The organism is Clostridium massiliamazoniense, assembly GCF_001403635.1.
GTDB classification, from domain to species: Bacteria; Bacillota; Clostridia; order Clostridiales; family Clostridiaceae; genus Sarcina; species Sarcina massiliamazoniense.
The window spans coordinates 1-57,671 of record NZ_LN879464.1; the positions used below are offsets into that span (position 1 = coordinate 1).

A 57,671-nucleotide genomic window follows, 5' to 3' on the forward strand; every position below is an offset into this window, starting at 1 on the left:
TAATGGATTCCAAGCAATAATAACACCAGAGCAATTAATCAATGAAACAGGAACAAATAAATTATATGTAAGGGTTATTTTAGATGGAAAGGTATATGAAGCACCTGTTAGTGGAAATGTTAATGTAGCTATAGGTGATTTAAATTATGGATTTAAAACAATAAATAATCAAGTATATATGACAATATAGTTTGAGAGTATGCAAAATTTTGTGTTTCAACCTAGATTAGATATTTCTAATAACACAAAAAGTTATCACATTCATAGTATGTCAACACCAGCCTTTAAAGTTATTTATTGTAGTGAATATGATATTATAATTTTACTTTACATAGTTAATCTTAAAATTAATTTATACAAAATAAAGTACTGTCTCTTCTTATTTTTTTCTGTTTAATAGGATTTTTACCTTTTTTTAATTATATTGATTTAATTATTATTGCCATAGGTTTATTTATGTTTTATATACTTGTTGTAGTAGTAAAAATTTAGATGGATATATTGAGAATTATAAGAAAAAAGATTAAATAATAATAGGTTGTTGAATAACTATTTTTACCAAGTTATTCAAATTAAATTTTATCTAAAAAGATACCAATTTTCATAAAAAAGCTATATTTTTTAATATTAAAACTAGCTATAAATTAGAATAAATATTTGAAAATCTATTAAATATCCGATTTTAAGCTTGCAAATTTTGTTTATTCAACAACCTAAATAAAATATTAAATTATTTAAGAATAGTTAAATTTTATTTTAAAGATTGGTGTTAGTATAAAATAATAAACATATTTAGTCGAACTAAGTAAAAGTATATTTAGTTAGAGATGATATATTTTTACTATAAGTACAAGTGAAAATTATACAGGTGAATATAAAGAAATGATTTCTGATTTATGCAATTCTGGAATAAGTGTAACAGAAATAAGTAGTGAATATGGCATAGCAAAATCAACTATAAATGGTTGGATAAAGAATAATAAAAAATTAAAGTTAGTGATGAAGAATTTATGACAATGAAAGAAGTTGCTAAATTTAAAGAGGAAAATGAAATATTAAAAAAAGCTATGGTCATAATTTCTAGAAAAATAATAAATAGTGTGAATATTAATAATCATATTTATGGTATTAAAAAGCTATGTAAAATATTAGACTCTCTACGTAGTACTTATTATGCTAAGTTAAATCACACTGCATCAAATAGAGAAATTAAAAATAAGAAAATTAAGGCTGAAATAATTAAATAAAGTAGACCCTATGTCAAGGACACAGTAAAAAGAGTTTAAAATTGATTTTATCTTTCATATGACCGAAAAAAGATTCTTGTGGAGTATTATCACAACAATTTCCTCGACGCGACATAGATTGTCCTAATTTATTTTCCTTTAGTAATTTTTAAAATATAGTACTTGTGTAATGTACTCCTTGATCAAAGTGTATAAATACCTCCTCATGTAATGTTTCTTTATGATTTTTTACTAAGTCTTTAATTGTATCTATAGCAATATCTAATATTATTCTACCTGAAATTTTATGGGCAAGAATCATATTAGAACTTACATCTTTTACGGTCAACAAATAAGCTGTTTGACCGGCTCCATATTTTATATATGTAATAACAGAACAAACTTACACAATACCATCTCAAAGTATAGTTGTTCCTCCTCATTCAGTAATGGAAGTTGGTATAGTATTTGGAAATGCTAGAAAAAAAGGAGTAGTAGATTTATTCTTAGAATTTGATGGCACTGATATATTTGAAGGATTTGTATGTTGTAACAATAATAATATTCAAACACTTAGTGATGCCACTATGCCTTTATACTTGGCCGGATAATTTAGCACAAATCCACATTTTTGCAATTCAGAAGGACTTACTGCTGCTTATTATCCAGGGGGACAAGGATTTTTTGCTTCAAAGCCTTCTTATGCTCTATATAAAGTTCAAGGAATATACTACGAACTATTCTACCTATATGGATGTAATAGTTAAATCAGTTGCTTTACCTTCAAATACATTACTAGAACTATTTTTAGAGAAAAAAAGAGCTGAAGGAATTAATATCCAAATTATTGATAAAAATAATAATAACCTTACAACTGGCTTAGAGAAGAAAAATGGTGCTGAAAAAAAGTCTTCAAATAATAGATGATAAAATACAATATTCAAATACAAATACAGAAAATGGAATTTAATAAGTTTATAACTATGAATAGAAATACTTATTATTTAAAACCTATTAATAGGCAAAGTGTAATAGGATGGAAAACAATGAATGGACATAAATATTACTTCAATTCAAACGGAATAATGTAAACTGGCGTTCAAACAATAAATAGATTACAATATTACTTTAGTCCAACAACAGGAAGACAAGAAGTGGGAGTATACCCTACATCAGTTGAGTTAGAATATTTCACTAATAATCCAACCGGAAATGAACATTGGGGACAAGCTGTTTATTATGTAGGTTGGCTGACATTAGGAAATAATAAATATTATTTTGGTGAAAATAGTAAAGCTATGACAGGATAGCAAACAATAGATGGTCATAAATATTATTTCAATACAACACTGGTGTATTAGAAAATAATTAATTTATTAAGAAGGTATTAATGTGTATTTAAATACAGGTTTAGATGTGTCTTCTAATGGAATAAAATAACTTGAGTTAATGAATAATGAAGGTACTATAGCATCTTATTTTGAATTATCTACAGGAATAAGTGGATGTACAGTATTAGATAATAGCGAAAATCCTATTTATAATGATAGATAGAATATAATGAATTTTATTATAAGTAATGATAATCCAAACTTAAGAATAGGATTTTATCATTTCTTTTATGCTAGTGACACAAATCCAACATATCCACCTTATGAGTAAGGAGTTATATTTGCACAATCATTAATTAATGAAAATATTCCAAATACTAACTATTTATTTGTTTTAGATATTGAAGAAGCTTCTTTTGGCAATGTTGCTTCAATATCACTAGAGAGCATAGAATCTAATGTAAAAGAGTTTTTGAATGGGTTAAATTCAACTATAACGGGTAACATTAATATAATGATATATTCAAATTCAAATTTAAATTTTATAAATAACATATCAAATCCACCTATATATGAAAGTAAATTTTTAACAGGATTTAAATTATGGTTTGTGGCTGCACTAGAAAGAATACCAAATGTTTCTTATCAACCAACTAATGAAGAAATTGAGTGGGCTATATCTCAAATGAATTTTATTAACTGGGGTAAAGTTCAAGGTTGGTCGGAGTGGCAATATGCTATTTTAGGAATAACTAATCCTAATTTAGTTATAGGTTTAGATATATTCAATATGGATAAAATATATATAGAAGACATGTATTATGTGAAAAGAAATAACTTATAAGAATATTGAGATTGATGTAATAAAAGGAGTTATTAAAGTAAAAGCTTTAATAATTATAGGTTATTGAATAACTATTTTTTATAATTTTAATATTTGAAAGTATCGAGTATGTCAATAGAATTATGTAAAGTTTAAATAATTTATTGAATATAATGAATTTTTATTTTGAAAATAGGGACATTTTTAAGTGTTCCTATTTTCTTTTTATATTTTGGATATGCTTCTTGAAAAAAAGTTGATATCCACCTAAGATAGCTTTTTTTCAGTTTGAAAAACTATCTAAAATTCTGAGGAGTAAATAATAGCTTGGTAATATAGGGAATTACAATAGTATATTGAGTTAAAAAAACTTAAATATAAGATAAATAGAAACCAAATAGTTAAATATATAATAGAGAGTGATAAAATACCTGACTCGTTAAGACTTAATAAAATAGAAAAGTTTGTATACTATGGAAGTTATGCAATATTAATTGAATCTATAAATCCTAATACTAAAAATTATACTATGGATAAAATAGTATTAAGAAGCTCAAAATTTGATAGAGATGCTAGAAAAGGTAAAACTATTAGACTTTGTTTTATACTAGATATAAATTACATTTTATTGCTTCGGTAACCGATATAATAATTCTATTAGTTTTATTATAAAGATATCTAACATATATGATAATCAATTGTTTACTTTGATGTATAAGTAAAATATATAATCCTTTTGTAATTTTAGCTGATACTGTTGATGAAACTTAATTTATATGATTAGGAGTTAAAAATTTAGATTTAAATTTACTTAATGATGCAGATATGTGATTTAGTCAAAGTAGATACAATAATACATTATTTAGAGAATCTCTTATTAGATCAAAAATAGGATTAAAATAAAATGATTATTTTTGGTATTAAAGGGTTTGTATAAGTTAGAAGATCCAAGATTATATGGTTAAAATTATTAAAAAAGATATTCAAGTGGGTTTTAATTTTATATTTAATAGATGAGCTTAGTGAGAAAAAATCTAATATAAAAATAACAAAATATCCTTGGAATTTATAGATTTCAAGGATATTTTCAAATATTAAAATTGTAAAAAAATAGTTATTTAACAATCTAGTAAAATATAAAATTATAATTGTAAGTAGAGTTATTTATTATATTTTATAATTAAGTTTAAAACAACAATTAAAGGGATAAATATATACATTATAAAAGTAGGAATTAATAGCGTATAGTGTTTAAGATGGTCTATTCTTAAAACAAAACCCATTGATATAATTATTATTACAATAAGAGTAAAAAGAATTTTAATTAATTTTATCATCGTTCTCTCCTCCATATATAACATGTTTTTCACTAAGATTATGTGTTGTTTTATCCCATGAAACTTGAGGTAAGAACCATGTAAATAATCTCTGAATTTGAGCTACTACATAAATTATTGCAGAATAGAAAAAGGCTATATATATTTTTAAGAATCTAAAAAAATTAAAAATAATACTATTTTTTTTTGCTAAATACCATTTTTCCTTCTGTTAATATACATATAATTGGGAAAAGAATATAGTTTATTATTTCTAGTACTAGCCATAAAGGTGAAAATAACTAAATTTGAGGTACATCATTAATAAAAGATGGAATACATATACTTAATAATATTATTAAAATAGTTATAGGTGATCTTACCATAGCAAATGAATATATTAATGTTTCTAATCTATTTAATAAATCTTTAGTACCTTTAATTTTAAAAAAACTTATCAATTGTTTTGGAAGTGTTGTAAAAGCAACTCTCCAGTGTCCTTGAGACCATCTTAATCTCTGTTTATGGTTAGCAAGTATACTATTAGGTTTCTCATCATAAACTATAGCTTTATGGTTCCATAAAGTTCTTTTATTTGCCAAAGCTAATTCTAATTGTAATTAAAAATCTTCTGTATATGTTTTAGGATTCCATCCGATTTTTTTATATAATCTGTATTTAAAGAAAAGCCTGTACCACCTATAGTTGAATTTAATCCTAATCTGTATTTAGCATATTGTATAGTTCTATTAGTAACAAAGTATGATGCAGAATATCCTGCTGACATAAAGGATGTTAATATATTTTTTATTCCTAAACAGCCTTGTACTACTGTAATATTATCTTTTCCATAAGTAAGTATTTGAGAATTCATTTCTTTTAAGAAATTTTGATTAATAATATTATTAGCATCTAATATTATTATGTAGTCATAATTTTCCCATTCATTCTCAGTATTAAAGTATTTTTGAAGAACATAAGGTTTACCTTTTGCTTCATTGGGACTAAATTTTATATCTAAAGTTCTATTGTATTTACTTGAAATATTAAATATATTGTCTGATGAATTATTTACTAAACATGTTACTGAATAAAGTTCTTTATTATAATTAAAATTTTTAATTTTTTTAAGTTATTAGCGATTACATTTTCTTCATTACAAGCTGGAATTAAAAATAAAAATTTTAATTCGTTTTCTAAAATATCATAATCTCTAGTAGGTTTTAATAACCCCAAAAAGCCTATTACAGAATAAAATAATAATTGAATAAATATTATTAATATTAGTGTTAATATTAGTGTTAATATTATATAGAAAATAATTTTGTCCATAGTTATTCCTTTGAAACAATTAATATTTTAAATATTGTAATATAATAAAGCTTAAATGAATCAATATAATGTGTTAAATGCATGTTTATCGATTTAAAAAAAATTTGATTATAATAAATATACATTTTAGTACTTTTATAGTGAAAAAAATAGGTTTAAGATATATTATTTTATAGGTAAGTGTTTTATGGAGGTGATAAAATGTCTAAGAGTAATATAAAAAAAATAAATTTTAAGAATAGATTATATAGATATGTATGTTTAGTAGTTTTAGCAAGTGCATATGTTGTATCTATGTGGTATATTTTTAAATAAAGATTTTATAAAATAGAAAGAATATTTTAATTGAGATAGTACTTTAATTTTTGCATAAATTAATTTTAAGATTAACGTATAACATCATGTTTATATTCTACAAACACTACAATAAACAGCTTTAAATTTTGTGAAATGATTACTCTTATGTGATTATTTCACAAAATAAAGTAATTATATGTATTAAGTAACTTCTATCATAGAAATCACATATGAAAAATTTTTTTTATATTCAGATAATAAAAACTCATTAATGAATTTTTAATTCACCGATACATACTGCTTATAAGAATAATAAATAAACGTAAAGATACAAAAGTTAAATATTTGATGTACTTTCTTAATAGAGCATCATAATTTAAAAGAAATTTCAAAAATTGATATTTTTATCGGTTTATTTTGGATACCATAAAATATTTTGAATATAGAATTTAGATACTTATAAATAATCATAATAGAGATACTCTTTGTAGAAGAAATACTACATGTATAAATTCAAATATTGAAGAAGAAGTTATAGATTTTTTTATTATAAATAATATTTTTTAGATAACAACTTTTAAAAGTATGTAAAAAGATTATACTTAACAGAGTAAGTACATGAACTATAAGAAGCGAATTGAGAAATATGATAGTGAATATGAGACTTATCTTAATCAAGGATTAGTAAGAAATTGCATAGATTGATTATTTGGAATTAAGTTAACTAGACCTTTTTTGATAAAATAAAGATTTTGATTCTAGTAGGTAGAGTACTAACATCTATAGTTAAAATTATTTATAATAAGGGTAAAGAAATAGAAAATTTTATATTAGAAGATTATTTTCAGTTAGAAAGTACTGATGAAAAATTTAAAAATAAAAATGACTTTAAAGATATTCTTATAACTTATGGTTTAAATATAAACAAAAAAGGTATAATAAAGCAACTACTAAAATTATTTTTATGAAAATTACAAGTTTTTTAAGTTTTATGTATTTAAAACGTGAGGATATGCTATTACTCTAAAACAATGGTTAAAAGCTTTTTATTAGGGAAAAAAGTTTCAATAACAGGATTTAAGAAAAAGATGGTTCAGGAACTTATGATTATAAAGTTTTTATTTAATATATTAGAAAAAATGAAAATTTTAAATTAATTTTTAAGGACATAGTAAGGGATAAATAAAAAGAATTCCAATGATAAATATTTTGAAAACACAAGTGATAAGTTTTTTGAATACTCAAAATAAAGGAGAGTATCTTTTCATCCTTTTTATTCCCTTATTTATACTTATTAGCATTTTACTATTTTCTACAATAATTTTAAATATTTAATGTTTTTTATATCATCAAAATTTAATGAATATAGAATAGTATTTATATAAACTTTGTTTATGTAGGAATTTTATTAGGTTTTGTATATAACAAAAATAAAAATTTTAACGAAAGTTATTGTTACCATATGCTCTTTAATACAATAACTTTAATAATTATTCCAATACTTTATAAATTATAGACTTATTAACTTCCTGGAGGTGATTTGTATTCTGGCTAAAACTCAAAAAATGAATTAAAGTATTTTTGCAATCACTTATATGATGAAAGTACAGATTGATATTTACAACTTATAAAATTTGAAAATAATAATTTAAGAAAAGTTGTATTTCAATATATAAATGAAATCGATACTTATATTTCTATTAATACGATATATATTCCTCAAAGAGCAACGGAAAACGTAAGACAGTTTAGAGCATTATATATAGATATTGAGCTGAAAAATTCTACTGTATATGATGTATTTTGGTTAGCAGAAGAAGGGAAAATACCTAAACCTACAATGGTAGTTAATAGTGGTAACGCATTACATATTTATTGGAAAATAAAAAAGGTACAATTAGAAATATACTAAAAAAATAAAGTGCGTAAAAAACGTTTCCTTTATAAATATGTGGGAAGCTGTGGCTTCCTTATTAAGAAGCTATCTACAGTTAGATAGTTATTAAAAAGGGACTGTCTCAAAGTGGAGTTAGATTCCATCTTTGAAGATAATCCTTTTTTTGCGTTTAAACGACTTTTTATAGATTTTGTTTAAAATATAATTATGCAAAAAACAAACAAAACCTACGATATAAATTTAACCATAAATATAGAAAACATTCTAGAAAAAAATTATATGGTGAGAATGCTAAATTACTTTATTGATAATTTAAAAATAAGAAAGGATTTAAGTAATATCTACAAAAAAGGTAGAAATCTAGAGGTAGAACCACTTATTATGCTAAAATAATAGTTTATGCTTACATGAAAGGGATATATTCTAGTGGGAAAATAGAAGATGCGTGTAAACGAAATTTAGATTTTATTTGGTTATTAAAAAATTTAAAACCGCCTATATGAAATATAATATGCAGATTTATAAAAAAGATTTCTCTACTTATAAAGAAAATACTTCGTAAGTTTGTTGATTTTCTTTCATTTATTGGTGAAATCAACTTTGAAAATATCTTCATTGATGGCACTAAAATAGAAGCATATACTAACAAATATTCCTTTGCGTGGAGAAAGGCGATAGAGAAATCTAAGGAAAAATTACAAGAAAAGATAAGTAATGAAGCTATAAAATTTGTTTATGGCAAGGGAAAAAATCACTAGTTCAACGAGAATATGAAATAATAACTAAATATATAGAAAAACTTGAAAGATATTATACTTATGAAAAATATTAGGAAAAAGAAATAATTTTTCTAAAACAGATACTGAAGCTACATTTATGAGAATGAAAGAAAATCACATGTTAAATGGGAAATTAAAACCGGCTTACAATATACAGATAGTAGTTGCTTCTGGATATATAGTAAATTTTATAGATTCTCAAGAAAAAACAGATGTTAATACGTTAATTCCATTTTTAGAAGATATATCTAAATATCATAAATATAAAAATATAGTTGCAGATGCAGGTTATGAGAGTTTGGAAAATTATAGATATACAAATGAAAATGGCTATAAATCATATATTAAACCTAATAATTATTGAATAAGGAAAAAATTATAAAACTAAAGTAGGCAATAGTGATAATATGACCTATAATCCTAAGATAATAAATACATATATGTTAATAATGTAACTTTAAATTACATATATATGGGGAACCGCAAGACTAAAAGTGGTTTCGAATATACTGTGGATATTTATGAAGCAGAAGATTGTAGCAACTGTGAATTTAAATCATTATGTAAAAAAAATAATAGAAATAAAATGATTCAAGTGAATAAAGAATTTCAATTAATGAGAAAAATATCAAATGAAAATATAAAATCTGAATATGGTATCAAACTTAGGACAAACAGGTCAATCCAAGTTGAAAGTGTATTTGCATTAATAAAGGAAAGTAGAAAGTTTAGAAGATTTTCATATAGAGGATTAAAAAACGTTGAAACGCAATTTTTATTAATTTCATTAGCACATAATATGATTAATTATATTAGCAAGAGAGATACAAGTAGATTAAAAAAGCACTTATTTTATTTATCCAAAAGGTATTTCTGATACCTTTATTTGTCATGTATAAAAATAGACTAAAGTAAAAGGAACCGCTCATAGACACCAAATAATGGTATTGTGAGACAGCCCCATTAATAAAATTATATTTTCTAATTATTAATTATTAGATTTATTTGATTATCTACAGTTTTAAATCCATAATTTAGAGATTCAGTTCCGTATATATTTAAGTTACCTTCTACTGGTGCTTCATAAGTTTTTCCATTTATATTAACTCTGATATATAATTTATTACTTGTAGATGCCATAACTAACTGTTTTGGTGTTATTATTGCTTGGAATCCATTATAATTATTCTTATTGTTTGAGTACCAATTTACATCAACACCAGTTGTTACTGAAACTACTTGTCCATCTAAGTTTTTACTTATTAATTGCATTTTAGTTCCCTTAGGTATTTCTTTTCCTATATCTACTTTAATATTCATTATATAACCATAAAGCATCCAATATCCACTTTGATATAGTCCAGTTCCTGAATTTACTACTGGATAAGTTTGAGCTTTAGTTATTATAATATTATTTTTTGAATTTGTTGATATATTATATTGAATTGAATCATTTAATATAAATTTTTCAGTATTATTTATAGGAGTTTCATATATCTTACCATTTACAATTGTTTCTAAAAATAGAGTATAGTTTTCTCTAACTCCTAATTTATCTAATACTGAATATGGTATTATTCCTTGGAATCCTGAATAATTATTTTTATTTATAGAATACCAATTCATAGAAGCGCAATTTATAGTATCTATAATGTTTCCTTGAGTATCTTTAACTAATAATAATTTTGTAGCAGCTTTACTAAATATATTATTATTTAAAGATAGATTTCCATTTATTACATAACCATTATTTGTAAAATATCCTACTTCATAACTAGCATTTCCTGCATTTATAGGCTTTACAGTATTATCTATTTTATTTATAGTTAGTTGATTATTTGAATTTATACTTAACACATAATTTTTATTATATGGACTCTTTATATTATTAGTTAAAGGGATATAATTTCCATTAACTTCTATATAAAATTTATATGTTTCATCTGATTTCAAAGTTGATAAAATACTTGGTGTAACTATTCCTTGGAATCCTGAATAATTATTTTTATTATTTGAATACCAATTAACAGCAGTTGTATTTATTGAATCAATCATTTTATTATTTGAATTCATAATAACTAACTTTTTATTAAGTGATTTAGGTATATCAACACCATCGATATTTCCATTTATAACTAAATTTTGTTGACTCCAATATGTATCTTCTGTATTTGAGTTTATACTATTTGTTACAGTTATTTCTCTAGTTACTCTAGCAGTTTGTCCATAAGAATCTGTTACTGTATAAATTAATGTATAAACTCCTGGAATTTTAGTGTTAACTGTTCCACTTACTTCTATCTTTGCAGTTGGATCAGCTTTATCATTTAAAGTTATACCTTTTAATGGATCAAATTGTGAACCAGCACTAATAGTTTTATTAGTAGCACCTTCTATAGCTATAGTAACTTTATCAATTAGCTTGCCATTATTATTAAACTCATAAACAGACCCATCTATTTTTTTGAATCCTGTTTGCATTACTCCATTATTATCAAAATAATATTTACTTCTATCTATTGTTTGCCAACCTGTTTGCATTACTCCATTATTATCAAAATAATATTTACTTCCATCTATTGTTTGCCAACCTGTTTGTATTACTCCATTATTATCAAAATAATATATCTTTCCGTCAATTGTTTGTAATCCTGCTTTTGTTACTTTATGTCCATTTTGGAAGTAATATTTATTTCCATCAGGTGCAGTATATAATCCATTCATTAAGATTAATCCTTGAGGTGTTATTTTCATATAAGTTGACACACCCTTACTAAAAATTGAAGTTAAAGGTATATAAGGATTATCTTTTGATATCAGTTTCTTATTATTTAACACTCCAGAGTTTATTAGATGATTAGTATCTTGAAGATTTACTGATATTATATCACCATAATTAAAAGGTTTATTATTTAATTCATTTATTACTGTACAAACTTGCTCTTTATAAGTTTGTAAACTATATTTAGATTGAAGATTACCATTAAATAAAGTAAATTTAGCAAATGGACCAACTCCTGAAGTATCTAACAAGTAATTAGTTCCCCAATTTGTAACCTTAATTTTCATGTCAGACTTATTAAAAGATATTTCTCCAGCAATAAGTAAACCGTTTATACCATTAAAACGCCCTTGAGAAAGTGCATCAACATTATTAGTATATACTATACTATTAGGTAATAAATTTGATTGTGTAGTACCTGCATCTACTAAAAGTTTTATATTCTGTACATTAGTATTACTCTGAATTGAAGTTTTACTTTGTATTGTATGTGCTGCTATTGTTGTTCCAATAGTTAACACAGTAGTTACTACTAATATTTTTGTTCTTTTTGACACATTAATCTTTCCTTTCATACTAATTTTTACTTGTTAGAACCATTATAATAAAATTATTAATTCAAAGTCTATTACTTTTAAGTTATATGTGTATTTATATGTTTTAAATGTTTTACAAAGCAAAATATAAATAAAAAAATAAATATATTATAGGAGTATAGGCTGTTGAATAAATAAAATTTATAAATTTAAAATCAAATAATATAATATGATTTAATTTAGCATAATAAGTACTATGTGGAACGCCTAATACTTTACATAACTTTTTAACATCATAAATATGCTTATTAACATTCACACTATTTATTATTTTGTCTAGAAATTATGTACATAGCTCTTTTAAGATTTCATTTGCCTCTTTAATTTTTTTATTATTCTTTATCCGTCCATTGCTATGCCATATTCACTACTTATTTCTGTTACACTCATTCCGGAATTGTATAAATCAGAAATCATTTCTTTATACTCATCTGTATAATTTTTACTTCCATTCATAGTAGAAACATATCTCTAACTAATATAATTTTACTTAGTTAGATTAAATATATCCACTATTTTATACTAACACCAAATATCAAATTCTCACTTTCTTTTATATCCTTTAACTTTTTTAAAATAAAAGTTATAAATGATACAGAAATCTCTTTATAAGGAATTATAAATTTAAAATTGTAGGTATTTGTAATTTCAAGTAATAATCCTTTAATTTTCTCTTGTAGCTTTATTTCTAATTTATCTGTAACCTTTTACCATAGTTGATTAAATAAATTTTCGATACATTCGGTTAATCGTTGACTTCTAAATCTAACAATAGTATTATGTTTTGAAGGGATATTGCCACTGCAAGAGCTATTTAAAATTTATATCTCTTCGATAAGCTTTTTCTAAGTCTCTACTTGAATAAGTTCTTTCCATATTTCCATAAATTATTATTCTGAATAATGTTTCAAGTACAATCGTTGGATTTCTGCCTAGAGTAGAGTAAGTTTCATATAATTTTGAATAATTTAATCCCTCCGTGACTTTAAATAGTAATCTTACAGAATAATCTTCAGGCATAATAAAATCTATTACAATTGGTAATCCTATTTGGTAAATTGTAATTATATTCTAATTTAAAATTTTTGCTTTTTTTCGACAAGTATCAAAATTTATTTTGATGCAGCCCCTTTTTTTAATTTTAAAATTAAATATTACTTTAATTAAATAGAAAACTCTTTTATATGTCCATTTAAAATAACTTTAACATATAATTTATTCTTTCCTAAAATATTCTTTACTTGATCAGGTGCTATTATTACTTGGAATCCATTATAATTTTCTTCATTATTTGAATACCAATTTACATCTATACCATTTACTGCTAAGACTACTTTTCCACTTGGTTCTTTACTTACTAATTGCATCTTAGTTCCCTTAGGTATTTCTTTTGGAATATTTTTAGATATTTCTTTATTATTTAAAACAATATCTCCATTTATAACTAGACTATTATTTTCCCAATATATATCTTCAGTTTTAGAACCTTTAATTACTATATCTCTTGTTACTGAAGCTGTTTGTCCATAACTATCTTTAACTGTATAAGTTAATTTATATATACCTGGTATATTTGTATCTACAGTTCCACTTACCAAAATTTTAGCTTGAGGATCTTCTCTATCATTTAAAGTCACACCAGCCATTGGATTAAACTTTGTTCCTAAATTAATATTTGTATTATTCGCACCATTTATACTAATTGAAACAACTCCTTCTAAACTTCCTATATTAGGGTTGCTATTTTTAAACTCATAGACCTTTCCATCTATTTTTTTGAAACCAATACACATAATACCGGTGTTTAAATTAAAATAATACTTTTTCTCATCTATTATTTGCATTTGCCCGTTGTTATTAAAATAATATTTACTTCCATTTGGAGCAATATTTAGTGTTTAATTTCATTGTATTTTTATTAAAAGATATTTCTCCTTGAAGTAAAGTTCCTTCTAATCCATTGTCATTACCCGCTTGAACATTATTGGTAAATACTATACTATTAGTTAATAACTTTGATTGTGTTGAATCTTTTTCTTGAGTATAATTTCGAAGTTTATTATTTTGCACATAAACAACTTTATTTGTTTTATAAGCAATTTATTCTATTTGAGAAACTAAGCTTCCTAATACTATTGTAGCAGTTGTTACTATAAGTATTTTTATTTTTTTGACATTTATATTTCTCCTTTGTTTATGCACTATTAAATTTATAAATACCAAAATAAAAATAACATATTCAATTTAAAATTACTTATTAAATATAATAAAATGTTTTTTTAAACGAATAAATTGTATGTGTTATTTATGATTTATGTAAATATCTTGGACATAAAAAATCGAATTTTACTAAGCTACATTTTTAGACAGTTTTTCAAACTCATTCGGAGTTTTGTAATCTATAGAAGAATGAAGCCTTTTATTGTTATACCAACTTTCAATATATTTAAAAATAGCTATTTTAGCTTCTTCAAAGGTCTTATAAATATTTTTATAAATCTATTTCTTTTTATTATTGCATGGAACAATTCTATACATGAATTATCATAAATTAACCCTTTTTTGCTAAATAATTGAATAATATCAAAATTATAATATAAAAACTATTTCATAATAGAACTATTTCCAAAATAGAGCGTTTTATATTATGCTGTTTAAATCTCTAAGTAAGAATTTTATTCTACTTTGAGATATTCCCTATAAAAAATTAGATTTATACCTTTATCTGGAGTTTGAGTATAATAAGCATTTTTTTAAACGGTAAGAACTAAATTACTATCCATCTTTTTATCAAAAGAGTAACCAATTATTTTTTAAATGTAAATCTAATACAGAAGCTAAATAACACCAATCATTTTGTTGAGTCTTTATATAAGTAATATCCCCTACATATTTTTGATTAAAGTTATTGAAAAATTTCATTTTAAAACGTTTTCTAATCCTTCTTTAATTTTTTATTTGATGTTGCTTTAAATTTTTAATTACTATAAATTTAATACCTAACTGGACTATAAATTTTTGAGTCCTTTTTAAAGACATTTTAAATCCATTTCTAATTAAAATAACATGAATTTTAGGAGTTCCATATCTTCCTTTACTTTCTTATATATTTTAATTGTTTCAGCCTTAATTTTCTTATTTTCAATTCCTCTATTTGATGCAGTATGATTTAACTTAACATAATAAATGTTACGTGGAACGTCTAATACTTTACATAGCTTTTTAACACTTTAAATATGCTTATTAATATCCACAATATTTATTATTTTTTCTAGTTTTCCTTTGCAAATATGATCATAGATTTTTTTATATTTCATTTTCTTTTTTTAATTTAGCAACTTCTTTCATTGTCATAAATTCTTCATCACTGACGTTTAATTTTTTTATTATTCTTTATCCATCCATTTATAGTTGATTTTACTATACCTATTCACTGCTTATTTCTGCTACACTCATTTCGGAATTGTATAAATCAGAAATCATTTCTTTATATTCATCTGTATAACTTTTACTTCTACCCATAGTAGAAACACATCCTCTCTAACTAAATATAATTTTACTTATTTCGATTAAATGTGTCCACTATTCTATACTAACACCAATGATTAAGTTATTGAAGTTCCATTTAACCTTGAGGGAACTAAAAAAATTTGAAATTAGAAATAAAAATGAAGACTTAATCTACACAGGAAATGTTGCTACATTCGCAAATAAATATTACCCACAATATAAACCTAATTCAGTAATACAGGTGATTATACTTAAAAATATAATAATTTCAATTATACTTTATATATTTTAATTAAAGATTTAAAAAATAATAAATTTAGTAAATTTAACATTCCTATAAAAGAAAATATTAAATGACTATTGATAATGTGGATAAGAATAATTTAATCAAATACATCTAGATATAGAGACTATGAACTCAAACTTAAAATAGAAAAAATATGAAACCGTATGTAATTAATTATGATTAAGGAATAAATAGTAGTGAATATTCGAGACTTTATATAAATTCATATAAAAACAATTCTATATAGAATCTTGCTTTCTAATACTCATGAATTTTGAAAAAAATAAATTTTAAAATTAATATGTATTTAGAAAAGATAGTTTTTTTAATTTTAAAATCTAAAATTTTATATAAATCGATTTAGTGATTTTTCATTTATTTTTTAGCTAAAATATGGGAGTTCGTAATCTGTAAATGATTGCGAACTCCTTTCTTTATAAGCGTTGAAATTACTTGCTTTAGAGTATATAGATACTTTAAAGTGTTTTTGGAAGGAATTTTTCAAAGTTTATGATATAATAAAAATACGAACTCAATTTTACTAAAATGCGAACTCAAAAAGTTTTAAAAATTTTATTTTTTTTGGTGATTTTAGAGTTATTTTTTTATTTTACAAAATAATGAAATTTATATATTCAATTAAATTATTTAAATACTATTTTTAATTTATATAGTGGGAGGAATATTATGGGAAGATATAAAACTAATGCTTTAAATACAGAGCAGTTTGAAAAAATAATACAATGTTTAGTAGATGGAATTCATACAGATAAAGTAATCTTAAAACCAAATAAAGAAACAGCATTTGCATTAACATTGCAAGGAAATTTAGGTTTAAGAATAGGAGATATAGTAAACTTAAAATTAAATGATTTTGTTTTTGATGGATGGAGATATACTTTAGATATTATAGAAGAAAAAACACATAAATCAAGAAAACAATTTACTGTAAATAAATTTGTCTATGAATATGCACTAAACTATTGCCTGGACAATGGTATTAGAAGAAATAATAAAATGATAACAATTGGAGTTAGAGCCATTCAGAAAAATCTTAAAAAAGTAGCAGAGCATCTAGGATATAAGAATATTTCTACTCATAGTTTTAGAAAATATTTTGCTACATCTATATATATGGAAAATAACTATAATATTATATTAGTTCAAAAATTGTTGCAGCATACTAAAGCTGATACAACACAAGCATATATAGGAATATCAGAAAAACAAGTAGAGGATGCACTTGATAAACATGTTATATTACCTAGCTTGGAGAAGAGTAATTAAACAAATTCAACATATAATTTAATTTGTTTACAGGAACCTTATTTATAGTAATCATTATTTTCACAGTGAGAAATAGATAAGTAAATAATTTGGAGGGAAAAATATGAAAAATGATAAGTCACTAGAAATTATTTTTAAAGATGGAGAGTCAATGATAAAGCCAAAAGGGAGTATTACAGATGTTGATTTAGTTAAAAGTATAGCTATGTTATATAATACTTTGCTGTATAATACAGAAACAAAAGATAGAGTATTCAAGCACACTGAAGCTATTAAGGATATAATAGAGAAAATACTAACAGCTAAATTAGAAGAGATAGATAAAGAAACTAAAGAGAATAATAAAGCACATTTAACTGTTGTGAAGTGATTCAGAAAGAGGGTGGTTATATCGAAATTATTGATAATACTGAAAAATCAGAAGAACAAGAATTAGTCGAGGATTTGATTCAAGTAGTTACAGTATTTAGTTGCAGACTTCAAGGAAAAAGAGCAAATACAACTAAGAAGATGATTAAGGAGTTGTTAGAAGATGATACTTGCGAAAAAAGTTAGATTATATCCAACAGAAGTTCAAGAGCAAAAGCTATGGTAATCCGTTGGAACTGCAAGATTTATCTATAACTGGATAATTTCAAGATAAGAAGAAAATTATAAAAATGGTGGAAAGTTTACTCCAGATAATGATTTAAGAAAAGAAATAACTCAAATAAAGAAAACTGAACTTACTTGGCTTAAAGAAGTTTCTAATAATGTAGCAAAACAGGCAGTTAAAGATGCCTGTGAAAGTCATAAAAGGTTTTTCAAAGGGTTATCTGACAAGCCAAAATTCAAAAGTAGAAGAAAATCTAAGCCATCATTTTATAATGATAATTATAAGTTGAAAGTTAAAGATAATGCAGTAAATATTGAAAAAGTAGGTTGGGTAAATATCAAACCTTATTCTATCCCTTTGAATACTAAATATAGTAATCCACGTATCAGTTTTGACGGGAAGTATTGGTATATATCAGTATGACTTTTAAAAACATCAATAAAACTAAAGAAGTCAAAAGGCTTAAAAAAGTCTTAAAGAGAAAACAAAGAAAAGTTAGTCGAAAATATGAAATGAATAAAATTGAAAGTGAGATGAAAAACCGTTGTCAATTTAAAAAGACTAACAATATTATGAAACCTAAAAAGCAGATTAGATTACTTCATAGAAAATTAGCTAATATAAGAAGTAATCATATTCACCAAGCAACGAATAAGATAGTGAAAACCAAGCCATCTAGAGTTGTTATGGAAACACTTAATATAAAGGGGATGATGAAAAATCGTCATTTATCAAAAGCTATTGCAGAGCAATGTTTATATGATTTTAAAGTTAAAATAAAATATAAATGTGAATTTTATGGAATAGAATTTGTAGAAACTGATAAGTGGTTTCCTTCGTCAAAAACTTGTAGTAAGTGTGGAACTGTCAAGAAAGATTTAAAACTTAAAGATAGAGTTTATCAATGTTCTTGTGGACTAAAGATAGACAGAGACTTTAATGCTTCAATTAATCTTTCCAAATATAAATTAGCATAATATCAACTAAAAGATAATGCTAATATGTACCATTCGTTATATGGGAATTTAAGCCCTCGGACTGTCACATCAAATGAAAGTAGTATGTGATTTATCACTACAAAATCAGACAGGTTGAACAGGGAATCAAACAAGATTTATAGATATTTATAGATTTTTGGCAACGGCCTTGTTATAATAACTCTTGCTCGTATTTATCTAAATAACTACCTAAGTCTAAATCATAAATATTTATTAACTTTTCCAGCATTAAAATTTCTTCTTTATATACATTAAAGCAATAATAATTTTTATCTCTTAACTCAATTACCTCTTCTTTATAGTGTTATAAAAATTATTTAAAGGAGACTATTTATTGTGAAAGTAAGCGAAGTATTGAGTGTAGAAAATCTTAATAAAGAATTCATCTGTGAAAGCAATGGATGTAGAGTAAAAAAACGTATGAAGACAACTATATTTCTTGGGTAATAGTGTTGGAAAAAGTGAAGAGAATTGGGAACCTTCATATTTATCGCATGTATGGATTGATTCAGATTATGAAAGAATTAAAAAAGATGAAGATAACAAAAGTAATTAAATATAATCCAGAAGTTATTATCGCTTTTAATATATTGCTTTTAGTATTAATACTTATGATATTTTTTGTATAAAAGCTCATAAAATAATAAATAAATATTGATATATGTTAAAATAAAAGTAGAGATTTAGTAAAAGATAAATAGATAGGAGTGTGATCTTAATGCCACTACTAGATGATAGAGAATTTGAGAAACAATCAAATTTTGAAACTTACAAAAGATTAGAAAGAGAGAGAGAAGAAAAAGTAGAGTTTGGTAATGGACATATATTAATGTCTTCATCAACTTCTATTATTCACAATTTACTTATAAAAAGAATTTCAAGGAATTTAGATAAATATTTAAATCCTAAAGGATGTGATTCATTTACTGAATCTATAGAGATTATATTAGATAGAGATGAAAAAATCTATAGATTTAAACCAGATATTTTTGTGTTTTGCAAGGACCAATTAAATATGGTTGGTCAATCTATCAAAGGAACTCCACCTTTAATATTTGAAGTAGTATCAAAGTCTAATGATACTGTCTATAAAAGAAAGTATTATGCTGATTGCGGAGTTTTAGAATATTGTTTAGTATATCAAGACGGTTCTATAGAACAGCTAAGATTAGAAGATGGAATGTATAGAGTTATAAATATATTAAAAAAAGATGATATCTATAATTCTATTGCTTTTCCAGGTGTTAATTTTAAATTAAAAGATATATTTTCAGAGTTAGAGATATATAGATAAAGAAAAAAATAAATAGAAGTTAAATAAGTGAGGTAACTTCCGTTGAGATTACTTCACTTATTTTTTTGTTCATAAAATATTTACATAATTGAAGTTCAAAAAATTAATATAAATTAGCATATTTAAGGTATAAAGGAAAATTTATTTTATTCAATTATATTGAAGTATTAAAAAAACAAATTTTAATTAGCATTGGCTAATGGAAGAAAGAAATTAAATGGCTTTATAAGCTTATAGGAGGAATTTATTATGTTATCTGAAAAAATTATTAGTGCTAGAATCTACAGATATTCTGCAAAGGAAGTTAAAAACATGTTTATTACTAGAGAAGAGGTTGAGAAAGAAATGAATCAATGCTCTGTTTGTGGCTATGTGTATTATAAGGAAGATGGTTATAGCAATTTACTTATAAATGAGTATCAGCATGATACTATATGTAAAAATTGCGTTGAACTTTTAAATTCTAATATAGATATAGAGAAAATCCCTTATTCTGATGAATATTTCAAAATAATATTATAGGAAGGAAGATTTTTATGTATAGTAATATAGCTTATAGTAATGAAAATAATCATTGTTATTATGCCTTAATACCTAATTGTGTTCCAAAAGGGGAAACTCTATGTGATTACTGGAAGGAAAGACTACTTTTCTTATATAGTCTCTTCTTAGAAAATAAAGAGAATTCACCAGAAGGAGCAATGAGGGCAACAGTAGACAGTGTAATAAAGTATGTTGAAAATAATATAAGTTATTGTAATGTGAATTTTAAAATGATAAAAATTAGTTATTCTACGAAGTTAGATTCAAAATGGCTATATTGGAGAGAAATTGATAGTATTTCTGTTTCGGTAGCTAGCTAAAGATTTAAAGAAATAAATAGTATATAATAGAAGAAAGGAATATAGTTTCAACTGTGAAGAAGAGATTATATTAGTGGGAAATTAATATGAGTACAATATCAAAAATCGTTTTAACTCAGAAAGTAAAAAAAGAAATAGATGAATTATTATTAAATGAACTCTTAAAAATGGTTCTTGTAAAGAGAATAGAATTTGAATTAAGCAATCAAAAATTTGATTACTTACAAATCCTTAATTTTTGTAAAGATGAAGAAACAGGCTTAAAGTGTGTAATTCACAGACAAGAAAACCATCCAGAGGAAAATTTAAATGGATTTAAAGAAAAAGTTATATTAGATATTGCTGATAATCTAATAGGAAAGACCATTTATTTCACATTTGCTGAAGATGAATATAGAAAAGAGTGTAATTGCACGATTCTATTTAGTGATGAATGGTAATAATATAAGCCCATTTTGGGCTTTTTTCGTATCAAGTATATAAATTAGAGAGAAGAGGAGCGGAGTGGAAATTATGTTATCAATGAATTTAAATAAAAGTAATAAATTAATATCTATAATAAAAAAAATATTTAGATTAGGTAGAAATAAAAAAGAGAACTCTAAAGAGACTGCTTTAGATGAAGAAATAATTAAAAATAATGCTTTATTTATAAAGAATTACTTAAATAACTTAGAGATTAATCCTAATTATAACTTTGAATTCACAGAGGGTTATAAAGTTAGTAGAAATGAAAATTATCATTATTTTACACTCGAAGAGAAAAAGGTATATATGGATCAGTTATTTAATGCTAAATATATTGAGAAATTACAAGCATTATCACATAGATTAAATTTGGCTAGAACTCATATAGAGGATATAAGAAATAAAAATAATAATAAAATTCCATTTGAAAAAAGCTATACATTAAGTAAATTAATAAAGAGTCTATCATCATTTGAGAATTTAACTAATTCAAGGATTAAATACATGAAAGATTCAGCTTTAAGTTCTACTTTAGGGTTAGATGGAGAAAGGATTGTAAATAACAAGCTAGATATACATTCAAATTTGATTAATCTTAAAAATATTAGATTGCAAGATGATTTAGGGAGAAGTTGCCAATGCGATAATATTGTTATATCAAAAAGAGGGAAGAATATAGAGGTTGTTTCAAATCCTGTTGAACAAAACAATATGCACATAGCTATCTTAAATAGGATACTTAACAATACTCTAAATAAGGATGTGTCAGCTCATGGTGTAGTTGTAATAGCAAATGACACAGTAAATATAATAAATGAAAGTAAAGATATAATAGTGAGACCATCAAGTATTTATAACATATTAGATAATGAATTTGAAAATGCTATGCTTTCAGAAGCAGATATTCAGTATATTAGTTCATTTATAAATTCTTCTCAGTTAGAGGAAAAGAAATACCCTGTATTTTCTATTGAAAAAGAATTTGATGAAACTAATATTGAAAAGATTGATTTTTTAATATCTAAATGTTATTCATCTGTGAAGGTATTAATCCAGCAAAATTAAAAATGCTGGATTTTTTTTATTTGCTTTTTTTTATCTTTTAAGTAACATTTTTAGTTTTAAGCAAGATTATTCCAAATATGGTATTATATATTTGTCGGGAGGGAAACAACGAAGTTAAAGATTGAAATAAATATTTAAAGACGTTGAAAGATATGAAATCCGATACAATTTAAAAAAAACTTTAAAAGAATAAAAAAAATAATTAAAAATCAACAAAAACTTTATAATTTTTGTTAAAATAATTTAGATACATACTTTTTAGTATTAAAATGACGAAAAATAGGGAGGAAAAAACAAATGAAAAGAAGTAAAATATTATCACTAATATTAGGAGTTGGAATGATAGGAGCAGTAAGCGTAGGTCTTGCACCAACAGCTAAAACACAAGGACAAACTACAGGAACTCAAAATGTGAGAGTATTAACTAATAGAACAACAAATAAAGGATTTGCATGTGTAGTAAATGGAAATGGAAGTTTAGTATTAACTAATGCTAATGGAGAAACAACAGGATATGTTTCAGTTGGACAAATGCTATCAATAAAAGGACAAGCAAATGGAAAAACTCTTGTTACAGTAGAGGAAACTGGAGCAACTGGTTATATAGCAAATTCAAATATGAAAATGATTAATAGTGGAGTAAATAGCCAACTAGTACAAATGAATAGAAGAGGACATATAATAAATGTTTCATCAGATGTTCATTTAAGAGCTAATGCAACAATGGATTCATCAATATTAGCAAACTTAACAAATGGTGCTAACATAACAATTACAGGACAACAAGGAGAATGGTATAGAGTAAATGTAAATGGAGTTAGAGGATATATATTCGGAGAATATGTTGGACAAGGAGCAACACAAACTGGTGGAGTTGTTAATATAGTAGGAAACGTAAATCCAACAACTATAAAAAATAATAACAACAATACTGTGAATACTGTAAGCCCAACAACTGGAACTGTAGGAACAACTGGAACTGTAGGAACAACTGGAGCAACACCAACATCATCATCAAAAGTAGCTCAACCAAGTGGATCTATAAATGGAACTACAAAAAATACTATATCAAACAATGAACAACATGAAAATACTCCTGTTAAAGTAGTAAATCATATTGGTTCAACAACATCAAACAATACTCCTGTTAAGGTAGTAAGCCATACTGGTTCAACAACATCAAATAAAGAACAACACAAAGCGGCTCCTGCTAAACAAACTACAAATAATCAAATCACAGTAGGAAGTCAAGAATTTTACAATATAATAAATTCAGAAATGATACAATTAACAAATAATTATAGAACTTCACATGGATTAAATGCTGTACAAGGAAACTCTGTATTAGCAAGTATGGCTAATTGGAAAGCTAACAACTGTGCTAAATACAACTATTTCTCAGATTATACTCCAAATGGACAAACAGTATATCAACAACCTCAATTTAAGAATGTTAAATACTCAACATTTGCTGAAAACTTAGCTGAAATTAACATAGGTCAATCATCAGGAACAATAAGTTATTCAGATACTAAAGATATAGCTGAAATGTGTTTCGGATACTTAACTGGTTCACCTTCTCACTTAGCTAACATAATGGATTCACAAGCTACTGAAATAGGTATAGGTGTAGCAGTATCAAGCAATGGAAATGTTATAGTTTCACAAGACTTTGGTGCAAATGTAACTCAATAATAAATAGCAAATAAAAAGGACTATCTCAAAGTGGATTTAAATTCTATCTTTGAGTATAGTCTTTTTTCATTCAAATATTTATATAATTTCTCTTTTAATTTTATCATATTAAGAAAAATTAGAACTTTTTTATATATTTAAAATTTTAAGATACTATTATTTTGTTAATTTATGCTGTAAAATAATTATGGTGAAAATCCAAATAAAATACTAGATATGGAGACGATAAAAATGAACAAAGGAAAAATTTTAGGGTTATTATTAAGCACTTCTATGATAGGAGGGGCTGGATATATAGCTTTAAATTATCAATCACCTAAAGTGGAAAATAATGTTTTATTAGTTAATAAAACTAATAATTCAAATGCGTTAACAGCTAAACAAGCTCAAAGCTTAAAAACAAAACAATAGAAGTGGGAGGGATGAAATTCTCTGGAATTCAAGCTGTGAAAATTGCTCCTGATATGCCAGGCAATGAGTTTGCAGTTGCACCTAATTTTAATCCAAATGGATTTGCATCTACGATCAATGAAAAGCTATATAATTATGAAGCTAATTTAAATAATGATGCTGCTGCTATGAAAGAAGCTACTGCATTACATGGTGGTAATCCTGTAGATACGTGTGTCTACTTCCAATCATCTGCATTAAGAGCCATTGGAGAGAAAGTTCCTTATTATATAGGTTATACTACTAAATTAGAAAACTGGCTATCTAATAATGGGTGGGAAAAGCACACAGATTTTCAATACTTACAAAAAGGGGATATATGTTTTGCTGGAACATATCATACTTTTTTATTTATGGGATGGAAAGATGAAAGTAAAGGAATTGCCTATGTAATGGGTGATGAAAGCTTTACCGAACCATATTATAGAGATAGAAATTTAAGTGGTCAAAGTCCAGCAATCTATGGAAATGATTCATACTATGAAACTACTTGCTATTGGACTTATGGACAAGGTTATACAGGACCAATAGAAGGAAAAAATCCAGTACATGAAGGTGGGTATGATGCTATAGGCTTAGCTACAATAAATACAATGGATGCTAAAATGATGTCAGCACCTAATAGCAATAGTACACAATTACAAGTGATTCCTGATAATACAACAGTTCCAGTAATGGCTCAAAATAATTCTTGGTTTGAGGTTTATTATAATGGTAAAACAGGTTGGATAAATAGTGCAGATACTAATGGTTTAGCTGAAAGTTTAGGTGGAAGTTCAAGTAATGTTCCTAATACTTCAAGTTCAAATAATACTTCAAATTCAAATCCAAATTTACCTTCAGTAAAAATTACATCTCCTATTGGATTATGGGAAGGAACTGAACCTAATTTAAATGGGGAAAAAATAGTTGCGATACCTTATAATACATCAGTACCAGTTTTAGGATATGAGAATGGATGGTATAAAGTAAATTATAATGGAATTATTGGATGGGTTGATGGGATTTATACAAGTGGTCAAGGAAAGCCTGTTGGAAAAGATTTAAGTGAAAAGAAATCACAAGATAAGATTGATAATAGTAATCATGGAAATAGTAGTATGACTAATCCTGATACGACAGCTAGTCCAACAACTTCAAATAATAGTGGCAATTCTCAACATCAATCAAAACGAATTACTACTAAAAATAATAAAATTATAGGTACTAGTAATACTAGTGGAGATACTAAAAATAGTATCAACAGTAATACTAAAAAACGTCATACTACTACACCCACAAAAAGTACTACTTCACAAAAAAATAAGCCTTCTGTGAAAAATTCAACATCCACTATTAATAGTACAGGAAAACCATCAATAAGTAAAGCGGATAAAAGTGGTCAATTAGGAAAGATAAGGGTTGAGTCAATTTTAGGTGTTGATTTAGATAATTCAATCAACTCTTCTGAGATAACAAATATTCCTAACAACACTATATTAAATGTTGTAGCTCAAAAAGACGGATGGTTCAAAGTTAGATATAATGGGGAGTTAGGCTGGGTTGATGGACAATTTACAAGTCAGCTAAATGATATAAATAAAGTTTTCACAGGTGTTAATATTGTAGGTCTTACATTAACTAATAAAGAAATTTATTCCAATTCAAATGCTTCATCTTCAATAATTGGAGTGATTCCAAACTCAACTGTTCTTAATTTAATTGGAGAACAAGGAGATTGGTACAAGGTAAATTATGGTGGAAAGACTGGATGGATTAATAACTCAAATTTAAATGTAATATAATTATTTAAAGTACATATTTTTATAATATGTACTTTTTTGATACGAAAATTAGTATCTAATTAAATACTAAAAAAAGTTAAGAAGTTGTTGATTATGTTATACTATTTATAGTATAGTATTAATCAAAGAAAATTTACTAAGGAAGGTGTAAGATGAAATCAGATAAGGTAATCTTAAATGCTCTTATGGAGTTGAATGGAAAAATAGATAACATTACAACTTGTTTAAATATTTCTAATGAAAAAACTGGACATAAAATTTTATTTGCACTGATAGAAAACGAAAATATTCTAACAGGCGAAGAAAAAGCTAGACAGTTTCCTCTTTACGCTAATATCAATGAATATTGGAAAGTCTTTTCGAAAAATCAAAAGAATAGCAATATAGATTTAATATCTTTAGCATTATACGAGTTTATAAAAAAATACGCTCCAGAAACATTTAAAGAAGTTGATCTTGGAGTTAATTAATATAAAGTATATTTAATACTACATAAAAGTTGGATTTTAAAGTTACTCTTGATAATAATTTTAAAATCCAGCTTATTTTTTTATCTTAAAATCAAAATAATTAAATAATAAAAAATTAAACAAGTTAAATAAATAAAAAATTTAAGTTTATTATTAATTAAATTTTATTAAAATATAAAATCAAAAAAAAATAAAAAATTAAAAAAATATTTTATGTAGAAATATAAAATTAAAACTAATTTAAAATTCAAAAAAATATATAAATCGAAGTTATTGGATTGCTATATTGAAGAATGGCTAAATAAGTACATTTCAAGAGATTTTTAAATAAAAATTATAATTGAATTATAAATTAAATTTAAAAAATAAATCAGTAAATTTCATTTTATGAATTGAATAAAAATACAAAATAAGAATATAGAGGGAATTTTATGGATTGACTAATTGCCAAAAATTATATATATTCAACTTACTAAATATTTTTTTAGCACTAATTTCTTTGAAAGGAGGTAAAATAATTCGCTGTTATACGAATTGTTTGAAAAAATGAATAGAAAACTTGAAAAGCAAAAACTCTCTGATGCAGAAATAATAAACACAATACTAAAAGAATTATCCATAACGCAAAAAGAATTAGGAGATGCGATTGGCTTGTCATCTAGTGCGATTACAGCAATAAAGAAAGGCTCTAACTCTCTAAATTCTAGAAATAAAAAACTATTATCCTCAGAATTTAATATATCCCTTGAGTGGTTTGAAACTGGTTCGGGAAATATGTTTTCGGATAACGCTGATTTTAATTACATTAAAAAGATTATAGATATAATCTCCCAAAAAGACAAAAAGTCATCTTTATTGAAAAAATTAGTAGATATAGATGAAAATGAAATAGATGATATTGCCATTATTTCAAAGAAAAATTTAATTTGCCATTAAATTTTTAAAATAAACGGTTAAAATTATTAATTTTTTTAAAACAATATATCAAAAACTTATTAATTCATATTTATTTTTAAGGAGTATTGTTAAGAGGAAATTTATGTTTTATAATGAATAACTGTAATAGAAAAAATTGAGTCTTTTAATTTTTTTTGTTAACAAAACGACTTTTTGCCATTTAATTTATTAATTTATTAAATTAATTTTATGAATTTTTTAAATAAATGGATAAAAAATTAATACAGAACTTAGGAGGAAAAGAACATGATAAACCATAATAGGGTGACAACTAATACAAATAATAATGTCGTTGTTACAAAATTACAAAATCAACAATCAAGAGAAATGCAAGAACCAAATTTCGGAATAATAGAAGGGAATCTAATAAACTTTGATGGTATAAAGACAAGCCAACATATGCAATTTGTACACACATTCCCTTATTTACAAAGTAATATGTATAAAGCAACAAATGGAGCAATAGCTTACTGCCTTGATGCTGGATTATACGGCGCATCTGGTACAGATAATGCTTATAATAATACAAATGGACAATTAAGTGCATCTACTTTATATATGTTAGCTAATGGATATAATGGATCACAAGAATCTTTAAATAGATTTACTAAATGGGAAGGTTGGGGATTCACTCCAAAAGAAGCATTTGAAGCTACTCAATTAGCTATTTGGGCTAGTGATAATGCAAAACCAGATTGTAGAACAAATCTAAATGATTTATATTACACAGATACACAAGGAAAAGCAGTAATACAAGCAGCTAAAGAGTTATACAATGAAGCTCAAAATGCTAGTACAAACTTAACTATAAATGGAAACTTACATTTTGCACAAGTAAATGGAAGTGAAGAAACTTACGGACCATTTACAGTAAGTGCTGGATTACCTTTATCATCATACACAGTATCAGTTAGTGGAAATCCTACAGCAGAAGTTGTAAATGCTAATGGACAAGCAATAACTGGACCGATAAGTGCAGGTACTCCATTCTACATTAAAGTAAGCAATCAGAATGTAGCAAAAACAACTATATCAGTTACTGCAACAACAGCTATTAAAAACGGTGTAATTCAATCTAACGGACAAAATTACTACCAAAATTATGCTAATGAAACATCTGCTAATGTAACTCTTTCAAATAGCCTTAACTTTGAGCCAAAGGTTGCTCCTATAAAGAACACACCAAAACCAGCTCCAAAGCCAGCTCCAAAGAAGGTTACACCAGCACCAGCACCAAAGGTGACTAATAGTAATGTAAATAAACCAAGCAATAAAAATGAACAACATCAAAGCCAAACACAAACTATAAATAATAAGCCTTCTGTGAAGAATTCTAATACAGCTAGTCCTAAAAATACAAATAAGGAAAATCAACAACAATCTAGTAAGGTGAATAATCATCCAACAATTAATAATCACCCTACTAATAAGGAAGAGCAACAACAAACAAGCAAAGTGAATAATCACCCAGTGATTAACAATCACCCTACTGTTACAAATAAGGATGAACAACATCAATCAAGTAGTATAAACAATCATCCAATTATAAACAATAAACCTACTAATAAACAAAGTATTGACAATCATCCAACCAATACTAACAAAAATGATATAACAGTTAGCCCTAACCAAAGTAATAAGAATACTTTCAGTCCTGTTATTAAAATAAATATCTATAACGATAACAACAATAGTAATGCTAACACTAATGCAAATGCTAATGGAAATGGTTCAAAAGCAACAGGAAATAGTAATGCTAACAGTAATACAAATGCTAATGGAAATGGAACAAGTGTAAAAGCTGATTCTATAACTGCTGGTGGAAATGCTAATAGCAATGCTAATGCAAATGCTAACAGTAATTCTAACAGCAACACAGTTAAGGTAAGCAAAGGAGTAATTTCAACATCAACATCAACAAGTGAATCTCCAGCTTCAGCTTCAGCCAGTGCTAGTGTTTCAACTCCAGGTAGTTCACCAGTATCAGTTTCAGCTAGTTCACCAGTTGCAACTTCAGCAGGTACTACAGCTAGTGCTTCAGCTACAACTCCAGCTGCAACTCCAGCAGATGCAAGTTCTACTGTTGTAAGTGGAAGCCAAACAACTGGTTTACCATTCACAGGATTAACTACTTCTCAAGTAAGTAGTCATGCTAATTCTGATTTAGCTTATGGCGGATTATTTGCTATACTTGCAGTAATCGCAAGCATATTTGGAATAAAGAAATTTAAATAATAAGAATTAATTTCTTAAAATTTAAATTTAACAAATCAATTAGGTAGGGCTTAGGTTCTGCCTAATGATTTACATAATTTATAGGATTTATGTGATTTATGAGAGATAGAAAGGTACGTATGATGAAAGATTCAAGAAATAAAATAATAAAAATCATATTATGTGTTTTCGTAGCAGTAAGTATTTTAATCGCAGGTTATTTCTTTTATCAATATTCCTTAACTCAGAAAAGGAATTCAGAATTAACAAGTAAGAGAAGTAACAAATATATAACTAATCAAAGTATAAAAAATCAAGATGATCCAAGTGTAATAACAAAAATTTCTCACGATATAACAGGTAAATTAGATAAGTTACAATGGAATACTGGGAATATTGGTGTATGGCATCTAAATAAAACAATGCCTACATATGAAACTATAAAGGCTGAATATGACAATGCTCATAAGATAAATAAAGATGTAATTGGATGGATATGGATTGAAGGAACAAACATTAATTATCCTGTCGAACACAATCCTAATTCAGACACTTATTACCTACACCACAATTGGAGAAATCAAAAATGGTGGAATGGAGCTATTTTCTTAGATAAATCTATTCCAAGCCTAAATGAACATACTTTACTTATACATGGCCATGACATGTTAAATAGTTTAATGTTTGCCGAGTTAATGAACTTTAGAAATAAAGAATTTTTCAATCAACATAATAAAATCGTACTTTTTGATGGGGAAAATAACCAAGAAGAAGTATTTAATCCAATCGGATGTTTCTATGCTGAACCAAGTCAAAAATTTGAATTCAACATACCACAAGACCAACAAGAGAAATATTATAAGTACATGGAAAGCAAAAGTATTTATCCTGTTGAGCCTGTAACAAGTAACAAATTCTTATTCTTAAATTCATGTTTATCAAATGGAACACATGAGCATCTGATAGTAATGTCACAAGAAATTAAACATATCTCTTAGTTTAAGGTTTATCATTGTTTTTTTATATATAAATACCACATTTAAAGGATGGTTTAAAGGTTTAATTAATCTTTAAACTGTCTTTTTTATTTATGCTCTTTTTCTTTGTTCATAAAATATTTACATAATTTAAGTTCAAAAAATCATTATAAATCAACATATTTAAGGTATATAGGAATTTTTATTTAAATCACTTCTTTTGGTGATGATTTTAAACAAATAAATTTAAATTAGCTTTGCTAATGACGGAAATAAATAAATGGTCAAATAGGACTGATAGGAAGAAAAGGAGGAAGTGGATATTATTCTCTTTTGGAAGCGAATACCATTTACGAGAATAGTATTTACGAGTATATTATGGAGAATACAAAAACTAGAATTAACAGTTTAAAGAAAGAGGAAAATCAAAAAGATAAAAAATTAAGAAAGGTTTCAAAACCAGAGTTATACAAAATTAATTTAGATAATGATGTTGCAAAATCTTATACAACTTTACTTAATAAGTTTTCTCAATATTATAAATTTAAAATAGAGGAATATTTATTAAATAATAATAAAGATTTAGGCTATATGACAGAATCTCAGCTTGATGAAATGATAAAGGAGTTAATAGAAGTCCCTTGTGATTTTGATATAATTCCATTACATGATAGTGAAGCAGAGAGATTATGTGCTGAACTAGTAAGCACTAGAGATAAAAAAATTAAAAGTGATGATGTAAAATTATTAAATTTAACTATCACAGGAACTTATGGTAGCTGTGAAGAGATTTTTATACCTGTAGGAGATTTTGTTGTTCCTAAAAAAACTCGTAAAAGTAAATATTACTTTAGAATGGGGAATGGGAAGAAATATAAAATTTTATCTTTAGAGGATGTCTTAGCATTTTGCTATTTGATTTATGAATCAAAAAAAGTATTAGAAGAAAGCTTGTTTGATAGAGAAGAGGCAGAATGTATTTTTGTTTATGCTGAAAATTATAATAAGGAAAGCTTAGATATATTAGATGATTTCGGTCATAGAAAATATGAGTTTGCATTTCCTTATAATTGGGTTCATGTTTGTCATTTAATTGTTGAAGCTTTTTCTATCTTAAAAGAAAGAGATTTCAGTGATATGCTAGATGAAAAATATAATAAAGGATTAAGAAGTGATTATGCTAAATCATTTCAACAAAAGAAAAGTGTTACTGAAAAAGTATCAAAGGTTATGAAAGAAAGCTCTTTAAATAATTATTTTGAATGTTTAGAGTTGGACCAAGATACCGATTTAATAAAATTCAAACAAATCGAAAGAGAGTTTGAGATTTTAAAAGATAACATAGACTTTAATAAGATATTTAAATTCAAGAAACCTAATTTAAGATTTAGAAAATTAGGTCAACATAAAGCTGCTGGATTATATTATCCTCATGTTAATTGTATTTGTATTGATATTAAGTCACCAAAATCCTTTATACATGAATTGGCTCACTGCTTAGACTATACAATAGATGATAAGATAAATAAATTATCAGCTTCTTTAGATTTTATGAGAATTATTAATACTTATAGACGTATATTTGTTAAAGAAATAAATAGAAATAAAGATACTCCCCTTGGAGCTTATTTAAATAATAAAAAATCTTATTATTTCAATCAAACTGAGATTTTTGCAAGGTCTTTTGAAATCTATTTATCTAAAGTAAAAAAATTAGAAAGTAGCTTTTTAAGATCGGATTTTCAATTATTATCAGGATATGTTTATTCTGATGAATATTTAAATGAAGTTAAGAATTATTTTGATGCTTTACTTAAAAAAGTGGATATAAAGATTAAAGAGGATGTATCTACATTAGTAGCTAAAGATGATGTTTTAGAACTTCAAAAAAATCAAACAGAGGTTGAAAATAAAGAAGATAAGCCAGAGGTTAAAGGTAAAGAAATTGAAAAGAAAGAAAATGAGGAAAATTCTAATAACTTTAGTAAACCTATAGTTGAAAATATTAAACCTATAGTTGAAAATGTTAAATCTAATGCTGGAATAAAAAAAGAAAACAAAGAAAATATTAATGAAAGTGGAGAAAATAAACTTGAGCTTTATGTTCTTAATAATAAAAAGAATGTAAATCAATTGACTTTTTTCAACTTTAACTAATCTTAATAGCACCTTTATATAGGTGCTATTTTTTTATTCACAAATTATTTACAATTTCGAGGTTCAAAAATTCATCATAAATTAGCATATTTAAGGTATATAGGAATTTTTATTTTATTCAATATTTATTGAAGTCTTAAATAAATAAATTTTAATTAGCAATTTAGCTAATGAAGGAAATAAATAAATAGCCAAAAGGCTCACAGGAGGTTTTTATGAATTACTTAATAGTCACTAATTCTTCTTTTTATGTTCAAAGAGACGTAAGTAAATTAAAGGAAGAGATATCATTACCAGAATTTAATTTTATTGATATTAGTGAGAAATTAGATGTGGATTTTATTGTAGATAAGCTAATGATATTACCTATGTTTCCAGATAACTTTAAGTTAACAGTAATTAATATAGCTTTATATTCAAAAAAAGAATTAGAAACTATATTAACTGCTCTTGAAGAAAATTCTGAATTCAACATTATGATAGGTGTTTATTATTTAAAAGATAAACTTGATAAGCTAGACAACGGATTATCAACTTTATTTAAAAAGTTTAACTTCAATATAAAAAAATTAAACTCTATTGATTCTTCAGTAATAAAAAAAATGTTAAATGACAATAATCTTCAACTTAATGTTGAATTATTTGAAAAGCATAATAATATGGATTCAGTAGTAAATGACATAGCTAAAATTTCTTGTTTGGATAATTCTTATCTGAATGAGAATGAGGTAAAAAAATATCTTTCAGATTCTTTAGATTCTAATATTTTTGAACTTATAGACTGTGTTTTAAATAAGGAAATAGAAGATTCTATTAATAAACTACGCATATTATTAGCTAAAGAAAATCAGTTCGTGATTAATTTGCTAATGCTGAAACACTTTAATTTATTAAGATTAGTAAAAAAAGGTGGAACTAATGAAGAGGTTGCTAAAATTGAAGGTTTTAGTGGTGGAAAAGGTAAATCTATAAATCCTTATAGATTTAATCTTTTAAAGAAATCCAATCCTAAAATCAATTTAGATTTTGCAATACAAGAACTTTTAAATAATGATATGAAAAAGTCATTTGATTTAGAGTTATCTTTATTAAAAATATTCAGTAATTAAAAACAAAAGAAATAAATAAATAAATAAAATTGCCATATAAGGCTAGGAGGAAATAAAATGTTATACGAAAAATATAGACCAACAAAATTCGAGGATGTTATTGGACAAGGAGCTAATGCAGAAATATTAAGATACCAAGTTCAAACTGGTAAAATCGCTCATACTTATTTAATGTGTGGGAATCGTGGTTCAGGGAAAACAACAACAGCAAGAATTCTTGCTAAAGCCATTAACTGTGAAAATCCAGTTAACGGAGAACCATGTAATGCTTGTGATAGTTGTAAGAGTATAGACAATGGAACATCTACTGATGTAATTGAAATTGATGCAGCATCTAATAATGGTGTAGATCAAATCAGAGAAATTAAAAATAGTATGAATTATAAGCCTGTAGGTGCTAAATACAAAGTATATATACTAGATGAAGCACATATGCTTTCAAAATCTGCTTTTAATGCTTTATTAAAGACATTAGAAGAACCACCAGCTTATGGTGTATTTATACTTTGCACAACAGAAGAAACAGCTTTACCAATAACTGTTTTATCTCGCTGTCAAAGATATAATTATAAGCATATAAGTCAAGAAGATATAGCTAAGAGATTAAAATACATTGCTGATTCAGAAGGTTATGCTCCTGAAAATCAAGACAAGATTTTAACTTTATTAGCTAAAATGTCTGATGGTGCTGTAAGAGACGGTATAAGTTTATTAGAACAAGTTATAAATGGGAATTTAACTGATTATGATGAAATAGTTAAACTTCTAGGAATAATTTCTAATGAGAATATATTTAAACTTTTAGGTTTAATTTATTCTGGAAATAGTTCAAAAGCAATAGAACTTTTATACAAGGCTTTAGAAGAAGGCGTTGATATTGAAAAATTTATTATGAATTTAGTTAATGTTTTAAGAGCTATCAGTATCGTTAAGACAGGAGCATCAACTAATCTTATCAAAATGACAGAAGGTGATTTAAAGTTAGTAAAACTAGCGGCTACTTCTTTTAATACAAATGCTTTATTTACTATGATAGATATTCTTCAAAAAACATATTCTGAAATTAAAATTTCAGCTTTCAAAGGTGTTTTATTAGAAATGTCTATTTTAAAGATTTGTGAAACTTTAAAAGTACAAGAAGTAGAAAATGAACCAATTCATGCTACTAATAATATTAATCAAGTAGATGCTGTTGAATTAGAAAAGACTATTAGAGCAGAACTTGAACCTAAGATAAGAGAAGAGGTTATGAACGAATTACAACCACAGTTACAAGAAGCTATAGTTGTTTTAAGAAAAAAAATTATAGAAGAAGAAACTGTGAAAATAAGAGAGCAAGTAACTAAAGAAATGTCTATGCAAATGGAAGAAGCTTTAAGACTTAAAGAAAAACAAAATGCTGAGTTAAGACAAGCAGAAATTGAAAGAGCTAAAATTAATCAATTTAAAGTAGCTATTAAAGAAGCTCAAAATAGATTAGTTAAAACTTGTGAAAGTAAAGGTCTTACAAGTCCAATTTACAATGATATAGCTAAAGCATTTAAGAATTCAACATTTATCAAACAAAATGGTGTTAATAAACTTCTTATTTGTTCTTCTAAAGAATATGAAAAAGTTTTAAGAGCAGCATTAAGTAGTGAAAAAATAAAACGTGCTTTTAGCAGTTACTTCATTATAGATGGTATTGAATATGAATTAGATGTTCAATAAAAAACATTTTATAAAAAAATAAAAATAATTAATAAAGAAATAAATAAATAGCCAAAAGGCTCACAGGAGGAAATTAAAATGATAAATACAGTAACTTTAGTAGGGAATATTACTTCAGAAGGAAAATATTATAGCAATAATGGTTTAAAGGTTTATAGCAATTCTATTGCCTTTACAGAAATATATAAAAAGGAAAAAAGAACTCAATTTATTAAATTTAAATGTTTTTATGGCTTTGCTGATTTCTTAAATAAAAGATTAAGAAAAGGAGCAAGAGTAACTCTTTTAGGTTCATTAAGCTTTGAAGAGTATACAACTAAAAATAATGAAAAACGTAAAGATCCAGTTATAATTCTACAAACAATAGATATTCAAGGAAAATTCTACTCAAATAATGAATTTGAAAATGGTTCATCATATACAGTTAATGTTAGCGATATAGCTGAAGGTATCTCTGATGATGATTTTGATGATTTAGTATGTAAAGATATTAAATCAGATAAAATAGAAGAGAAAAATATTGATTTACCTAATGAACTACCTAATAGTGATTTAGAAGTTTCAGATATGGTTCCTGTAGATGAAAAAGCTCCATTTGATGTAGAAACTACAAATGTAGAAACTCAATCTGCTCCTAAAACTGAAAAACAGGAAAATAAAAATATTTTCTTAGCAGCTTTAGGATTATAATAGGTTTATAAATAGAAGAGAAAAAGGATACTTAATACGTAATAAAAAATTTAATAAATTATTATTCTCAGACTTGTATTTAATTTGCTTTTTAGCATTTTAAATTCAAGTCTTTTTTATATTTTCATACAATTAAATTCCTTAAATTCTCTTGTAATTATCAATTTTAAGCAGATTATTTTAAATGGTGTTATTATAAATTCATAATTTTATTCAAAGGAGAAAAACGATATGATTTATGAAAGATTCAAAATAATTTGTAACGAATGTGGAGGGGAAGATTGTTATATTTCAGCAGAAGAACTTTTCTCAGACTGTGGAGATGAAGTTGTAATGTCTATAATATGTCCAGATTGTAAGGAAAGAGAAACACGTAGAATGGATATAATGGAAAGGGAACTAGATTAATGGATGCTGTAGCTATTTCAAAAAGAATAGTATTTAAAAAAAGTGATATTGGAAATAGACATATTGATATAGTAACTATAATAAGAAAAAAATATGTTAATGAAAATATAGGATTTTATATCTATGATGTTGAAAATAGAAATGGTCAGATATATGAAATAATAGGTAAGCTAGGACATTTAAAAATAAACTCTCAACATCAAATAAAGGGATATGTAGTTGAATATAAAAATAAACTTAAAGTAAACGTTTTAAAAATATCATATGTAAATTTTTGCGACTTCGATTTTGAAGATGATGGGAAAGATGATATTGCTAAATGGAGAACTAAAAAATTAAGAGCCTATTTAAAAACGATAATTGGTAGTAAAGAAAAAATTCTATTTGATTATTATGGAGACAGATTATATTATGTCTTAATATATGATAAACATAGTATAAGTAAGGTTAAGGGAATTGGAGAAAAAACACTAAATGATTTAATTAAAAATATTAATTTGTAAGGTTAATTTGATAGATTGGAGTTTTGATGATGGAAAAAGTAAATGTGATTGAAGTAGACGCCTATGCTTGGGATTGTCCTAAATGTGGTCTACATAATTGTAAAGATAAATATTCTAATTTAATATGTGATGGATGTGCTGAAGAATTTGAAGTTGGAGAAGTTACTAACAGATAATAGCCACAAATCTGAGTTTAATATAAACTACAAAAAATATTTGGCATACAAATAACTATTGTAAATTAATAAAATGTTAATTTTAAAGTATTTTTTAGAATTGAATATTTTATAAAAGATATGGTATAATAAGTTTAGGGAAGCCAGAAGTAAGTTTTGGCTTTATGTTTGAATAGAAAATTTTCTGGAGATTGAAGGCTGCAACCTTTAATCTCTTTTTTCTTTATGCTTTCTCTTAGCTTTAAAAGATATATGTTTAAATATCTTGAAATCTATCTCATCAGGTCTAACAATTATCAATGTAGCTAGATAACCTATCAAAATTATAATTGCAACACCTATAGTTGTCGCTAACATATAACACCACCTCAGCTCTAAGCCTTTATTTAACTTACTTCTAGCACATTAAGCTGAGGTACTCAAACATTATTTCCCTAACAATTTTAAATTATATCATAGAAATAATATTATTAAAATAATACCTTGTGATTCTTTAGGATATATTGCTTGTAATATGTACATTTAATTTAAAATAGATAGATTTAATAGGATAGACTATTAAATCTATATTATTATAATAAACTAATACCACTTGATATAAAAAAAGGAGGGATTTTATGAAAAAGAAATTTAAAGATATAAAGTTAAAGCAAAAAGAATGGATATTAAATTCTTTCAGAGTTAATTATGAAAATTTTTTAAAAACAAATAAAAGACATCCTAAAAAAGAAGAATGCTTAGAACTTGTAGAAAGTGTTTATTTTTTAATGCAAGAAAAGGGAATGACACTATCTTTTTATGAAACTAGAAAAGCTTTTTCAAGTAAATTGAATAAATATAGAAAAATTAAATTAAAAGAAAATATTGAATAAAAAAATACTGGAATATGTATCCCAGTATTTTTTATATTATCCAATGTTATTTGTAGCACCTATTATCTCTCTTATAAGGGCTTTATTATTAATAAGGTCAATTACGCTTGATGATTTAATAACGTTTATGCGCCCATTTAGAACCTCTCTCGTAGCTTTGGCTAAATCTTTAAAATCTCCAAAGTCCTCTTCTAAAAATTTCTCTTCATTTTTCTTATATATTGAATTTAAATATTTAAATATTAAGACTTTCATTATATATAATATTTCCTCTTCAAGCCATAACTCTGCATTATCACAAGATAATCCAATCTCTATATAATCTCTATATGATAATAATGCTTCTTTAGCAGTTTTCCAAAGTTTAAAATATACTTTATCATATTTTGATATATCATTTTCTAATAAAAATGCTTTACTGTATTGGTAAACTACATCAACTTTATTATCATCTAGTTTATGTACTACATTTTCATTAAAGAAATCAAATGAAGTCATATTATTTTCAACAATAGTAATACTTTCAATATTTTCATTTTCACAACACATATAAGGGTATAATCCGTATTCTAATCCTAATAAAAGAACATTTCCTTTAGTATCTTTTATACTTTCCTTAAATCCATTATATAAGCATAAATCAATATGATAGTGACCATTGTTAGGGAACTTTGTATCTTGGTTAAATGCAAATAAATAATATGTTTCCCTTAATAGACTATTATAACTATTAGGTTTATAAATATTTAATTCACCACTTGCAACTGGAATATCCATTTCAGATTGTAAATTTACATCAGTAATGAAATTAAGTTTATTAAATATATTTACATCCTCTATAAGCTTATATGGTAAGTTTATATTCTTATAGTAATCTTGTATTTTTACTTTGGTTATTTCATTCAAACTAAAATTTTCAGGTGCTTGAAGCCATGTCTCAAATTCTTTATTCAATTTTATATTTCTTTCTATCTTTTTAAATGTTTTAGATAAATCTTTATTAGTATGTATTCTTATCATTGATGTTCAGTCCTTTTCTGTCTTTTTATAATAAAATCCTTGCACTTAGCGTACAAGGATCATTGAAATTACATTCCTGAGAAAGTTTGATTAGCGTATTGTTGCCATTGTTGTAATTGTTGTTTATTATCACAGCCTAAATTGTTATTTAAAGTATTAAGCTGACTTAAATTATTATCTAATGTACTTCCAAATGGTAATGAATTAATCATTGGAATACCAAAGCCTGTAGATGCAGTTATTATTTTATATTCAGCTTCAGCACTTCCAGCAGCAGCTTGAACAACATTTAATAGGTTTTGAGCTTCAGTTTTTTGTGTACCATTAGAAATTTTTATTATTTGATTTATAGTAGGAACGATAAATTGAAGTGAATTATTTACATATTCTAAAGCTGTATAGTAATTTGATTTCTCTTCTTGGATATTTCCTTTTCCATTTACAATATCATTCCCCATAGTTTTCATTCCATTTAAATACGCTAAAGTATAAACAGTATAAATTTTTATTATATTATTGCCATTATCATTTAAAATTTGAGGATAAACCTGTCTTCCAAATGTTGAGCTATAAAATATTTTTTCATATTGATTTTTAGCTGTTGAAGCAGGATTATTTAATGCTTTAGTTTGATTTAAGCTATTATCATCTTTATTATTGTTTGATGTGTTATTAGTTGCTGTACTTGTCTTAGTAGCTTTATCATTCTTATCTGATGTTGTATCAGCCTTTGTTGTTTTACTTTTTTCTGCTTGGTGCTTGTCTACTGTAGTTGCTTGTTGGGTATTAGCTGATGTATTAATTGTTTGTTGACTATTATTACTTTTAGAAGTATTAACTCCTAAATTAACATCTTTTGAATGTGTAGTTAAAAATACACCAACAACAGCGATTGCCACTACTATAAAAGTAGCAATTCCCCCCAATAATATTTTGAATTTTTTCTCCATATTAAGCTCCTTTCATTCTCTTCTTTAGTTTTTTATATATTTGATTAGAAAATACATATGAGTAATTTTGTGGCATAAATATCTCTAATTATAAATTATAATATCACAAAATCATCTTTTGTTCACAAAAAGTTTACAAAAATAAGGTTCAATTTTTTTTTATAAAACAGCATATTTAAGGTATAAAGGAGGTTTTAGTTAATTCAATATTTATATTGAGGAAATAAATAAAAAAAATCTTAATTAGCAGTAGCTAAGGATTTTTAAAAAAATGACCAATATGGTTATAAGAACTAAAGAAATAAAAATAACACTAGGAGTAATAAAAAAATAAAAAACTTAAAAGAAAAAAATTAAATGGCTATATAGCCCTAAGGAGGAAATAAAGACATGGAACTATTAATTGAAGGAATATTGTTTTTTAAAAATACAATAATTGAGAAAGTTTATAATTTTCTAATAACTAAAAAACAAGGTTCATTTTTACATTTGATATTTTTGATTGGGATAATAATATTTGTGGTTTGGACAACATCAAAAGATAGTTTTAGCCATCTAAATCATTTATACTTTACATTTTATTTTATTTCAGCAATTATATCAGACTATGAAACATCTATAAGAAGAGTAAAAGGTAGATTAAAAACCAACTCAAAAATAGCAAATTTTACTCTTAATAAACTATTTGATAAAATCTTAAGCTATAATTCACAGTTCTTTGCTGATAAATTACTTTTTGCTTATCCAGTTGCTTTAATGTTTAAAGTGCTTCATATTGTATATATCTATCATGCTCCAATATGTTATGGAGATTCTTCATACAATATGTATATGGTTGATCATAACCACCTTGTAGCAACTATTGCGTCTAATTTTAATTTTTCAGTTGCAATGTACTTTGGAATATATGTTGTTTTGGGTTTATTGAGAAAATGTATTTTTTCACTTTTAAGAAACTTAACATATGATTTTAAAAGTAATATGATTAAAAAAAATTTAATAATATGTGGTATATATCTATTTTTTACTTTATTCATTGCAACTTTGTTTGGTAGTGTTGTTGAAAGTATGGTATCGAACAATAATATTTTAATATTAAAATATATAGGAGGATTTATTGTAGTATTTTCAATTTTCTACTGCTTTATACTTCCTTATATTTATGATAATTGTAGCTATACGTTAAAAGAACAATAATTCTTCATACCCTCTAATGTAAATTTCAGAGGGTATTTTCATAAAAAAAGGTAAACTCGAAAGTTCACCTTTTCTTTTACAAAAAATAAGTGTATTATGATTAACAATGACTAAAAACATCCAGACTTAATACCATTCTTTTAAATTAGCTCTTTGCTCTTGTAATCTGTTATATGTGACCATAAACATCTTATCATCTTCTGCATATTGGTTTCTTGATATCCATTGAACTAAGAATAAATGTGCTACATCTAATAATATATAACGTACATAATCATCTCTTACTATAAACCTATCAAAACACTGTTTCAAACTTGATATTATTAATTCCATTCGTACATTCCACCATTTTTCATCAACATCAATATACTCTATATTCATCTCATCAGTAGGTGCAATATAATATATGTCTTCTATAAGCACTTCTCTTTTTATAAATTCTACAAATACATTTTCTTTCACATCTAAATCAACTATTTCCTTATATATTTTTCTTGCCAATGTAATTTTTTGCATACTCTCATCCTTTCGTAAATTAAAATAATATGGACTTGCTCTTTATAAAATATTATACAATAGTAAGTTATTAAATTGTGTAATATTTCACAATTTAATAATTTAATGCCTTTTGGTAATAATGAGAAAATTAATTAGAAGTATCATAAAAGGGACTACTCAAAGCGAGATAGTCCCTTTTTATATGTTTTATTTTTTAAAGTTATTTTTTTTATAATTATTTAAATTTTTATAGTCTCCATTATAGTGATAAGCCTTGCTTGCTCTATCTAGCCAATATTTTTCTTTATCAATTAAATTTTTATAATATTTATTATCAAATATAAATGCAACTAACATTGAATATACAGTAAATATAAATTTAAAAGCAAAATAACTTATCGGTACTCCTATTAAAAATATTAAAATAGCATAAGGACTGTTTAAAATAATTTTTACATATGATGGTATTGGTAATTTAAATTTCTCTAATACCAATACATAGAATTCACAGCATAAAAATAAGATGATAGATGTACTAATTAATGGATGTCTCTTTATTAACTTCATAAACTATTCCCCTTTCAATTCATTATATCTATGATCATCCTTATACTTTTAAAGCTAATTTAAATTTGTTGATTATATTTCTTTCGTAAATATATTTTTTCACCAGTACACTTCAAAACAGATAATTTTTCATGGCAATTAGGACAAACTGCACATATATATGTATCATTAATTTCCTCATAATATATAGACTTACCTACTAAATAAGGTTCTCCCTCTTCTGTTATGAATGGAGCATTTTCCCCACATAACTCACATATTCCATTTGCTCTGATAAAAGCCTTTTTCAATAAAAAATCATTTGCTTTATTCTTAATAATTGAATTGTAATGTTCATTTCTATTGCTTTTTTCTTCAAATAATTCATCTATACTTATATTTAAAGCATTTGCTATTTTGTGTATGTTTTCTGCTGAAGGTATTCTTTTCCCAGACTCATACATACTTATAGATGCTAATGATAATCCTGTAAGTTTAGATAATTCTTGAATAGTTATTTTATTTTTTAATCTTACTTCTTTAATTTTATCTTTAAACATAATTCTATTTTACTAATTGTTAAAGTGTTGGTCAATATTACTAAAAATGAAAACTATAAGTCTTTCTAGGAACATTAGGAGGGTAATTGATATAATATACTTGTAAATTGTCGAACGATTTTATAGAAATAATGGACTTTTATTGTTTACATAAGTAAATAATAATAATATACTTTAATTATATGTTACGATAACGTAACAGGGTGGAAGGAGACTATATGGACAATAAAAAGATAATTAAAGAGTTAGTAGAATTACAGGCTGATGTAGCTAAATCTAGTAAAAATTTAGGACTTAGAACTTTAGGAGATTTAGATTATATGCTACTACTTACTAAAAGTAGACGTGTGCTAAAAAAAAGAACTTATTTAGAGATAGCAGAAAATTTCAAAGTATTTATCTCTAAGCATTTTGAATATAATAAAAATTTTACTGAAAGAATAAATAACTTGATAGATGAAATTAGCAATTCAGAACTTAGTAATTTAACTGCTTTTGGTAATGTTGAAAAAATAAGCAGCTTAGAAATTGAATTAGGCAATTATAGAATAGCAACTTTATTAAATTCAACTAAATAAAAAAAATAGGTACATGGAGGTTTTGAGAATGGAGTTATTAAATTTAAGTTATGAAGAAATGGAACAAGCAATACTTGATAGAGTTGAGTATACTTATGGTGTTGAAAGAGGTTTGCATGATGATATAGCTCTTATGGAAGGTGCAGGAATAATGGTGAAAGAGTTAACTTTTGATAACATTAAAGTTGAAATAAGTATCAATGAGCCTATAGAGGTTGATGAAAATACTTTTATATCAAGTTATAACTTAAAATTCTTATAATTTATTTTAAATATAATATTTGAGAATTTATATAAAGACTTCTTTGCTATAGGAGATTGAGAAAAGTGACAATAAGTGAAGTTTTGAAATTTATAAAAAATAAAAAAATTAAAAAATACTTATCATATGGTGAAAAAGATTATTCCGAGAAACAATATAAAATAATTTTTAACTCAGAAAATGAATTAATTTTGGAGAAACTTATAAAAGATGATACTATTAGCATTGCTATTTACAATTGCTATGATGATGAAGTTTATACTAATAGTATAAGTATTATGGATTTAGAGGTTATTAATAAAGCTTTAGGTTTCATAGGCCCTAAAGATGCTTTAAATGAAGTTATGAGCTTTGGTGAAGCTTGTGAAAAGTGGAATATAAGTGAAAGTGCTTTAAGGATGAAAGTAAGCAGAGGGTCTCTAAAAGAAAATAAGGAATATAGAAAAAGTGGTAAAAAAATTAATTTAATTACTAAATCAACTATGAGAAGGTATTATGGTGAAAGCAAAGAAATAAATAATTAAGCAGGTGCTGGTAGGTTTTCTACCAGCTTTTTTATTCATATATTTGATTAAATAATCTTTTTTATATCCCTAAGTGTATAATTATACACTATAAAAGTTACAAAACATATAAATATACACTTTAAGATAAAATAAAAATTTATAGAATTTTCAAATAATATTTCTCAGCAATCTAAAATTTCCCCATATTGAGTTATAAAATTTATTTAATAAAAAACTTATTGATTATTATTCTTAAAAGTAATAAATTATCAAGTTTGAAAAATATGTAAATTTAAAGTAATTTATTTTTAAAAGAATAAATCACTAGGAGGAGATAAAATGAATTTAAACGAAATATTTTCTTTAACCGCAGGTAGTATAGTATCAGGTGGATTTTCATTTAGTCCTAATGCCCATTTAAGTGGAGGAAACTTAGATTTATTAGATTCAGAAGGTAATATAATTAATGGTCGTTATGTAAGTGATGGAGATGAATTATTAATTTTAGATATTAGTTATACTTCTCAAAGAGTTTTAATTCAATATCCATCAGGAACAAATGTTAGACAAGGTTATATTTATAATGATACAAACCTAATTAAGTATAATAATCCTTATAATTGGCAGAATGGTTCAACCTCTGAAACGGTTTATTTGAATTACGAAGGTGCAAATGTCTTTGGCAGTTTAGATCCTTATGAAAAAGCTACTTTTTTATATAAAGCGAATAATAGATATTGTATTGTTTATACAACTTCTAAAGGCGAATTTACGAAATCAGGTTATGTAAACTATGCTGGAGGAATTTCTAATACAGGTAATAATTCTAGTAATAGCACCATAGCAGCAGGTGGAATTGTTCCAGAAGGCTTTACCTATGATAACAATGCTGTAATTTCTAATGATTCACTTTATTTAAGAGATGAAAATGGGAATATCATTCCTGGTAGAGAAATAGATGTTGGAGATAATATAACTGTTTTAGATATAAGTTATAGTAAACAATTAGCTTTAGTACAATATCCCGCAGGTGGAGCTGTAAGACAAGGCTATGTAACTAATAACCCTAATATAATAACTTATTATAATCCTTATAATTGGATAAATGGATCAAGTGATGAAACTGTCTACTTAGATTCTACAGGTAATAGCGTTTTCGGTTCTTTATCACCTTATGAATCAGCAACTATTTTATATAAAAAAGATGGTAGAACTTGTGTTGTTTATGATACATCAGAAAAAGGTGAATTAAGTAAATGTGGATTTGTAGATTTTGAAGGCTTAAAAAGTGTTCCTAGCAATTTAACAATTCCTTATGTTAATTATAACAATGTGACTGTTAGACAATATGGAACTAGTGGTATGGGAAAACCTCTTAACATTTATAAAATAGGAAATGGGAAAAAAGTAATCTTCGCTGGATTTGCCATACATGGATTTGAAGATAATTGGCCACATGATGGATATGCTTTAGTTCAAATTGCAACAGAATTAATAAAAAAATTCGCTGATTATAATAGCCAATATGGATTAGGGGATTGGAGTATCTATATAGCTCAATGTATAAATCCTGACGGTGTTATAAACGGTATCACAAATAATGGTCCAGGGCGTTGTGCCATGACTACAAGAGTAGATATGAATAGGTGTTTCCCTTATAATTTCGCACAATTAACTAACCCTAGAAATTATACTGGACCAACACCTCTCGGAGCACCTGAAGCAGTTGCTCTTAAAAATATAGTTCAAGAGATAAATAGTAGTTCAAGTGAAATGATAGTTATAGATTTTCATGGTTGGATGAATATGTCACAGGGAAATGCTGAAATAGGGCAATATTTCGATAATCAGTTTGGTTTTGGACATAACAACATATATTCAGCAGGATTCTTTTCTAGCTGGGCTACAACATTAAAAAATACTAAAGCTGTATTAATAGAATATCCAACTAGCACTAAAAGTTACCAAGATGTATTGAATGGAAATTATATCGGAAAAACTTTCAATGCAATCATTAATATAATAAAAGATAGAACTACAGGAAGTGGCAGTACAGGAAACACTGTAACTACATTATCCATTGGAGCTAAAGGGGAAGCAGTAAAGGATTTACAAGCTAAATTAGCTTATATAGGTTATCAAATAACTATTGATGGTATATTTGGACAAGAAACATTAAATATTGTTGAAGATTTTCAAAGACAAAACGGATTATATGTAGATGGAATAGTTGGACCACAAACTATGAAAAAACTTGATGAAAAAGTAGAAAAAGAAGAGACTATTAAACCAAATCCAATTCCCGAAGATAAAGTACCTTCTGTAGATGAACAAGATGAAAGATATAAAAATATTCTTGAATTATTAGGATTTAATGGTTCTAAAGTTTTTGAAAATAAAGGGGTAGGAAAAATCATCTCATTAGGAGCAGGAATAAATGCTGTAATGAATGTAGGAGTAGAGTCATCAGCTAAAAAAGTAAGTGGTAAAAAGTTTCCTACTATAAATATTTCTGATGGTAAAATAAAAAGTGCATCTGTTAGTGTATTAGGTAATTTAGGTGTAACAATAAATAAAACTTCATTAACTGATGTATCAATGTTAATTGGAAATGGTTCTATAGCTTTGGTAATTACTAAAGAGCAACAACTTAAAATAAAGTTGATAGCAACATATAAAACTAAAGATGGAGAATATAACTTTTCTAATAGTATAGTTATTACCTTGACTATACTTCCAGATGTAAAACCAGGGGGAGTAGCACCCGCTGAATATCTAAGTTGGGAAGACTTATTAAATGATGTTAAAACTAGAAAATTAACAGCAAAAGAAAAAGACATGTTAGGAACATCTATGATTGTTTTAGTAATTAGTTTAGTTGCACCACCGCTTATGGTCATTAATGCAAGTTCAGCTTCTGTTTTTTTTGTAAATGCTATTAATTATATGAAATCAATTATAGCCAAATAAGTTTACTTGAAATTTTAAAAATAGATAAAACAAAAATCACTTAATAATTTATATAATAAAAAACTGTCTCAAATAACTGATTATCTGAGACGGTTTTTTACTTGGAAGATGCTATAATAGTTTTATTGCTAAATTTAAAAATTAAAATTCAATGAATTAATTATAAAAAATATTGTTATTAAGAAAAAATATATTTATTATAAAAGTATAAAACTAAAATTTTAATTATACTAAAAGTTTTTTATGTAATTAAAAACTTTTAGTAGTAGAATACTTTCTTATATTAATACTTATTATAGTTCATAAATCTATTAGAAAAAATTATGAATAAGAGGTGATTGCAATAGAAAGAAGATTTCCTTTTGTAAGAGACGCATTTTTTATTATTAATATAGAAAAAGAAAATATTCCTTTTGAAAAAGGATATATATGTTTTAAAAAAATAAATATTTTTTTTCAGCGAATGAATTTGATAAAGAATTTTTGAATTTAGATTTTGATAAAGTAAATTTATTAGATGTAATGGGAAATAAAAAATATAAAGTTGGCTCAATATCTTATTTAATGGGGATAGATAATGATAAAGAATTTGATATTTCTATATTAAAAGAAAATACAGAATATAGCTGTTATTATGGTAAAAGAAATCCTAAAAGTATCTCTACTAATATTATGAAAATAATAGGCTTTTTGTTTGTATTATTTATGATTTATTATACTTATATGGGCTATGAACCTATTTTCCTTTTTATAATAGGAATAATTTTTGTGTTAATTTTATTTTTTTCTACACCTTATATTAACAATTTATATCTTCGTGAAATTATAAGAAAAATCAATCAAACATAGGTAATATGGAAACTATAAATATTAAAATAAATAATTTTTATATAATATAAAAACTGTCTCGAATAGCTATTTATTTGAGACAGTTTTTTATCTAAAGAATAATTTATAATTTATTTTTTTCTCTTTTAAAATATTATTAATTTTTTTTTGGGATAATCCAACTACATATCTCTTTCTTATTTGAAGAATATATAAAAAAACAAGCATTAGAAAAAGATAGTAAATATTATGTTTCCAAATACTACATATTAAAGAAATTATGCTTAATATAGATACTATCACAACTAATGTACCATCAGCATGCTTTTTAGGTTTAGAAAAAAAGAAAAAAGCTTTATATATTTTATTATATTCTTCTAAAGGAATACCTTTTTCTTTACGTTTATTATCATAAAATATGGTTATCCTTTTTGCGTGAAAAATTAAAGAATAAAATTCATTAATTTTCTCAAAATTTTTTTCAACTGTAAAAGCATGACCAGTACCAAAAACAGAAAAATCATTAAATTTTTCAGGCGGAAAATATTTATCAAAAATATTATTTCCCTCATAATCAGGATAGAATATATTTTCAAGTTCATTATCAGACAGATTTATAATTTCATCTGGAAAAGGATCTATTGAAAACAAAAAATACTTCTTTTTCACTAGTAAATAACCTTTTTTTAAAGGACAACCTTCTTCATTTTCATAAATTTCATAAAAATCATCATCAAAAAAACAAATATTAGCCATCTTTAGTACCTCCAATCTTTTTTAACAATTTAAAAATATCTTAAGAAAAGTATACTAAAAATTTATTTCTAAATATAAAAGAATGATGTGAATTTTCCATTAATATTTTAAATCTAAATTTAAAAATTAAAATTCAATGAATTAATTATGAAAAACATTATTATTAAGAAAAAAATATATTTATTATAAAAGTATAAAACTAAAATTTTATTTTACCTAAGTTTTTTAATCTCTTCTATTGTTAATCCTGTTTTTAAAGCTATTGTTTCATCATCTAAAATATCTAATAAGTTCTTAGCTATTTTTATAGCTATTTGTTTTCTCCCTTCTTCTTTCCCTATTTCAAGGAAGCTCTCAATACTTCTTTGTTTCGCTAATGCTAAAGCACTTATTTCATCTAATATTTGTTTTTCTTTTATTTCATAAAATCTTCTTTGTTCTTCATTGTTACTTATTCTAATCAGTATATCCATTGCTCTTTTTATTTCATCTACTTCATTTTCTAATTCTCTAACTTCTACACTGTTAGGATTATTTAAAAATTCACACCAAGCAGCTAATAAACTTTTTTCTTTATTATTCACAAACTTAGGAAGCTCTATAAAATGTATTTCCTCTATATCTGTTAATTCCATATTGCTAGTAATTTCTTTTAATCTAAAAACACTATGGAAGTTTGAAGTCTCTTTTAAATAATTAAAATTTAAAACATTTATATATATGGTTTTATTTAAGACACCATAATTTTGTCCTTCTTCTAATTGCTTAGAATATAATTTATTCCAAAAATATAAAGTTTTTTGAATTAAACTTTGTTCATATCTTACTTGAACTTCAATATTTATTATTTCATTTTTATTAGTAGTTGCTTCTATGTTTAATCTGAATTTATCTGAAGAATATTCATCAATCACATAAGATTTTTTAAAAATAACTTTTTCAATCTTATTTTTCTCAGTAGAATTCAAAACTGCATTTAAAAAAGATATTGAAATTTCTTTATTTTCCTCACTACCAAAGATTTGTTGAAAAATAAAGTCCATTTTTGGACTTAATAAACCCATAAGTATCCCTTCTTTCTTTTATATCAAGTGATATTAGACCACTTATATAGGTTAGGTATCATGTTTTTATTATAATATAAAAAATAAAACTAAATTCTTGAATATAAATTTTAGTGTATACTACGGATATGAACAAATTACAACATATTTTCACAAAAATTCTATTACTTGTTAAAATTAACAACATTCTATTAACATTATAGCATTTTTATTGAATACCTTTACAATAAGTAATACAATGTAATTGTAAAGAAAATATAAAACATTTAAATCTAACCACTTTTATATTATTTACATTAAAACTATAATTTTTTTAATTTTTTGCCCTTATCAGCTTAAAAGCCTAGATTATTTACTTCCCACCAATCTAGGCTTTTTTGTTATAGTAATTTTTTTCACTTAATTATCTTTCAGTGAGCTTAAATATTTTGAGGTAGGTGATTAACTTGAATAGGAAAGAAAAACAAGTTTTATCAGAAAATATTTTATTAGAACGAATTTATAATTTAATTTTGGATAAGCAAACTACTGAAGATGAACGTATTAAACTTATTGAATTTAAAAATGCAGTCGAAAAAGGGAAAGACTTTGAATTGCAAACTATGAGATTAGAAGAAAATTTAAGAAGATTAGCACTTTATAAATTTAAAAATAAAAAAAATCTTAGTCCTAAAGTTGGTAAACTTTATATGGATATTTCTTCAACTGGACTTTTTAAAAAAGAGTTAGGGCGTGGATTAATTTATTGGTCATGGCTTAATTTATTTTAATTTTTTCAGTTAAGTTTTATAATATACTATTAAACCTATATTATAAATCTATTTTTTTTATAGTTAAGGGGTTTTTCATATGATAATATTACATAGAGATAATTTACTTGATACAGAAAGAGATTATAAGATTATAATAGATGAAAAATATTATAGTAAAATTAAATGTGGTGAAATAAAATATATAAGCCTTGAAGAAGGTAAATACACAATGTACTTAAAAATGGACTGGTGTAGAAGTAATAAAGTAACTTTTGAAGTTCTAAATGATAAAATTCTAAGATTTGATTGTGGCAATTCCATGAGAGGGTGGAAAATTTTATTGTTCCTTATTTATTCAACAATATTAAAAAATAAATATTTATTTCTAAAACAAAGATAATGTTGTGGGTACAAGAAATGTGTACCCACACTTTTTTTCTAAAGCAAGTAATAAAGGGAAAAGGGGAGATAAATTTTCATATAAAATAAATAAATTAATAGAAATGTGGGTACAGGAAAGTTGTGGGTACAAATAGAAAGAATTATAAAAAAATATATAAAGTAAATAAAAAAATAAACGATAATTAATATACCATTTATTCAATAAGAGTTATTTTACTACTACACGAAGTAAAGCAGATTTAGATTTATTTTAAAAATTTCTAATCTGCTTTATTTTTATATAATTTTCTTTATTTTATATTCCCCCCTTCACATATACTCACTTCTTTTTCAAGGTTGTTTCTCCATTGTTTTTAAATATACTTGGTGTTTGTAAATTAAATATATTTATATAAATAAGATAATCCTAGTGAATGTTAACAGAAAGTTAACAATATTTAAGTTCAAAAAATAATTGTAAATTAGCATATTTAAGGTATACAGGAAAATTTATTTTATTCAATTTATTGAAGTCTTAAATAAATAAATTCAAATTAGCTTTAGCTAATGAAGGAAATAAACAAATAGCCAATAGGCTCACAGGAGGAATTAAATATTATGAAAGAATTTAAAATTAAACTTATCCTAAAAGAAGAAGATGAAATGATAGCTTTTGATGATTATGGCAACGCTAGTATAACTTATGCTGGATACAATTATATGAATAATATAGTTTGTGCTAGTATTCATATGCCAGATACCATAATGATAGATGGAGCTATAAAGGAAAATCCTTATATATTAAGAGATGAAGATGGTTCAATAGTTGAAGTTACAGCTAACGCTGTTTCTTTCTGCCAATTTAACGGAAGTATAGTATCAGCATCTGCTACTGTAAAAATGAATGTAGAAGTGTATTTTACTCAGTCTTTAGTTGAATTAGTTAGTATTGATCGTACTGCCGGGAATATATTAACCAAAGGAATTTTTAACCCAGAAAAAGAGCCTTATCTTATAGCAAGAAGTATAAATGACCAATTAGAAGTCGTTGTTAATATAAAGAATGACAAGGTTATTAGATGTATTTCAGAATATACTTCAAATAAAGCTATGGGTGAAAGAAAGATTATATCTATCGCTCAAAGAAATGCTCTTAAAAAACTACCTCCATTTTCAGCACCATTAAAAAATATTACTGGTATGCCTGGAAATAGAGAAGGGGAAATTGAATTAACTCTATATGGTTCTGATAAAGACCAAAGAGTTAGAGATATTATATCTATTGCTAAAAATATTAATGCAAATATCATGACTAGAGATTTAATAGATATTAATTCAGGAGAAATCATGGATATATCTAATTTAAACCCTAATGATGAAAAACAGGACAATAATCCTGCTTCATCTCAACCTAATAAAACTGTTGTTGAAAAAGTTGAATATAGTACAGAGCAATTAATAAGAAAGCAACTGCAAAAAAGATATACTACTCTTCCAAAAGGTGTTGTTGAAAATACAGCTAAAAGCATATTCCCAAATAAACAAATGTCAGATATGACCAATGAAGAAATTGAACTTATTCTAAATTGTGCTGAGATAGCAGCTAAAGGAATAAATTCATAAGAGAGAAATAAAGAAATAAATAAGAATGATGAGGATGAAAAAAATGAAAAACATGGATAAAGAAATGAATAAAAATTTACAAGAAAGTTTAGAAAATCTTAGAATTACTGCTACTCAATGCGTAAAGTGGGAAAAGAAAAATCCTTTTAATAAAAAGGCAATTTTCCTTTACAAAGAGCAGGGTAAATATATTTATTTAGTTGAAGATAAAGGAGATTCTTTCTTTGGTTATTATACTAAAGATGGCTTTGTAGATGTTAAAACTATAGGATTAATAAAACTAGATTTTAACATGATTAGAGAAGTTCTTTTAAAGAATATAACTTTTAGATTAAATGCAATCGAAAAGAGACAGCAAGTCCTTGTAGGTTGCAGTATGGAATTACTAAGTATGTAAATAATAAGATTTTCATATAACACAAGTGATTTATTTCATTTGTGTTATATATTTTTATTCAAAAAAACCAAAGGAAAATATAAATGACTTACAGTCGATAGGAACAAAGGAGAAATAAATAAATGAATAAATTAATGCAACTTTTTAACTTAGCACCATCTTTAAGTGAGGAAAATAGCAAGAAAAAAAGAAAGAAAAAAACAAATAATAAGAAAAGAAATAAAAAAATTCTAATGAAAATTTAGTTGATATAAACTTTTTCTCTATGTTATTTAATAATTCAACTGATCCTAAAACTACTTTCAAGAAAAGTGAGAATAGCGATAATGAAGAGGTTAAAAGTAATTCAACTAATTCAACTAATGCTTTAATAGGGTTATTTAATAATATATCAAATAATAATAGTGAGGAAAACAAATCAACTTCTGCTGGAAAAACTTTAAAGAAACCAAAAGAGTTAATATTAGATTTCATAGTATCAAAGGATACTGCATCTACTAAGCCAGCAGAAAGATACAGTGATAATATCAATGCTATTAAATTATTAAATCAATTAGATTCTAATAATAAAAAAGCTAATAAATCACAACAAAAAATGCTATCTAAGTTTGTTGGATGGGGAGGTCTTTCTAATAAGCTACAAGAAGATTCAGAAGCTCACTCAATTTTAGGTGCTGAATTTGAAAATGCAAGAAAAACTGTTAATACTGCTTTTTATACTAATGCAACAATAGTTAAATATGTATGGAATGTTTTATTAAGATTAGGTTTTGAAAAAGGTAGAATATTAGAGCCAAGCATGGGTATAGGAAATTTCTTTATTTATTCAAAAGAGGATATGTTCTATAATTCCAAAATAGTTGGTGTTGAGATGGACCCTACAACTTCAAAAATAGCAAGTCATCTTTTCCAATCTGCAACTATAATTAATCGTAGATATGAAGAAACATCAGACCTTCTTAAAGATGGTAGCTTTGATTTAGCTATATCAAATATCCCATTTGGAGATATTAAGGTTTTTGATGCTACTGATAAAGAATTAAATGATAATTTATTTATACATGATTATTATTTCTTAAAGACTTTAAAAAAGGTTAGAGATAAAGGAATAATAGCTTTTGTTACAAGCACAGGTGTAATGGATAAAAATAATTCTTATATAAGAGAATGTTTAGATGAAAAATGCGATTTTTTAGGTGCTGTAAGATTACCTTCAGGTGCTTTTTCAGATACAAGCGTTGTTTCAGATATTATTTTCCTTCAAAAAAATGAAAATAAACAAAATGAAACTAATGAATTTGATGAAGAAGAGGAAAATGAAGATGATGAAGTTGTTTCTAAGAAAAAAATTGATAGAAGTTGGTTAAAAACTAGAAGAGTTTTTAAAGATAAAGAGTTATTTGTTAATGAATACTTTATCAATAATCCAGAAATGGTAATAGGTGAATTAACTTTAGCTACTAATCAGTTTGGTGAATGTATTTCAGTAAAATCATCTGGAAAGTTATCTAGTGATTCTTTCAGAAAAACTTTCAAGTATTTCCCTTCAGAAGTTTATATTACACCTCTAACAGATGATTATATGTTTGAGGAAGAAGAATTAAAGACTTGTGAAGATGAAAATATTAAAGATGGTGAATTTATCCTTGAAGAAAATAAAATTTATCAAAGACAAGGTAATAAATTAATTCCTAGTTCTTACGTTGGGACAAGAAGAGAAAAGCTTGAATTATATATTTCAATAAAATCAATAGTTAAAACTCTTATACAAGAGCAATTACAAGGTTGTTCTGATGAGAGATTAAATTCATTGCAAGATGCTTTAAATAATGAATATGATAAATTTGTTTCACAATTTGGATTTATTAATGGTAGAGCAAATAAATCATTATTAAATCAATGTATTCTTTATTCTATGATAGCAGCTTTAGAAAACTATGATTTAGAAGAAAAAACATATTATAAAGCAGATATATTCTCAAAAAGAACAATAGCTGTAGAAAAGGAATTTATTCCTGAAGATATTGAAGATGCTATTTGTTTAAGTTTCACTACTTTAGGAGCTATAGATGTAGATTTTATAGCTGAAAAATTAAATAGAAGTGTAAAATCTATAACAGAGGAATTAATAGAAAGAGAAATAGTATTCGCTGATCCTTTAGATGTTTCAAATCTTATATATAGAGATGAATATTTAAGTGGTTATGTTAAGGACAAGCTAAAAGTAGCTGTTGAAATAGCAAAAACTAATCCTGCTATTGAAAGAAATGTAGCAGCGTTAAAAATGGTTATTCCAGATTACATCACAGATGTAGCACTTAATTTCGCTAGTACCTGGATACCTGCTAATATCAAAGAAGATTTTATTAAGCAAACTTTAGGTTTGGATGATGACAGATATGAAGTAAAACTATTATATACTGCTGTAAAAGGATATAGCTTAATCTATAATGGTTATATTCCATATGCAAAAGATAAGATGGAATGGGGAAGTAGTAGAAAACCTAGTTTCGCAATTATTGATGCTATATTAAATTTAGGTGATTTAACTGTAACTGATACTAAGTTAGTTGATGGAAAAGAAAAAAGGGTTAAAAATATTGAGGAAACACAATTAGCTTTAAATATGGCTGAAAAGTGGAAATTAGAATTTATTAATTATATAAATTCTAAACCAGAAGTATTAAAATATTTAACTGATATCTACAATGAAGAGTTTAATGGATATGTAGAAAGAAGTTATTCTAATATTTTTAAAACAATAAATATAAATCCTAATATATCTCTTAGAGAACATCAATTAAGGGTTATTAGTAGAATGATTCAATCTAAGACAAATACTTTATTATGTCATAGTGTTGGTTCTGGTAAAACTTATAGTGCAGTTGCTTATGCAGAAGAATCAGCTAGAATTAGTAATAATAGAGAGATTAAGAATAAAAACTTATTTATAGTCCCAAATCACTTATGCAAATCATATGGTTTTGCAAAAGAATATTTAGCTTTATATCCACAAGCTAAGATACTTGCTTGTACTCCAGAGGACTTTAAGAAATCTAATAGAAGAAAATTAATTTCTAAAATTGCTCTTGGAGATTGGACTTCTGTTATTATTCCTTATTCAGTTTTAAGTATGATACCTTTAAAACCTTCAACTGAAATTGAATTACTAAAGGAAAGATTAGATGAAGTAAATGAAACTTTATCATTTTATGAAGAGAATTCAGATAATAGAATTTCTATTAAAGATTTAGAAAAGGCAAAAGAAAACTTTGAAACAAAAATAAAAAAATTATCTGATAGACATATTGATAATGGACTTCTATTTTGGGAAGATTTAGGGATTACAAATATTTTTGTAGATGAAGCTCATAACTATAAAAATCTTTTTGTTCCTAAGAAAATCCAAGTAGCTGGTGTTGCAAATAGTTCAGCTAAGAAGTCACAAGATTTATATAATAAAATAAGTTACCAAAGAAAAACTTATGGTGATGGTTGTATAACTTTTATGACTGCAACTCCAATTTCAAATTCAATGTCTGAGATGTATATTTTATTAAAGTATTTATCACCAAAGCGTAGCTTAGAGCAATATCGCTTAGAGAGTTTTGATGCTTTCGCTGCCAACTTTGGAGAAGTTGTTACTAACATGGAAATAGATCCTACTGGTCAAGGATTTAGATTAAAAGCTCGTTTCAGTAAATTCTGTAACTTAGGTGAGTTAATCACTGTCTTTAGGGAAGTTGCTGATGTAGTTAATATTCAAGATATAGATGATATAAAAATCCCTAACCATGTAGAGGGAAAACCTATTGTTAGAACAGTTCAACCAACACCTGAAATGAAAAATTATATTGATGAATTAG

65 protein-coding genes and 2 pseudogenes (1 of these 67 running past the window's edge) are annotated in these 57,671 nt (G+C 25.2%); 50 read left to right on the forward strand and 17 right to left on the reverse strand.

Going from position 1 to position 57,671, the window contains the following annotated elements:
* From ARA19_RS17705 to ARA19_RS17285, 3 genes are all read left to right on the forward strand, one after another.
* Window positions 1-190, forward strand: a 190-nt coding sequence (locus ARA19_RS17705; RefSeq protein ID WP_055068976.1) for a hypothetical protein, incomplete at its 5' end; no start/stop codon positions are given.
* 692 nt (window positions 191-882) lie between these two features.
* Window positions 883-1,014, forward strand: coding sequence for a helix-turn-helix domain-containing protein (locus ARA19_RS00285; RefSeq protein ID WP_147574319.1), 132 nt, complete (start codon window positions 883-885; stop codon window positions 1,012-1,014).
* A gap of 2 nt (window positions 1,015-1,016) precedes the next feature.
* On the forward strand, window positions 1,017-1,247 hold the full coding sequence (locus ARA19_RS17285; protein ID WP_207643326.1) for a hypothetical protein: 231 nt from the start codon (window positions 1,017-1,019) through the stop codon (window positions 1,245-1,247).
* A 148-nt stretch (window positions 1,248-1,395) separates the two neighbouring features.
* On the opposite strand, the gene ARA19_RS17815 is transcribed toward ARA19_RS17285, so the two are convergent.
* Entirely contained in the window at window positions 1,396-1,578 is a 183-nt protein-coding gene (locus tag ARA19_RS17815) for a transposase family protein (RefSeq protein ID WP_147574321.1), read from the reverse strand.
* A gap of 37 nt (window positions 1,579-1,615) precedes the next feature.
* Here ARA19_RS17815 and ARA19_RS16955 point away from each other — a divergent pair, with 37 nt between their 5' ends.
* From ARA19_RS16955 to ARA19_RS00295, 5 genes are all read left to right on the forward strand, one after another.
* On the forward strand, window positions 1,616-1,837 hold the full coding sequence (locus ARA19_RS16955; RefSeq protein ID WP_278321652.1) for an ETX/MTX2 family pore-forming toxin: 222 nt from the start codon (window positions 1,616-1,618) through the stop codon (window positions 1,835-1,837).
* Window positions 1,838-1,910: 73 nt separating this feature from the next.
* Complete coding sequence (locus ARA19_RS00290; RefSeq protein WP_055068977.1) at window positions 1,911-2,153, forward strand: hypothetical protein; 243 nt, start codon at window positions 1,911-1,913, stop codon at window positions 2,151-2,153.
* Window positions 2,150-2,317 carry a hypothetical protein gene (locus ARA19_RS17820; protein WP_084764092.1) on the forward strand — a complete coding sequence of 56 codons (168 nt, stop codon included), beginning with the start codon at window positions 2,150-2,152 and terminating at the stop codon, window positions 2,315-2,317. Before ARA19_RS00290 ends, ARA19_RS17820 begins: the two co-directional genes overlap by 4 nt.
* 63 nt (window positions 2,318-2,380) lie before the next feature.
* Window positions 2,381-2,536, forward strand: a complete 156-nt coding sequence (locus ARA19_RS17295; RefSeq protein WP_157452200.1) for a hypothetical protein — start codon at window positions 2,381-2,383, stop codon at window positions 2,534-2,536.
* Between the two features lie 535 nt (window positions 2,537-3,071).
* The gene (locus tag ARA19_RS00295) at window positions 3,072-3,401 is read left to right on the forward strand and encodes a hypothetical protein (RefSeq protein WP_055068978.1); all 330 of its coding nucleotides are present in this window, start codon (window positions 3,072-3,074) and stop codon (window positions 3,399-3,401) included.
* Between the two features lie 1,597 nt (window positions 3,402-4,998).
* Here ARA19_RS00295 and ARA19_RS00300 read toward each other — a convergent pair.
* From ARA19_RS00300 to ARA19_RS17825, 3 genes are all read right to left on the reverse strand, one after another.
* On the reverse strand, window positions 4,999-5,298 hold the full coding sequence (locus ARA19_RS00300) for a hypothetical protein (RefSeq protein ID WP_055068979.1): 300 nt from the start codon (window positions 5,296-5,298) through the stop codon (window positions 4,999-5,001).
* An 8-nt stretch (window positions 5,299-5,306) separates the two neighbouring features.
* Window positions 5,307-5,570: a glycosyltransferase family protein gene (locus ARA19_RS18230; RefSeq protein ID WP_055068980.1), complete on the reverse strand. Its 264-nt coding sequence runs from the start codon at window positions 5,568-5,570 to the stop codon at window positions 5,307-5,309.
* 209 nt (window positions 5,571-5,779) lie between these two features.
* The gene (locus ARA19_RS17825) at window positions 5,780-6,028 is read right to left on the reverse strand and encodes a hypothetical protein (RefSeq protein WP_055068981.1); all 249 of its coding nucleotides are present in this window, start codon (window positions 6,026-6,028) and stop codon (window positions 5,780-5,782) included.
* A 1,049-nt stretch (window positions 6,029-7,077) separates the two neighbouring features.
* Here ARA19_RS17825 and ARA19_RS17830 point away from each other — a divergent pair.
* The 6 genes from ARA19_RS17830 (at window position 7,078) to ARA19_RS00325 (ending at window position 9,878) form a co-directional block, all read left to right on the forward strand.
* A complete protein-coding gene (locus ARA19_RS17830) occupies window positions 7,078-7,293 on the forward strand; it encodes a hypothetical protein (protein WP_055068982.1) in 216 nt (71 codons plus the stop codon).
* A gap of 63 nt (window positions 7,294-7,356) precedes the next feature.
* Window positions 7,357-7,482, forward strand: coding sequence for a hypothetical protein (locus tag ARA19_RS18045; protein ID WP_278321647.1), 126 nt, complete (start codon window positions 7,357-7,359; stop codon window positions 7,480-7,482).
* A 947-nt stretch (window positions 7,483-8,429) separates the two neighbouring features.
* On the forward strand, window positions 8,430-8,615 hold the full coding sequence (locus ARA19_RS17835; RefSeq protein ID WP_207643327.1) for a hypothetical protein: 186 nt from the start codon (window positions 8,430-8,432) through the stop codon (window positions 8,613-8,615).
* Between the two features lie 14 nt (window positions 8,616-8,629).
* On the forward strand, window positions 8,630-8,725 hold the full coding sequence (locus tag ARA19_RS18235) for a hypothetical protein (protein ID WP_084764095.1): 96 nt from the start codon (window positions 8,630-8,632) through the stop codon (window positions 8,723-8,725).
* A gap of 322 nt (window positions 8,726-9,047) precedes the next feature.
* The gene (locus ARA19_RS00320; RefSeq protein WP_341381232.1) at window positions 9,048-9,365 is read left to right on the forward strand and encodes a transposase; all 318 of its coding nucleotides are present in this window, start codon (window positions 9,048-9,050) and stop codon (window positions 9,363-9,365) included.
* A 72-nt stretch (window positions 9,366-9,437) separates the two neighbouring features.
* On the forward strand, window positions 9,438-9,878 hold the full coding sequence (locus ARA19_RS00325; protein WP_341381233.1) for a transposase: 441 nt from the start codon (window positions 9,438-9,440) through the stop codon (window positions 9,876-9,878).
* Between the two features lie 104 nt (window positions 9,879-9,982).
* Here ARA19_RS00325 and ARA19_RS00330 read toward each other — a convergent pair whose 3' ends face one another.
* The 5 genes from ARA19_RS00330 to ARA19_RS18240 all read right to left on the reverse strand — a co-directional run bounded on the left by ARA19_RS00330 (window position 9,983) and on the right by ARA19_RS18240 (window position 14,878).
* Window positions 9,983-12,340 carry an immunoglobulin-like domain-containing protein gene (locus tag ARA19_RS00330; protein ID WP_055068985.1) on the reverse strand — a complete coding sequence of 786 codons (2,358 nt, stop codon included), beginning with the start codon at window positions 12,338-12,340 and terminating at the stop codon, window positions 9,983-9,985.
* An 849-nt stretch (window positions 12,341-13,189) separates the two neighbouring features.
* Window positions 13,190-13,399, reverse strand: coding sequence for an IS1182 family transposase (locus tag ARA19_RS00335; RefSeq protein ID WP_055068986.1), 210 nt, complete (start codon window positions 13,397-13,399; stop codon window positions 13,190-13,192).
* A gap of 143 nt (window positions 13,400-13,542) precedes the next feature.
* Window positions 13,543-14,223 (reverse strand): DUF5011 domain-containing protein, encoded by a 681-nt coding sequence (locus ARA19_RS00340; RefSeq protein WP_055068987.1) that lies wholly within the window; start codon window positions 14,221-14,223, stop codon window positions 13,543-13,545.
* A 25-nt stretch (window positions 14,224-14,248) separates the two neighbouring features.
* Window positions 14,249-14,449 (reverse strand): hypothetical protein, encoded by a 201-nt coding sequence (locus tag ARA19_RS00345; RefSeq protein ID WP_055068988.1) that lies wholly within the window; start codon window positions 14,447-14,449, stop codon window positions 14,249-14,251.
* A gap of 279 nt (window positions 14,450-14,728) precedes the next feature.
* A complete protein-coding gene (locus ARA19_RS18240) occupies window positions 14,729-14,878 on the reverse strand; it encodes an IS3 family transposase (protein WP_084764112.1) in 150 nt (49 codons plus the stop codon).
* A 1,984-nt stretch (window positions 14,879-16,862) separates the two neighbouring features.
* Here ARA19_RS18240 and ARA19_RS00355 point away from each other — a divergent pair.
* The 23 genes and pseudogenes from ARA19_RS00355 (at window position 16,863) to ARA19_RS17305 (ending at window position 38,045) form a co-directional block, all read left to right on the forward strand.
* Complete coding sequence (locus ARA19_RS00355) at window positions 16,863-17,462, forward strand: tyrosine-type recombinase/integrase (protein WP_055068989.1); 600 nt, start codon at window positions 16,863-16,865, stop codon at window positions 17,460-17,462.
* A 103-nt stretch (window positions 17,463-17,565) separates the two neighbouring features.
* Window positions 17,566-17,832 carry a hypothetical protein gene (locus tag ARA19_RS00360; protein ID WP_055068990.1) on the forward strand — a complete coding sequence of 89 codons (267 nt, stop codon included), beginning with the start codon at window positions 17,566-17,568 and terminating at the stop codon, window positions 17,830-17,832.
* A gap of 5 nt (window positions 17,833-17,837) precedes the next feature.
* Window positions 17,838-18,017 (forward strand): annotated as a pseudogene (locus ARA19_RS00365) (IS607 family transposase); the annotation flags it as partial.
* A pseudogene (locus ARA19_RS00370) lies at window positions 17,995-19,034 on the forward strand (RNA-guided endonuclease InsQ/TnpB family protein). The pseudogenes ARA19_RS00365 and ARA19_RS00370, both read left to right, overlap by 23 nt.
* A 739-nt stretch (window positions 19,035-19,773) precedes the next feature.
* Window positions 19,774-20,349, forward strand: a complete 576-nt coding sequence (locus tag ARA19_RS00375; RefSeq protein ID WP_055068992.1) for a Uma2 family endonuclease — start codon at window positions 19,774-19,776, stop codon at window positions 20,347-20,349.
* 249 nt (window positions 20,350-20,598) lie between these two features.
* Window positions 20,599-20,871: a hypothetical protein gene (locus tag ARA19_RS00380; RefSeq protein ID WP_055068993.1), complete on the forward strand. Its 273-nt coding sequence runs from the start codon at window positions 20,599-20,601 to the stop codon at window positions 20,869-20,871.
* A 14-nt stretch (window positions 20,872-20,885) separates the two neighbouring features.
* Complete coding sequence (locus tag ARA19_RS00385) at window positions 20,886-21,212, forward strand: hypothetical protein (protein ID WP_055068994.1); 327 nt, start codon at window positions 20,886-20,888, stop codon at window positions 21,210-21,212.
* A gap of 86 nt (window positions 21,213-21,298) precedes the next feature.
* Window positions 21,299-21,652 carry a hypothetical protein gene (locus ARA19_RS00390; RefSeq protein ID WP_055068995.1) on the forward strand — a complete coding sequence of 118 codons (354 nt, stop codon included), beginning with the start codon at window positions 21,299-21,301 and terminating at the stop codon, window positions 21,650-21,652.
* 82 nt (window positions 21,653-21,734) lie between these two features.
* Entirely contained in the window at window positions 21,735-22,745 is a 1,011-nt protein-coding gene (locus ARA19_RS00395; RefSeq protein ID WP_147574324.1) for a nuclease-related domain-containing protein, read from the forward strand.
* Window positions 22,746-23,042: 297 nt separating this feature from the next.
* The gene (locus ARA19_RS00400; protein WP_055068997.1) at window positions 23,043-24,440 is read left to right on the forward strand and encodes a CAP domain-containing protein; all 1,398 of its coding nucleotides are present in this window, start codon (window positions 23,043-23,045) and stop codon (window positions 24,438-24,440) included.
* A 231-nt stretch (window positions 24,441-24,671) separates the two neighbouring features.
* Window positions 24,672-24,851, forward strand: a complete 180-nt coding sequence (locus tag ARA19_RS00405) for a hypothetical protein (protein WP_055068998.1) — start codon at window positions 24,672-24,674, stop codon at window positions 24,849-24,851.
* An 11-nt stretch (window positions 24,852-24,862) separates the two neighbouring features.
* Window positions 24,863-26,674: an SH3 domain-containing protein gene (locus ARA19_RS00410; protein ID WP_055068999.1), complete on the forward strand. Its 1,812-nt coding sequence runs from the start codon at window positions 24,863-24,865 to the stop codon at window positions 26,672-26,674.
* A gap of 152 nt (window positions 26,675-26,826) precedes the next feature.
* Window positions 26,827-27,144, forward strand: a complete 318-nt coding sequence (locus ARA19_RS00415; protein WP_055069000.1) for a hypothetical protein — start codon at window positions 26,827-26,829, stop codon at window positions 27,142-27,144.
* 534 nt (window positions 27,145-27,678) lie between these two features.
* Window positions 27,679-28,080, forward strand: a complete 402-nt coding sequence (locus ARA19_RS00420; protein WP_055069001.1) for a helix-turn-helix domain-containing protein — start codon at window positions 27,679-27,681, stop codon at window positions 28,078-28,080.
* Window positions 28,081-28,347: 267 nt separating this feature from the next.
* Entirely contained in the window at window positions 28,348-30,336 is a 1,989-nt protein-coding gene (locus tag ARA19_RS00425; protein WP_055069002.1) for a thioester domain-containing protein, read from the forward strand.
* A gap of 98 nt (window positions 30,337-30,434) precedes the next feature.
* Window positions 30,435-31,313 carry a class B sortase gene (locus ARA19_RS00430; protein ID WP_055069003.1) on the forward strand — a complete coding sequence of 293 codons (879 nt, stop codon included), beginning with the start codon at window positions 30,435-30,437 and terminating at the stop codon, window positions 31,311-31,313.
* Between the two features lie 357 nt (window positions 31,314-31,670).
* Window positions 31,671-33,449: a hypothetical protein gene (locus ARA19_RS00435; protein WP_055069004.1), complete on the forward strand. Its 1,779-nt coding sequence runs from the start codon at window positions 31,671-31,673 to the stop codon at window positions 33,447-33,449.
* Between the two features lie 215 nt (window positions 33,450-33,664).
* On the forward strand, window positions 33,665-34,558 hold the full coding sequence (locus ARA19_RS00440) for a DNA polymerase III subunit delta (protein ID WP_055069005.1): 894 nt from the start codon (window positions 33,665-33,667) through the stop codon (window positions 34,556-34,558).
* A gap of 57 nt (window positions 34,559-34,615) precedes the next feature.
* Window positions 34,616-36,268: a DNA polymerase III subunit gamma/tau gene (dnaX, locus tag ARA19_RS00445; protein ID WP_055069006.1), complete on the forward strand. Its 1,653-nt coding sequence runs from the start codon at window positions 34,616-34,618 to the stop codon at window positions 36,266-36,268.
* 78 nt (window positions 36,269-36,346) lie between these two features.
* The gene (locus ARA19_RS00450; protein WP_055069007.1) at window positions 36,347-36,958 is read left to right on the forward strand and encodes a single-stranded DNA-binding protein; all 612 of its coding nucleotides are present in this window, start codon (window positions 36,347-36,349) and stop codon (window positions 36,956-36,958) included.
* 231 nt (window positions 36,959-37,189) lie between these two features.
* Window positions 37,190-37,366: a hypothetical protein gene (locus tag ARA19_RS17300; protein WP_157452201.1), complete on the forward strand. Its 177-nt coding sequence runs from the start codon at window positions 37,190-37,192 to the stop codon at window positions 37,364-37,366.
* Window positions 37,366-37,869 (forward strand): hypothetical protein, encoded by a 504-nt coding sequence (locus ARA19_RS00455; RefSeq protein ID WP_055069008.1) that lies wholly within the window; start codon window positions 37,366-37,368, stop codon window positions 37,867-37,869. Before ARA19_RS17300 ends, ARA19_RS00455 begins: the two co-directional genes overlap by 1 nt.
* A 29-nt stretch (window positions 37,870-37,898) precedes the next feature.
* Window positions 37,899-38,045, forward strand: coding sequence for a hypothetical protein (locus tag ARA19_RS17305; RefSeq protein ID WP_157452202.1), 147 nt, complete (start codon window positions 37,899-37,901; stop codon window positions 38,043-38,045).
* 207 nt (window positions 38,046-38,252) lie between these two features.
* On the opposite strand, the gene ARA19_RS17310 is transcribed toward ARA19_RS17305, so the two are convergent.
* Window positions 38,253-38,402: a hypothetical protein gene (locus ARA19_RS17310; protein ID WP_157452203.1), complete on the reverse strand. Its 150-nt coding sequence runs from the start codon at window positions 38,400-38,402 to the stop codon at window positions 38,253-38,255.
* A 260-nt stretch (window positions 38,403-38,662) separates the two neighbouring features.
* On the opposite strand from ARA19_RS17310, the gene ARA19_RS00460 reads away from it, so the two are divergent.
* Entirely contained in the window at window positions 38,663-38,917 is a 255-nt protein-coding gene (locus ARA19_RS00460; RefSeq protein WP_055069009.1) for a hypothetical protein, read from the forward strand.
* Window positions 38,918-38,953: 36 nt separating this feature from the next.
* On the opposite strand, the gene ARA19_RS00465 is transcribed toward ARA19_RS00460, so the two are convergent.
* Window positions 38,954-39,937: a hypothetical protein gene (locus ARA19_RS00465; protein ID WP_055069010.1), complete on the reverse strand. Its 984-nt coding sequence runs from the start codon at window positions 39,935-39,937 to the stop codon at window positions 38,954-38,956.
* Window positions 39,938-40,005: 68 nt separating this feature from the next.
* Window positions 40,006-40,887: a hypothetical protein gene (locus tag ARA19_RS00470; protein WP_055069011.1), complete on the reverse strand. Its 882-nt coding sequence runs from the start codon at window positions 40,885-40,887 to the stop codon at window positions 40,006-40,008.
* A gap of 390 nt (window positions 40,888-41,277) precedes the next feature.
* Here ARA19_RS00470 and ARA19_RS00475 point away from each other — a divergent pair, with 390 nt between their 5' ends.
* A complete protein-coding gene (locus tag ARA19_RS00475) occupies window positions 41,278-42,084 on the forward strand; it encodes a hypothetical protein (RefSeq protein WP_055069012.1) in 807 nt (268 codons plus the stop codon).
* Window positions 42,085-42,210: 126 nt separating this feature from the next.
* On the opposite strand, the gene ARA19_RS00480 is transcribed toward ARA19_RS00475, so the two are convergent.
* The 3 genes from ARA19_RS00480 to ARA19_RS00490 all read right to left on the reverse strand — a co-directional run bounded on the left by ARA19_RS00480 (window position 42,211) and on the right by ARA19_RS00490 (window position 43,688).
* Complete coding sequence (locus tag ARA19_RS00480) at window positions 42,211-42,600, reverse strand: hypothetical protein (protein WP_055069013.1); 390 nt, start codon at window positions 42,598-42,600, stop codon at window positions 42,211-42,213.
* 189 nt (window positions 42,601-42,789) lie between these two features.
* Entirely contained in the window at window positions 42,790-43,149 is a 360-nt protein-coding gene (locus tag ARA19_RS00485; RefSeq protein ID WP_055069014.1) for a hypothetical protein, read from the reverse strand.
* Window positions 43,150-43,208: 59 nt separating this feature from the next.
* Window positions 43,209-43,688 (reverse strand): helix-turn-helix domain-containing protein, encoded by a 480-nt coding sequence (locus ARA19_RS00490; RefSeq protein ID WP_055069015.1) that lies wholly within the window; start codon window positions 43,686-43,688, stop codon window positions 43,209-43,211.
* Window positions 43,689-43,906: 218 nt separating this feature from the next.
* Between ARA19_RS00490 and ARA19_RS00495 the strand changes: the two genes are divergently transcribed.
* The 5 genes from ARA19_RS00495 (at window position 43,907) to ARA19_RS00515 (ending at window position 48,853) form a co-directional block, all read left to right on the forward strand.
* Entirely contained in the window at window positions 43,907-44,266 is a 360-nt protein-coding gene (locus tag ARA19_RS00495) for a hypothetical protein (protein WP_055069016.1), read from the forward strand.
* Between the two features lie 28 nt (window positions 44,267-44,294).
* Window positions 44,295-44,528: a hypothetical protein gene (locus tag ARA19_RS00500; RefSeq protein WP_055069017.1), complete on the forward strand. Its 234-nt coding sequence runs from the start codon at window positions 44,295-44,297 to the stop codon at window positions 44,526-44,528.
* A gap of 65 nt (window positions 44,529-44,593) precedes the next feature.
* The gene (locus ARA19_RS00505; protein WP_055069018.1) at window positions 44,594-45,052 is read left to right on the forward strand and encodes a helix-turn-helix domain-containing protein; all 459 of its coding nucleotides are present in this window, start codon (window positions 44,594-44,596) and stop codon (window positions 45,050-45,052) included.
* 321 nt (window positions 45,053-45,373) lie between these two features.
* On the forward strand, window positions 45,374-48,004 hold the full coding sequence (locus ARA19_RS00510) for a peptidoglycan-binding protein (RefSeq protein WP_055069019.1): 2,631 nt from the start codon (window positions 45,374-45,376) through the stop codon (window positions 48,002-48,004).
* A gap of 483 nt (window positions 48,005-48,487) precedes the next feature.
* Window positions 48,488-48,853: a hypothetical protein gene (locus ARA19_RS00515; RefSeq protein WP_055069020.1), complete on the forward strand. Its 366-nt coding sequence runs from the start codon at window positions 48,488-48,490 to the stop codon at window positions 48,851-48,853.
* A gap of 87 nt (window positions 48,854-48,940) precedes the next feature.
* On the opposite strand, the gene ARA19_RS00520 is transcribed toward ARA19_RS00515, so the two are convergent.
* Window positions 48,941-49,588 (reverse strand): hypothetical protein, encoded by a 648-nt coding sequence (locus ARA19_RS00520; protein ID WP_055069021.1) that lies wholly within the window; start codon window positions 49,586-49,588, stop codon window positions 48,941-48,943.
* Window positions 49,589-49,800: 212 nt separating this feature from the next.
* Window positions 49,801-50,652, reverse strand: a complete 852-nt coding sequence (locus ARA19_RS00525) for an Rpn family recombination-promoting nuclease/putative transposase (protein WP_055069022.1) — start codon at window positions 50,650-50,652, stop codon at window positions 49,801-49,803.
* Window positions 50,653-51,098: 446 nt separating this feature from the next.
* Between ARA19_RS00525 and ARA19_RS00530 the strand changes: the two genes are divergently transcribed.
* The 6 genes from ARA19_RS00530 to ARA19_RS00550 form a co-directional block, all read left to right on the forward strand.
* The gene (locus ARA19_RS00530; protein WP_242862363.1) at window positions 51,099-51,422 is read left to right on the forward strand and encodes a bacteriocin immunity family protein; all 324 of its coding nucleotides are present in this window, start codon (window positions 51,099-51,101) and stop codon (window positions 51,420-51,422) included.
* 79 nt (window positions 51,423-51,501) lie between these two features.
* Window positions 51,502-51,804 carry a hypothetical protein gene (locus ARA19_RS00535; protein WP_055069024.1) on the forward strand — a complete coding sequence of 101 codons (303 nt, stop codon included), beginning with the start codon at window positions 51,502-51,504 and terminating at the stop codon, window positions 51,802-51,804.
* A gap of 599 nt (window positions 51,805-52,403) precedes the next feature.
* Window positions 52,404-53,408 carry a hypothetical protein gene (locus ARA19_RS00540; RefSeq protein WP_055069025.1) on the forward strand — a complete coding sequence of 335 codons (1,005 nt, stop codon included), beginning with the start codon at window positions 52,404-52,406 and terminating at the stop codon, window positions 53,406-53,408.
* A gap of 43 nt (window positions 53,409-53,451) precedes the next feature.
* Window positions 53,452-53,805 carry a hypothetical protein gene (locus ARA19_RS00545; RefSeq protein WP_055069026.1) on the forward strand — a complete coding sequence of 118 codons (354 nt, stop codon included), beginning with the start codon at window positions 53,452-53,454 and terminating at the stop codon, window positions 53,803-53,805.
* A gap of 122 nt (window positions 53,806-53,927) precedes the next feature.
* The gene (locus ARA19_RS18050; RefSeq protein WP_278321648.1) at window positions 53,928-54,050 is read left to right on the forward strand and encodes a hypothetical protein; all 123 of its coding nucleotides are present in this window, start codon (window positions 53,928-53,930) and stop codon (window positions 54,048-54,050) included.
* A gap of 20 nt (window positions 54,051-54,070) precedes the next feature.
* Window positions 54,071-57,671, forward strand: the 5' portion of a protein-coding gene (locus ARA19_RS00550) for an N-6 DNA methylase (RefSeq protein WP_055069027.1). 1,316 nt of this gene lie beyond the right edge of the window; only the first 3,601 of its 4,917 coding nucleotides appear in the window; it begins with the start codon at window positions 54,071-54,073; its stop codon lies off the right edge, out of view.

Coding starts and splice junctions, on each gene's coding strand:
- ARA19_RS00285 (WP_147574319.1), top strand. CDS start 883: ATGATTTCTGATTTATGCAATTCTGGAATAAGTGTAACAGAAATAAGT.
- ARA19_RS17285 (WP_207643326.1), top strand. CDS start 1,017: ATGAAAGAAGTTGCTAAATTTAAAGAGGAAAATGAAATATTAAAAAAA.
- ARA19_RS17820 (WP_084764092.1), top strand. CDS start 2,150: ATGATAAAATACAATATTCAAATACAAATACAGAAAATGGAATTTAAT.
- ARA19_RS00295 (WP_055068978.1), top strand. CDS start 3,072: ATGATATATTCAAATTCAAATTTAAATTTTATAAATAACATATCAAAT.
- ARA19_RS18230 (WP_055068980.1), bottom strand. CDS start 5,570: ATGAATTCTCAAATACTTACTTATGGAAAAGATAATATTACAGTAGTA.
- ARA19_RS17825 (WP_055068981.1), bottom strand. CDS start 6,028: ATGGACAAAATTATTTTCTATATAATATTAACACTAATATTAACACTA.
- ARA19_RS18045 (WP_278321647.1), top strand. CDS start 7,357: ATGGTTAAAAGCTTTTTATTAGGGAAAAAAGTTTCAATAACAGGATTT.
- ARA19_RS17835 (WP_207643327.1), top strand. CDS start 8,430: ATGCAAAAAACAAACAAAACCTACGATATAAATTTAACCATAAATATA.
- ARA19_RS18235 (WP_084764095.1), top strand. CDS start 8,630: ATGAAAGGGATATATTCTAGTGGGAAAATAGAAGATGCGTGTAAACGA.
- ARA19_RS00335 (WP_055068986.1), bottom strand. CDS start 13,399: ATGCCTGAAGATTATTCTGTAAGATTACTATTTAAAGTCACGGAGGGA.
- ARA19_RS00340 (WP_055068987.1), bottom strand. CDS start 14,223: ATGCAAATAATAGATGAGAAAAAGTATTATTTTAATTTAAACACCGGT.
- ARA19_RS00355 (WP_055068989.1), top strand. CDS start 16,863: ATGGGAAGATATAAAACTAATGCTTTAAATACAGAGCAGTTTGAAAAA.
- ARA19_RS00360 (WP_055068990.1), top strand. CDS start 17,566: ATGAAAAATGATAAGTCACTAGAAATTATTTTTAAAGATGGAGAGTCA.
- ARA19_RS00375 (WP_055068992.1), top strand. CDS start 19,774: ATGCCACTACTAGATGATAGAGAATTTGAGAAACAATCAAATTTTGAA.
- ARA19_RS00380 (WP_055068993.1), top strand. CDS start 20,599: ATGTTATCTGAAAAAATTATTAGTGCTAGAATCTACAGATATTCTGCA.
- ARA19_RS00385 (WP_055068994.1), top strand. CDS start 20,886: ATGTATAGTAATATAGCTTATAGTAATGAAAATAATCATTGTTATTAT.
- ARA19_RS00390 (WP_055068995.1), top strand. CDS start 21,299: ATGAGTACAATATCAAAAATCGTTTTAACTCAGAAAGTAAAAAAAGAA.
- ARA19_RS00395 (WP_147574324.1), top strand. CDS start 21,735: ATGAATTTAAATAAAAGTAATAAATTAATATCTATAATAAAAAAAATA.
- ARA19_RS00400 (WP_055068997.1), top strand. CDS start 23,043: ATGAAAAGAAGTAAAATATTATCACTAATATTAGGAGTTGGAATGATA.
- ARA19_RS00405 (WP_055068998.1), top strand. CDS start 24,672: ATGAACAAAGGAAAAATTTTAGGGTTATTATTAAGCACTTCTATGATA.
- ARA19_RS00410 (WP_055068999.1), top strand. CDS start 24,863: ATGAAATTCTCTGGAATTCAAGCTGTGAAAATTGCTCCTGATATGCCA.
- ARA19_RS00415 (WP_055069000.1), top strand. CDS start 26,827: ATGAAATCAGATAAGGTAATCTTAAATGCTCTTATGGAGTTGAATGGA.
- ARA19_RS00425 (WP_055069002.1), top strand. CDS start 28,348: ATGATAAACCATAATAGGGTGACAACTAATACAAATAATAATGTCGTT.
- ARA19_RS00430 (WP_055069003.1), top strand. CDS start 30,435: ATGAGAGATAGAAAGGTACGTATGATGAAAGATTCAAGAAATAAAATA.
- ARA19_RS00435 (WP_055069004.1), top strand. CDS start 31,671: ATGGAGAATACAAAAACTAGAATTAACAGTTTAAAGAAAGAGGAAAAT.
- ARA19_RS00440 (WP_055069005.1), top strand. CDS start 33,665: ATGAATTACTTAATAGTCACTAATTCTTCTTTTTATGTTCAAAGAGAC.
- dnaX (WP_055069006.1), top strand. CDS start 34,616: ATGTTATACGAAAAATATAGACCAACAAAATTCGAGGATGTTATTGGA.
- ARA19_RS00450 (WP_055069007.1), top strand. CDS start 36,347: ATGATAAATACAGTAACTTTAGTAGGGAATATTACTTCAGAAGGAAAA.
- ARA19_RS17300 (WP_157452201.1), top strand. CDS start 37,190: ATGATTTATGAAAGATTCAAAATAATTTGTAACGAATGTGGAGGGGAA.
- ARA19_RS00455 (WP_055069008.1), top strand. CDS start 37,366: ATGGATGCTGTAGCTATTTCAAAAAGAATAGTATTTAAAAAAAGTGAT.
- ARA19_RS17305 (WP_157452202.1), top strand. CDS start 37,899: ATGGAAAAAGTAAATGTGATTGAAGTAGACGCCTATGCTTGGGATTGT.
- ARA19_RS17310 (WP_157452203.1), bottom strand. CDS start 38,402: ATGTTAGCGACAACTATAGGTGTTGCAATTATAATTTTGATAGGTTAT.
- ARA19_RS00460 (WP_055069009.1), top strand. CDS start 38,663: ATGAAAAAGAAATTTAAAGATATAAAGTTAAAGCAAAAAGAATGGATA.
- ARA19_RS00465 (WP_055069010.1), bottom strand. CDS start 39,937: ATGATAAGAATACATACTAATAAAGATTTATCTAAAACATTTAAAAAG.
- ARA19_RS00470 (WP_055069011.1), bottom strand. CDS start 40,887: ATGGAGAAAAAATTCAAAATATTATTGGGGGGAATTGCTACTTTTATA.
- ARA19_RS00475 (WP_055069012.1), top strand. CDS start 41,278: ATGGAACTATTAATTGAAGGAATATTGTTTTTTAAAAATACAATAATT.
- ARA19_RS00480 (WP_055069013.1), bottom strand. CDS start 42,600: ATGCAAAAAATTACATTGGCAAGAAAAATATATAAGGAAATAGTTGAT.
- ARA19_RS00485 (WP_055069014.1), bottom strand. CDS start 43,149: ATGAAGTTAATAAAGAGACATCCATTAATTAGTACATCTATCATCTTA.
- ARA19_RS00490 (WP_055069015.1), bottom strand. CDS start 43,688: ATGTTTAAAGATAAAATTAAAGAAGTAAGATTAAAAAATAAAATAACT.
- ARA19_RS00495 (WP_055069016.1), top strand. CDS start 43,907: ATGGACAATAAAAAGATAATTAAAGAGTTAGTAGAATTACAGGCTGAT.
- ARA19_RS00500 (WP_055069017.1), top strand. CDS start 44,295: ATGGAGTTATTAAATTTAAGTTATGAAGAAATGGAACAAGCAATACTT.
- ARA19_RS00510 (WP_055069019.1), top strand. CDS start 45,374: ATGAATTTAAACGAAATATTTTCTTTAACCGCAGGTAGTATAGTATCA.
- ARA19_RS00520 (WP_055069021.1), bottom strand. CDS start 49,588: ATGGCTAATATTTGTTTTTTTGATGATGATTTTTATGAAATTTATGAA.
- ARA19_RS00525 (WP_055069022.1), bottom strand. CDS start 50,652: ATGGGTTTATTAAGTCCAAAAATGGACTTTATTTTTCAACAAATCTTT.
- ARA19_RS00535 (WP_055069024.1), top strand. CDS start 51,502: ATGATAATATTACATAGAGATAATTTACTTGATACAGAAAGAGATTAT.
- ARA19_RS00540 (WP_055069025.1), top strand. CDS start 52,404: ATGAAAGAATTTAAAATTAAACTTATCCTAAAAGAAGAAGATGAAATG.
- ARA19_RS00545 (WP_055069026.1), top strand. CDS start 53,452: ATGAAAAACATGGATAAAGAAATGAATAAAAATTTACAAGAAAGTTTA.
- ARA19_RS18050 (WP_278321648.1), top strand. CDS start 53,928: ATGAATAAATTAATGCAACTTTTTAACTTAGCACCATCTTTAAGTGAG.